48 protein-coding genes and 1 riboswitch (1 of these 49 only partly in view) are annotated in these 52089 nt (G+C 72.9%); of the genes, 31 read left to right on the forward strand and 17 right to left on the reverse strand.

What is annotated here, in order from left to right:
- From AB0F11_RS18900 to AB0F11_RS18915, 4 genes are all read left to right on the forward strand, one after another.
- On the forward strand, positions 1–619 hold the 3' portion of the coding sequence (locus AB0F11_RS18900; RefSeq protein ID WP_362174672.1) for a DUF5931 domain-containing protein. The gene continues 590 nt to the left of window position 1, outside the view; the window shows 619 of its 1209 coding nt (coding positions 591–1209); its start codon lies off the left edge, out of view; it ends in the stop codon at positions 617–619.
- A 71-nt stretch (positions 620–690) separates the two neighbouring features.
- Positions 691–1335 (forward strand): response regulator transcription factor, encoded by a 645-nt coding sequence (locus AB0F11_RS18905; protein WP_362174792.1) that lies wholly within the window; start codon positions 691–693, stop codon positions 1333–1335.
- A gap of 176 nt (positions 1336–1511) precedes the next feature.
- Positions 1512–2540: a 6-phosphofructokinase gene (locus AB0F11_RS18910; protein WP_362174675.1), complete on the forward strand. Its 1029-nt coding sequence runs from the start codon at positions 1512–1514 to the stop codon at positions 2538–2540.
- A gap of 92 nt (positions 2541–2632) precedes the next feature.
- Complete coding sequence (locus AB0F11_RS18915) at positions 2633–2920, forward strand: hypothetical protein (RefSeq protein ID WP_362174678.1); 288 nt, start codon at positions 2633–2635, stop codon at positions 2918–2920.
- 448 nt (positions 2921–3368) lie between these two features.
- On the opposite strand, the gene AB0F11_RS18920 is transcribed toward AB0F11_RS18915, so the two are convergent.
- Complete coding sequence (locus tag AB0F11_RS18920) at positions 3369–5297, reverse strand: anthranilate synthase family protein (protein ID WP_362174681.1); 1929 nt, start codon at positions 5295–5297, stop codon at positions 3369–3371.
- 287 nt (positions 5298–5584) lie between these two features.
- On the opposite strand from AB0F11_RS18920, the gene AB0F11_RS18925 reads away from it, so the two are divergent.
- Both AB0F11_RS18925 and AB0F11_RS18930 read left to right on the forward strand, forming a co-directional pair.
- Positions 5585–6949, forward strand: a complete 1365-nt coding sequence (locus tag AB0F11_RS18925) for a class II 3-deoxy-7-phosphoheptulonate synthase (protein ID WP_362174683.1) — start codon at positions 5585–5587, stop codon at positions 6947–6949.
- A gap of 157 nt (positions 6950–7106) precedes the next feature.
- Positions 7107–7385, forward strand: a complete 279-nt coding sequence (locus AB0F11_RS18930) for a (2Fe-2S)-binding protein (protein ID WP_362174686.1) — start codon at positions 7107–7109, stop codon at positions 7383–7385.
- Between the two features lie 33 nt (positions 7386–7418).
- Here AB0F11_RS18930 and bfr read toward each other — a convergent pair whose 3' ends face one another.
- Positions 7419–7898 carry a bacterioferritin gene (gene bfr, locus AB0F11_RS18935; protein ID WP_362174689.1) on the reverse strand — a complete coding sequence of 160 codons (480 nt, stop codon included), beginning with the start codon at positions 7896–7898 and terminating at the stop codon, positions 7419–7421.
- A 172-nt stretch (positions 7899–8070) separates the two neighbouring features.
- Between bfr and AB0F11_RS18940 the strand changes: the two genes are divergently transcribed.
- The gene (locus AB0F11_RS18940) at positions 8071–8703 is read left to right on the forward strand and encodes a sulfite oxidase-like oxidoreductase (protein ID WP_362174691.1); all 633 of its coding nucleotides are present in this window, start codon (positions 8071–8073) and stop codon (positions 8701–8703) included.
- 19 nt (positions 8704–8722) lie between these two features.
- Here AB0F11_RS18940 and AB0F11_RS18945 read toward each other — a convergent pair whose 3' ends face one another.
- From AB0F11_RS18945 to thiO, 6 genes are all read right to left on the reverse strand, one after another.
- Positions 8723–9250 carry a DUF4396 domain-containing protein gene (locus AB0F11_RS18945; RefSeq protein WP_362174693.1) on the reverse strand — a complete coding sequence of 176 codons (528 nt, stop codon included), beginning with the start codon at positions 9248–9250 and terminating at the stop codon, positions 8723–8725.
- Between the two features lie 82 nt (positions 9251–9332).
- Positions 9333–10190 carry a deoxyribonuclease IV gene (locus tag AB0F11_RS18950; RefSeq protein WP_362174795.1) on the reverse strand — a complete coding sequence of 286 codons (858 nt, stop codon included), beginning with the start codon at positions 10188–10190 and terminating at the stop codon, positions 9333–9335.
- A gap of 36 nt (positions 10191–10226) precedes the next feature.
- Positions 10227–12149, reverse strand: coding sequence for a Stk1 family PASTA domain-containing Ser/Thr kinase (gene pknB / locus AB0F11_RS18955; protein WP_362174696.1), 1923 nt, complete (start codon positions 12147–12149; stop codon positions 10227–10229).
- A gap of 249 nt (positions 12150–12398) precedes the next feature.
- On the reverse strand, positions 12399–13193 hold the full coding sequence (locus AB0F11_RS18960) for a thiazole synthase (RefSeq protein WP_362174698.1): 795 nt from the start codon (positions 13191–13193) through the stop codon (positions 12399–12401).
- A 5-nt stretch (positions 13194–13198) separates the two neighbouring features.
- Positions 13199–13399: a sulfur carrier protein ThiS gene (gene thiS, locus AB0F11_RS18965; protein WP_362174701.1), complete on the reverse strand. Its 201-nt coding sequence runs from the start codon at positions 13397–13399 to the stop codon at positions 13199–13201.
- Positions 13396–14565, reverse strand: a complete 1170-nt coding sequence (thiO, locus tag AB0F11_RS18970) for a glycine oxidase ThiO (protein WP_362174704.1) — start codon at positions 14563–14565, stop codon at positions 13396–13398. Before thiO ends, thiS begins: the two co-directional genes overlap by 4 nt.
- Positions 14563–14675: riboswitch (TPP riboswitch) on the reverse strand. (Overlaps the previous gene by 3 nt.)
- Before the next feature lie 171 nt (positions 14676–14846).
- Between thiO and AB0F11_RS18975 the strand changes: the two genes are divergently transcribed.
- The 5 genes from AB0F11_RS18975 to AB0F11_RS18995 all read left to right on the forward strand — a co-directional run bounded on the left by AB0F11_RS18975 (position 14847) and on the right by AB0F11_RS18995 (position 19393).
- Entirely contained in the window at positions 14847–16022 is a 1176-nt protein-coding gene (locus AB0F11_RS18975; RefSeq protein ID WP_362174797.1) for an FAD-dependent oxidoreductase, read from the forward strand.
- A 255-nt stretch (positions 16023–16277) separates the two neighbouring features.
- Positions 16278–16643, forward strand: coding sequence for an Rv2175c family DNA-binding protein (locus AB0F11_RS18980; RefSeq protein ID WP_362174707.1), 366 nt, complete (start codon positions 16278–16280; stop codon positions 16641–16643).
- Positions 16644–16730: 87 nt separating this feature from the next.
- Positions 16731–17378, forward strand: coding sequence for a thiamine phosphate synthase (gene thiE / locus AB0F11_RS18985; RefSeq protein ID WP_362174710.1), 648 nt, complete (start codon positions 16731–16733; stop codon positions 17376–17378).
- Positions 17379–17487: 109 nt separating this feature from the next.
- Positions 17488–18405, forward strand: a complete 918-nt coding sequence (gene metF, locus AB0F11_RS18990; protein WP_362174713.1) for a methylenetetrahydrofolate reductase [NAD(P)H] — start codon at positions 17488–17490, stop codon at positions 18403–18405.
- Between the two features lie 40 nt (positions 18406–18445).
- Positions 18446–19393 carry a hypothetical protein gene (locus AB0F11_RS18995; RefSeq protein ID WP_362174716.1) on the forward strand — a complete coding sequence of 316 codons (948 nt, stop codon included), beginning with the start codon at positions 18446–18448 and terminating at the stop codon, positions 19391–19393.
- Between the two features lie 76 nt (positions 19394–19469).
- Here AB0F11_RS18995 and AB0F11_RS19000 read toward each other — a convergent pair whose 3' ends face one another.
- From AB0F11_RS19000 to AB0F11_RS19020, 5 genes are all read right to left on the reverse strand, one after another.
- On the reverse strand, positions 19470–20882 hold the full coding sequence (locus tag AB0F11_RS19000; RefSeq protein ID WP_362174719.1) for an NAD(P)/FAD-dependent oxidoreductase: 1413 nt from the start codon (positions 20880–20882) through the stop codon (positions 19470–19472).
- A 31-nt stretch (positions 20883–20913) separates the two neighbouring features.
- Positions 20914–21537: a DUF4126 domain-containing protein gene (locus AB0F11_RS19005; protein ID WP_362174721.1), complete on the reverse strand. Its 624-nt coding sequence runs from the start codon at positions 21535–21537 to the stop codon at positions 20914–20916.
- A gap of 121 nt (positions 21538–21658) precedes the next feature.
- On the reverse strand, positions 21659–22060 hold the full coding sequence (locus tag AB0F11_RS19010) for a DUF3040 domain-containing protein (protein ID WP_362174724.1): 402 nt from the start codon (positions 22058–22060) through the stop codon (positions 21659–21661).
- A 311-nt stretch (positions 22061–22371) separates the two neighbouring features.
- Positions 22372–23130 (reverse strand): methyltransferase domain-containing protein, encoded by a 759-nt coding sequence (locus tag AB0F11_RS19015; protein ID WP_362174727.1) that lies wholly within the window; start codon positions 23128–23130, stop codon positions 22372–22374.
- Between the two features lie 73 nt (positions 23131–23203).
- Positions 23204–23686 (reverse strand): SAV_6107 family HEPN domain-containing protein, encoded by a 483-nt coding sequence (locus AB0F11_RS19020; RefSeq protein ID WP_362174730.1) that lies wholly within the window; start codon positions 23684–23686, stop codon positions 23204–23206.
- Between the two features lie 206 nt (positions 23687–23892).
- On the opposite strand from AB0F11_RS19020, the gene AB0F11_RS19025 reads away from it, so the two are divergent.
- The 3 genes from AB0F11_RS19025 to AB0F11_RS19035 are packed head-to-tail and all read left to right on the forward strand — an operon-like array spanning position 23893 to position 27444.
- Entirely contained in the window at positions 23893–24699 is an 807-nt protein-coding gene (locus tag AB0F11_RS19025) for an ATP-binding cassette domain-containing protein (RefSeq protein ID WP_362174733.1), read from the forward strand.
- Positions 24671–26764, forward strand: coding sequence for a YhgE/Pip domain-containing protein (locus tag AB0F11_RS19030; protein WP_362174736.1), 2094 nt, complete (start codon positions 24671–24673; stop codon positions 26762–26764). Before AB0F11_RS19025 ends, AB0F11_RS19030 begins: the two co-directional genes overlap by 29 nt.
- Positions 26765–26805: 41 nt before the next feature.
- On the forward strand, positions 26806–27444 hold the full coding sequence (locus AB0F11_RS19035) for a TetR/AcrR family transcriptional regulator (RefSeq protein ID WP_362174738.1): 639 nt from the start codon (positions 26806–26808) through the stop codon (positions 27442–27444).
- Positions 27445–27876: 432 nt separating this feature from the next.
- Here the strand turns inward: AB0F11_RS19035 and AB0F11_RS19040 are convergent, their stop codons facing one another.
- The 4 genes from AB0F11_RS19040 to AB0F11_RS19055 form a co-directional block, all read right to left on the reverse strand.
- Positions 27877–30336: a DUF3488 and transglutaminase-like domain-containing protein gene (locus AB0F11_RS19040; protein ID WP_362174740.1), complete on the reverse strand. Its 2460-nt coding sequence runs from the start codon at positions 30334–30336 to the stop codon at positions 27877–27879.
- On the reverse strand, positions 30333–31697 hold the full coding sequence (locus tag AB0F11_RS19045) for a DUF58 domain-containing protein (RefSeq protein ID WP_362174743.1): 1365 nt from the start codon (positions 31695–31697) through the stop codon (positions 30333–30335). The genes AB0F11_RS19040 and AB0F11_RS19045 overlap by 4 nt, the downstream gene beginning before the upstream one ends.
- Entirely contained in the window at positions 31697–32707 is a 1011-nt protein-coding gene (locus AB0F11_RS19050; protein ID WP_362174746.1) for a MoxR family ATPase, read from the reverse strand. Before AB0F11_RS19050 ends, AB0F11_RS19045 begins: the two co-directional genes overlap by 1 nt.
- Positions 32708–32844: 137 nt before the next feature.
- Entirely contained in the window at positions 32845–33396 is a 552-nt protein-coding gene (locus tag AB0F11_RS19055; RefSeq protein ID WP_362174749.1) for a carbonic anhydrase, read from the reverse strand.
- Between the two features lie 309 nt (positions 33397–33705).
- Here AB0F11_RS19055 and rsmH point away from each other — a divergent pair, with 309 nt between their 5' ends.
- The 16 genes from rsmH to AB0F11_RS19135 all read left to right on the forward strand — a co-directional run bounded on the left by rsmH (position 33706) and on the right by AB0F11_RS19135 (position 51875).
- Positions 33706–34665 carry a 16S rRNA (cytosine(1402)-N(4))-methyltransferase RsmH gene (gene rsmH, locus AB0F11_RS19060; protein ID WP_362174752.1) on the forward strand — a complete coding sequence of 320 codons (960 nt, stop codon included), beginning with the start codon at positions 33706–33708 and terminating at the stop codon, positions 34663–34665.
- A 56-nt stretch (positions 34666–34721) separates the two neighbouring features.
- Positions 34722–35183 carry a hypothetical protein gene (locus AB0F11_RS19065; protein ID WP_362174800.1) on the forward strand — a complete coding sequence of 154 codons (462 nt, stop codon included), beginning with the start codon at positions 34722–34724 and terminating at the stop codon, positions 35181–35183.
- A 168-nt stretch (positions 35184–35351) separates the two neighbouring features.
- Positions 35352–37328 (forward strand): penicillin-binding protein 2, encoded by a 1977-nt coding sequence (locus AB0F11_RS19070; protein WP_362174803.1) that lies wholly within the window; start codon positions 35352–35354, stop codon positions 37326–37328.
- A gap of 37 nt (positions 37329–37365) precedes the next feature.
- Entirely contained in the window at positions 37366–39072 is a 1707-nt protein-coding gene (locus AB0F11_RS19075; RefSeq protein WP_362174755.1) for a UDP-N-acetylmuramoyl-L-alanyl-D-glutamate--2,6-diaminopimelate ligase, read from the forward strand.
- Positions 39069–40487: a UDP-N-acetylmuramoyl-tripeptide--D-alanyl-D-alanine ligase gene (murF, locus tag AB0F11_RS19080; RefSeq protein WP_362174758.1), complete on the forward strand. Its 1419-nt coding sequence runs from the start codon at positions 39069–39071 to the stop codon at positions 40485–40487. The genes AB0F11_RS19075 and murF overlap by 4 nt, the downstream gene beginning before the upstream one ends.
- A complete protein-coding gene (gene mraY, locus AB0F11_RS19085; RefSeq protein ID WP_361917858.1) occupies positions 40484–41554 on the forward strand; it encodes a phospho-N-acetylmuramoyl-pentapeptide-transferase in 1071 nt (356 codons plus the stop codon). Before murF ends, mraY begins: the two co-directional genes overlap by 4 nt.
- Positions 41536–42975, forward strand: a complete 1440-nt coding sequence (gene murD, locus AB0F11_RS19090) for a UDP-N-acetylmuramoyl-L-alanine--D-glutamate ligase (RefSeq protein WP_362174761.1) — start codon at positions 41536–41538, stop codon at positions 42973–42975. The genes mraY and murD overlap by 19 nt, the downstream gene beginning before the upstream one ends.
- 64 nt (positions 42976–43039) lie before the next feature.
- Positions 43040–44443 carry a putative lipid II flippase FtsW gene (ftsW, locus tag AB0F11_RS19095; RefSeq protein WP_362174764.1) on the forward strand — a complete coding sequence of 468 codons (1404 nt, stop codon included), beginning with the start codon at positions 43040–43042 and terminating at the stop codon, positions 44441–44443.
- A 6-nt stretch (positions 44444–44449) separates the two neighbouring features.
- A complete protein-coding gene (gene murG, locus AB0F11_RS19100; protein ID WP_362174767.1) occupies positions 44450–45544 on the forward strand; it encodes an undecaprenyldiphospho-muramoylpentapeptide beta-N-acetylglucosaminyltransferase in 1095 nt (364 codons plus the stop codon).
- 231 nt (positions 45545–45775) lie between these two features.
- Positions 45776–46531 (forward strand): FtsQ-type POTRA domain-containing protein, encoded by a 756-nt coding sequence (locus tag AB0F11_RS19105; protein ID WP_362174806.1) that lies wholly within the window; start codon positions 45776–45778, stop codon positions 46529–46531.
- A 280-nt stretch (positions 46532–46811) separates the two neighbouring features.
- Positions 46812–48017, forward strand: a complete 1206-nt coding sequence (ftsZ, locus tag AB0F11_RS19110; RefSeq protein ID WP_361917846.1) for a cell division protein FtsZ — start codon at positions 46812–46814, stop codon at positions 48015–48017.
- A complete protein-coding gene (gene pgeF / locus AB0F11_RS19115) occupies positions 48014–48745 on the forward strand; it encodes a peptidoglycan editing factor PgeF (RefSeq protein WP_362174771.1) in 732 nt (243 codons plus the stop codon). Before ftsZ ends, pgeF begins: the two co-directional genes overlap by 4 nt.
- A 3-nt stretch (positions 48746–48748) precedes the next feature.
- Positions 48749–49468 carry a YggS family pyridoxal phosphate-dependent enzyme gene (locus tag AB0F11_RS19120; protein ID WP_362174774.1) on the forward strand — a complete coding sequence of 240 codons (720 nt, stop codon included), beginning with the start codon at positions 48749–48751 and terminating at the stop codon, positions 49466–49468.
- Positions 49469–49619: 151 nt separating this feature from the next.
- Positions 49620–50228 carry a cell division protein SepF gene (gene sepF, locus AB0F11_RS19125; RefSeq protein ID WP_362174777.1) on the forward strand — a complete coding sequence of 203 codons (609 nt, stop codon included), beginning with the start codon at positions 49620–49622 and terminating at the stop codon, positions 50226–50228.
- A 74-nt stretch (positions 50229–50302) separates the two neighbouring features.
- Positions 50303–50599: a YggT family protein gene (locus tag AB0F11_RS19130; RefSeq protein ID WP_030155988.1), complete on the forward strand. Its 297-nt coding sequence runs from the start codon at positions 50303–50305 to the stop codon at positions 50597–50599.
- Positions 50600–50681: 82 nt separating this feature from the next.
- Entirely contained in the window at positions 50682–51875 is a 1194-nt protein-coding gene (locus tag AB0F11_RS19135; protein WP_362174780.1) for a DivIVA domain-containing protein, read from the forward strand.
- The last annotated feature ends 214 nt before the right edge of the window (positions 51876–52089 follow it).

Here is a 52089-nt window from a genome sequence, read left to right on the forward strand (position 1 = left end):
CATCCACGACGGGGTCCTGCAGGTCCTCGCGATGGTCCAGCGGCGCGGCACCGAGCTGGGCGGCGAGGCCGCCGAGCTCGGCCGGATGGCCGGCGAGCAGGAGGTCGCACTGCGCACCCTGGTCTCCAGCGGGCTGGTGCACACTTCCCGGGTCTCCCGCGACGAGTCGCTCGGCGCGCTGGTGGATGCGTACGAGGTGGACGAGCCCGGCGCGGACGAGGGCGAGACGGATCTGCGGACCCTGCTCGCCCCGCACGCCGGCTCCCGGGTCAGCTTCGCCGAGCCGGGCACCCCGGTCCCGCTGTCGGCGCCCGCGGCGCGGGAGCTGGCAGCCGCCGTCGGCGCCGCCCTCGACAACGTGCGCAAGCACGCGGGGGACGGGGCCCGCGCCTGGATCCTGGTCGAGGACTGGGGCGACGAGGTGGTCGTCACCGTACGCGACGACGGGCCCGGCATCCCGGCCGGCCGTCTCGACCAGGCAGAGGGCGAGGGCCGGATGGGCGTGGCGCTGTCCATCCGCGGCCGGCTGCGCGACCTCGGCGGCAGCGCCGAGCTGGTGTCCGTCCCCGGGCAGGGCACCGAAGTGGAACTGAAAGTACCCAGGGGGAGGACCCAGTGAACCAGCCGCACGAGCCGCATCAGGCACACGACGCACACGACGCACACGGGGCGCACGCCGCCATCAAGGTGATGGTCGTCGACGACCACCCGATGTGGCGGGACGCGGTCGCCCGCGACTTGGCCGCCGCCGGCTTCGACGTGGTCGCCACCGCCGGCGACGGCCCCGAAGCCGTGCGCCGGGCCCGCGCCGCCGCCCCGCACGTGCTGGTCCTCGACCTCAACCTGCCCGGCATGCCCGGCGTACAGGTCTGCAAGGAGCTCGTCGGCGCCAACCCCGCCCTGCGCGTGCTGGTCCTGTCCGCCAGCGGCGAGCACGCCGACGTACTGGAGGCGGTGAAGTCCGGTGCCACCGGCTACCTGATGAAGTCCGCGGGCGCCCAGGAGCTGATCGACGCCGTCCGCCGCACGGCGGCCGGGGACCCGGTGTTCACCCCGGGCCTGGCCGGGCTGGTCCTCGGCGAGTACCGGCGCCTGGCCGCCGACCCGGCGCCCGCCGCGCCCGACGAGCCGAAGGCCCCGCACCTGACCGACCGGGAGACCGAGGTACTGCGGCTCGTGGCCAAGGGGCTGTCGTACAAGCAGATCGCGGAGCGGCTGGTCATCTCCCACCGCACCGTGCAGAACCACGTGCAGAACACCCTCGGCAAGCTCCAACTGCACAACCGGGTCGAGCTCGTCCGCTACGCGATAGAGCGCGGGCTCGACGAGGCGTAGCCGGCGCGCAAACGGTGCCGTACGTCGTACTTACGTCCTCGTACGAGTGAACGGGCGTACGCAACGCCCCGCGATTCCACCGGAATTGACGCATTCCGGCGCCTCGCTGTGACCTGGGTCACCACTAGCGTGGCCGTCATGCGGGCCCATGGGGCCCCGTGGCGAAGGGAGATTCCATGAAGGTCGGAGTGCTCACCGGCGGCGGAGACTGCCCCGGACTCAACGCGGTGATCCGGGCCGTCGTCCGCAAGGGCGTCCAGGAGTACGGCTGCGAGTTCGTCGGCTTCAAGGACGGCTGGCGCGGCGCGGTCGAGGGCGACACCGTCCCGCTCGGCATCCCGGCCGTCCGCGGCATCCTGCCGCGCGGCGGAACGATCCTCGGCTCCTCGCGCACCAACCCCTTCAAGCGCGACCACGGGGTCCGGCAGATCAAGGACAACCTCGCCAAGACCGAGGTCGAGGCGCTCATCGCGATCGGCGGCGAGGACACCCTCGGCGTCGCCGCCCGGCTGTACGGGGAGTACGGCATCCCCTGCGTCGGCGTGCCGAAGACCATCGACAACGACCTGTCGGCCACCGACTACACCTTCGGCTTCGACACGGCCGTGGGCATCGCCACCGAGGCCATCGACCGGCTGCACACCACCGCCGAGTCCCACATGCGGGTCCTGGTCGTCGAGGTGATGGGCCGCCACGCCGGCTGGATCGCCCTGCACTCGGGCCTCGCCGGCGGGGCCAACGTCATCCTCATCCCCGAACGGCGCTTCGACGTGGACCAGGTGTGCGCCTGGGTCACCTCCCGGTTCAAGGCGAGCTACGCGCCGATCGTGGTGATCGCCGAGGGGGCCATGCCGAAGGACGGCGAGATGGTCCTCAAGGACGCCACCACCGACTCCTTCGGCCACGTCCGGCTGTCGGGCGTGGGGGAGTGGCTGGCCAAGGAGATCGAGGGCCGGACCGGCAAGGAGGCCCGCACCACCGTGCTCGGGCACATCCAGCGGGGCGGTACGCCGAGCGCGTTCGACCGGTGGCTCGCGACGCGGTTCGGGCTGCACGCCATCGACGCCGTGCGGGACGGGGACTTCGGGAAGATGGTCGCCCTCAGGGGCACGGACATCGTGCGCGTGCCGATCGCTGACGCGACGGCGAAGCTGAAGACGGTGGACCCGGAGCTGTACCGGGAGGCCGAGGTGTTCTTCGGCTGACCGGGGCCGGGGCCGGGGGCGGGGCCGGGGCGTGACCGGGGCGTGACCGGCCGGCCGTACCGGAACGGCCGGCCGCCGCCTAGAGTGCGGCCGTGCACATACTCGACGTGGCCCGCTGGCTGCTGCTGGCCCTCGCCCTCCACCAGCTGGTGTTCGCCGTCCGGGACCTGCGGCCCGCGCTGCGCGCGGAGGGCGCAGAACGCACCGACAGGTGGCTGGACTTCGCCGACCACCTGCTGGGCGTGCCGAGCTGCGCCGCCCTCGCCTTCGGCTGGTTCGACCTGTTCCTGTACCTGATGGTCGCGGCGGCCCCGGTGGCCATTTGGCGGCTCATCCGCAACATCCGCGCCCGCCGCCGCCAACCGGCCACCCCGGTCTAGCCACGACCGCCAGCCGGACTGGTTCACCTGCTGCCGCCGTCCCTGCTCTGGCCACCTCAGCCTCGCTTCCCGGCCGCCGAACCGGGCGGCTGCTCCAGCCTCGTCCCCGGCCGTCGAAGCGGGGCATTCTCAGCCCCGCCGGCGTTTGAGGCGCGGTGTCTGGGGCGGGGCCCCAGGAATCCCGGACCGGCCTTCGCAGCCGGGGCCAGACCACTCCAGCCCCGCCGGCGTTTGAGGCGCGGGGCTTGGGGCGGCGCCCCAAGGAACCCGGCTCCGCCGGGCACCGGGCTCCGCCCGGACCCTCCCCCAGACTTCGTCCGGGGGGACCCCCACTCACACGCCGGCGAGGCCGGATGTGCCGGGCCCCCGTCTCAACGCAGGGCGGCGAGGCCGGATGTGCCGCGCCTCGGCTCGGGTGGCGGCGGAGCCGGATGGGGCGGCCCGGGGTCTACGCCGGGCGGGGCGTCGGGGTAAGCGACCGGACCAGGTCGGCCAGTACATGGGCGCCGCGGAGGGTCAGGATTGACTCCGGGTGGAACTGGACGCCCGCGAAGCCGCGTGCCGCGCAGCGGACGGCGTGGACCTCGCCCGTGTCACGGTCCCGCGCCACCTCCACGCCGTGCGCGGCCAGCTCCGCCTCGGCCTCGGCGTCACAGGCCGCCGTGTACGTGTTGTAGAAGCCGACCACCTCACGGGCACCGAACAGGTCGATCTCCACCTGCGCCCCCTGCGCCGGCTCGGCCTTGCGCACCAGCGGCAGCCCCAGCTCGGCGGCGATCAGCTCGTGCCCCAGGCACACCCCGAGCAGCCCGCCCCGGTGCCGGGTCAGCAGCTCCCGGGCCAGCCCGCGCAGCAGCCGCATCTTCGGGTCCCCGGCCTCGGCCGGATCGCCCGGCCCCGGGCCCAGCACCACCGGCCCGGGGTGCCCGAGGGCGGCCTCCCTCAGTCCCGGCTCGTCGTAGCGGCGTACGGTCACCTCCAGCCCGGCGGCCCGCAGCACGTGGGCCAGCATCGCGGTGAAGGTGTCCTCGGCGTCCACCACCAGGCAGTGCCCGGCCACGGCGGGCGCCTGCTCCTGCATCCGCAGCCAGAACGGCGCCAGGTCGCGCCGCCGCGCCGCCAGCGCCTCCCGGACCCGCGGGTCGTCCCCGAGCCGGGCCCCCTCGAAGGCCGGCCGCGGGGCCGTCGGCCGCACCCCGAGCGCCGCCAGCACCCCGGCCGCCTTGGCGTGGGTCTCGGCGACCTCGCCCGCCGGGTCGGAGTGCCGGACCAGGGTGGCGCCCACCGGCACCCGCAGCGTGCCGTCCGGGGCGATGTCCGCCGTGCGGATCAGGATCGGGGAGTCCAGGGTCTGCACCCCGGCCGCGTCCAGGCCCAGTAGGGCCAGGGCTCCGGCGTAGTAGCCCCGGCCGCCGGCCTCGTACCGCTCGATCACCCGGCAGGCGTTCTGCACGGGCGAGCCCGTCACGGTCGCCGCGAACATGGTCTCCCGCAGCACCTCCCGCACGTCCAGCGAGGAGCGGCCGCGCAGCTCGTACTCGGTGTGCGCGAGGTGCGCCATCTCCTTCAGCCGCGGCCCGACGACGACCCCGCCCCGGTCGCCGACCGTGCACATCATCTTGAGCTCCTCGTCGACCACCATCGACAGCTCCTCGGTCTCCTTGCGGTCGCCGAGGAAGGCCAGGAGCGACTCGGCGGTGGGGCCTCCGGCCGGGTAGCGGTAGGTCCCGCTGATCGGGTTCATCACGACGGTCCCGCCGGCCATCCGCACGTGCACCTCGGGGCTGGCCCCGACCAGGGTGCGGTCCGGGGTGTGCACCACGTACGTCCAGTACGCGCCCCGCTCGCCCACCAGCAGCCGCCGGAACAGCGCGAGCGCGTCGGCCCGGCCGAAGCCGTCGATCCGGCCCCCGTAGGTGCGGCGGATGACGAAGTTCGCGCCCTCGCCGCGGCCGATCTCGTCCTCGACGACCCGCCGCACGGTGGCCGCGTACTCCTCGTCGGACACGTCGAAGCCGCCGCCCTCCACCCGCACCTCGTGCGCGGGCAGCACGGCGAGGGCCTCGGCGAGGGGGACCTCGTACGCCTCCTCGGCGGCCAGCACGCTCAGCGGGGTGCCGTCGTCGCGGACGTCGAAGCCGCGCTCGCGGATCTGCCGGAACGGCACCAGGGCGAGGGTGGGCAGCCCCCGCACCGGGAGGTCGGCGAGGCGCTCGGCCTCGTGGACCGCGCCGAGCAGCACCTCGACGGTGTCGTGGTCGCGGCCGGGGGTCCGCCGGCGCAGCAGCGCGAACGGCGGGCCGTCGGGGCGGAGCAGGTCGAGCAGGCGGCTGCGGCCGCCCTCGGCGGAGGTGGCGGTGGCGGTGTCGGTTTCCATGGGAGTCTCGGTCGTCCTTCCGGTGGGAGGGGCGGCCGGGCCTCGGAAAGCACCGAAGGCCGCCCCTCGGGGCGGCCTTCGCGTCGCTGGTCTCAGTGGGTACGCAGACGAAGTGGGCCGCCGGGAGCGGTCCACCACCAGTTCTGGCAGGCGTATGCGTACATGCGGTGAACCCTAACCCACCCCGCGGCGCGACCGGCCGGTAACACGGTGGAACGGCGCGGTACGAGAGATCGTCTGTCTCACGTAGTGGTCCTCAGGCCGGACGCGAGGTGTGACGCCGTAATGTGTATGGGGTGACCGTGAACGCTGAACCCCAAGCCCTCGCCGCCAAGGCGACCTGGCGAGACCTTCCCGCGGCGCAGCAGCCTTCGTACCCCGATGCCGAGGCCCTGCGCGCTGTTGTCGCGGACCTCGAGTCGTATCCTCCGCTCGTTTTCGCGGGCGAGTGCGACCAGCTGCGTGCCCGTCTGGGAGCCGTCGCCAAGGGCGAGGCGTTCCTGCTGCAGGGCGGCGACTGTGCCGAGGCCTTCGACGCCGTGTCCGCCGACCACATCCGCGCCAAGCTGAAGACGCTGCTCCAGATGAGCGCCGTCCTGACGTACGCGGCCTCCGTGCCGGTCGTCAAGGTCGGCCGCATCGCGGGCCAGTACTCCAAGCCGCGCTCCAAGGACACCGAGACCCGCGACGGCGTGACCCTGCCGACCTACCGCGGCGACTCCGTCAACGGCTTCGACTTCACCTCCGAGGCCCGCGTCCCCGACCCCGAGCGCCTCAAGCGCATGTACCACGCGTCGGCCTCCACGCTGAACCTGGTGCGCGCCTTCACCACCGGCGGCTACGCCGACCTGCGCCAGGTGCACGCCTGGAACCAGGACTTCGTGAAGTCCTCCCCGTCCGGGCAGCGCTACGAGCAGCTCGCGCGGGAGATCGACAACGCGCTGAACTTCATGAAGGCCTGCGGCACCGACCCGGCCGAGTTCAAGGCGGTGGAGTTCTACTCCTCGCACGAGGCGCTGCTGCTCGACTACGAGGGCGCGCTGACCCGTACCGACTCGCGCACCGGCAAGCTGTACGACACCTCCGGCCACATGGTCTGGATCGGTGAGCGCACCCGCCAGCTGGACCACGCGCACATCGAGTTCTGCTCGCAGATCGCCAACCCGGTCGGCATCAAGCTCGGCCCCACCACCACGGTGGACGAGGCGCTGACGTACATCGACCGCCTCGACCCCGAGCGCGAGCCGGGCCGGCTGACCTTCGTCGTCCGCATGGGCGCCGACAAGGTCCGCGACAAGCTCCCCGAGCTCGTCGAGAAGGTCACGGCCTCGGGCGCGACCGTCGCCTGGGTCACCGACCCGATGCACGGCAACACCTTCGAGGCGGCCTCCGGCCACAAGACGCGCCGCTTCGACGACGTGCTCGACGAGGTCAAGGGCTTCTTCGAGGTCCACAAGGCGCTGGGCACCCACCCGGGCGGCATCCACGTCGAGCTCACAGGCGACGACGTCACCGAGTGCGTGGGCGGCGGCGACGAGATCTTCGTCGACGACCTGCACCAGCGCTACGAGACGGCGTGCGACCCGCGGCTCAACCGCAGCCAGTCCCTGGACCTGGCCTTCCTCGTCGCGGAGATGTACCGGGACCAGTAGGCCGGCCGGCAGGCGGGCCGCGGGGTCCGGCACCTGCCCGTGAGCACCTGATGACAGTGGGGCGCGGATCGATGTGATCCGCGCCCCACTGTCGTTGCCGGGGGTTTTCGGCCATGGCCGCTTTGGGTACGGTTAGGTAAGCCTCACCGAATAGGGGATGGCTGTAGAGACCGTTCCTGACACGGAGGTGAACCGCGTGTACGTCTGCTCCTGCTTCGGTATCACCGACCAGCAGGTCAAGGAGCACGCGGCTGCCGGGGCCTGCACCCCCCGCCAGATCGCCTCGGTCACCAAGGCCGGCACCGACTGCGGCTCCTGCGTCCGCACCATCCAGGGCCTCCTCGGCCGCGGGGCCTGCCCCCGCCGCGAGCTGGTGGACAAGGGCCACGCGGCGGCCGTGCTCGCCCCGGCCCCGCAGCTCGCCGAAGCCGCATAGGGCACGTAAGCCGCGCAGGCCGAGCCCCGCACGTCAGCTCTCCGGCTGCTCGATCAGCTGCGCGATGTACAGCTGCTCCCCGAGGGTCTCGATCAGCTCCAGCTGGGTGTCGAGGTAGTCGATGTGGTGCTCCTCGTCCTCCAGGATGTCCTCGAACAGGCGCGCCGACGTGATGTCGTTCTTGCCGCGCATCACCTCGATCCCGCGCTTGAGCCGGTCGATCGCCTCGACCTCCACCTGGCGGTCCGCCTGGAACATCTCGGTCAGGGTCTGGCCCACCCGCACGTGGAACAGGCGCTGGTAGTTCGGGAGCCCGTCCAGCATCAGGATGCGCTCGGTGAGTCTGTCCGCGTGCTTCATCTCGTCGATGGACTCGGCACGGGTGTAGTCGGCCAGCTTGGTCCAACCCTTGTTGTCCTGGATCCGGTAGTGGAGCCAGTACTGGTTGATCGCCGTGAGCTCGCCGGTCAGCTGCTCGTTCAGGAACTCGAGGACCTCGGGGTCGCCCTGCATCGCAGAGGCTCCTTCCAGGCAATGTCAGCCATGTGACGTGGTGGTGCGCGCATCCTTCCACCGCCACAGGGGGCCGTCCAGTAAGTGCCTCCTTAGTGGGAGTTGCCATGACATGCCCGAATCGACCCGCACCTGGTCATGACCACCCGTCCGCGTCTGTCACCATGGAGTCATGGGTCAGCCGGAAAGCCGGGAATCTCCGGGAGCAGAGCAGCTGGAGCTTCCACCGGGGCAGCGGCTTCAGCGGGGCTGGCCGGTCACCCACTACGGGCCCGTGCCCAAGTTCAAGCCGGACCGCTGGGAGTTCCGCGTCTTCGGCGCCACCGCGGACGGCGAGAAGCACTGCTGGAACCACGAGGAGTTCACGGCCCTGCCGTTCGAGACGGTCGTGGCCGACCTCCACTGCGTGACGAAGTTCAGCATGGTGGGCGCCGAATGGGGCGGGGTGCTCGCCCGCGAGATCCTCGCCCTCGCACCGCCGGCCCCCGAGGTCACCCACGTGATGGTGTGGGCCGAGTACGGCTTCAGCTCCAACCTGCGGCTGGCCGACTTCGGCTCCGAGCGGAGCCTCTTCGCCACCCACATGGGCGGCGAGCTGCTCACCGCCGAGCACGGGTTCCCCGTGCGCCTCGTCGTGCCGCACCTGTACGCCTGGAAGGGCCCGAAGTGGGTCCGCGGCATCGAGTACATGACCGCCGACCGCCGCGGCTTCTGGGAGGAGCGCGGCTACCACAACATCGGCGACCCCTGGCGCGAGCAGCGCTACTCCTACCAGGAGGAGCCGGGGGACGGCCCCGAGCTGTAGCCGGCCCGGGGCGGGTCCGTCAGTGGTGGTATTGGTGGACCACCGCGTGCCCCTTGCCGCGGCCGATCATCCACTTGTTGACCGGGGTCGTCACGACGAAGGCCAGCGCGAGCGAGATCGCGAGGGCGATCCAGAACAGCGCATCCGACAGGTGGGCGTCCATCGCGCCCGGCCACACCAGGATCACCCCGTTGTCGATCAGCTCCATGACGGCGATCGACAGGGTGTCGGCGGCCAGCGCCACCCGGACGGCCGAGCGGAGGTCCACGCCGGCGGCGAGGATGCCGCGCAGGGTGAGCCCGTAGCCGAAGAGGAACGCGAGGGCGATCGCGAGGACCATCGTCGGGGCGTTGCCCCAGCCCAGCGCGGTGCCGACGACCATGCCGAGGACCTCGCCGATGGCGCAGCCCGTCAGGCAGTGCAGCGTGGCCCGGGCGGCCATGCCCCAGCTGGCCTTGCCGTGGCTGCCGTGGCTTTCGTGGCCGTGGTGGTGCTCATGGTGTTCGTGCTGTGCGTGGTGCTCGTGGTGCTCGTGAACGTCGTTCATCGCAACCCCCTGGGAACGCCTGGCAACGGTCCTGCTGACAGCAGAACCGTATACCCCCCAGGGGTATTCCTCAAGGATGGGATCAGTGGACCGCGCGCAGCTCCTTCAGCAGCGCCACGTCCGCCTTGTGGCCCTCCGTACCGCCCGGCGTCTCGATGATCAGCGGGACCCCCTCCATCGCGGGGTGCGAGAACAGCTCGGCGAAGGCGTCCCGGCCGATGTGGCCCTGGCCGATGTTGGCGTGCCGGTCCTTGTGAGCGCCCACACCCTCCTTGGAGTCGTTCGCGTGGATCAGCTTCAGCCGGCCCTCGCCCACCGTCTCCACCAGCAGGTCCAGCGTCTGCTTGGTCCCGCCCGGCTCCGCCAGGTCGTGCCCGGCGGCGAAGACGTGGCAGGTGTCCAGGCAGATCCCCAGCTTCGGGTGGTGGTCGAGCGCGTCGAAGTACGGGCCGAAGTCCCAGGTGCGCGAGCACAGCGAGGAGCCCTGCCCGGCCGTCGACTCCAGCAGCAGGAAGGGGTCGTCGTCGCCGGTCAGCTCGTCCAGCAGCGGCAGCATGAACTGCCTGACCTGCGCGTACGCCGCCTCGCGCGGCCGCCCGCCGGTCGCCGAGCCGGTGTGCACGACCACTCCGAGCGCCCCGATCTCGCGGGCGCGGCGCAGGGAGTGCCGCAGCGACTCCACCGACTTCTCCACGGTCGCCTCGGTGTGCGAGCCGAAGTTGATCAGGTACGGGGCGTGCACGTAGGCCGGGATGGCCCCGGCCGCGCAGCCCGCGCGGAACAGCTCGTCCTGCGCCGGGTTGCCGGCCGGGGTGGCCCAGCCGCGCGGGTTCGCCACGAAGACCTGCACGGCCTCGGCCCCCAGCTCCCGGGCGTACGACAGCCCCACCGAGGCGAGGCCGCCGGCGACGGGCACGTGCCCGCCGACCGGATTGCGCAGGGCAGACCGGTCCTGCCCGTCCTTCTGCGCCACGTACTACAGCCCCTTGACCCGGAGGATGACCGTGCTGCCCTCGGGGGCGGTCTGGCCGCCCGGAACCGACTGGGCGTCCACGGTGTTGCCGAACGAGATGAAGGGCTTCTCCACCCTCACCTTGAACCCGGCCGCCTCCAGGGTTTTGCGCGCCAGGTCAGCCTCCTGGCCGACCACGTTCGGCACCGGGATCTGGCGGGGCCCCTTGGAGACCGTCAGTACGACGGTGTCGCCGGGCGCGGCCTGGGCGCCTGCGCTGACCGACTGGTTGGCCACCGTGCCCGCAGGGGCAGGGGAGTTGACCTGCTCGGCCGCCGTCTGCACGGTGAGGCCGAGGAATTCGAGGGCCGCCTTGGCCTGGTCGAGGGGCTTGCCGGCCACGTTCGGCACCTGCACCGGGCGGCCCTTGCTGACGGTGATCGCGACCGCGGAGTCCGGCGCCCGGCGGGTGCCGCCCGGCGGATCGGTGGAGATCACCGAGCCCTGCGGGACGTCCTGGTTGAACGCCTGCGTGACGATCCCCGGCGCCAGACCGCTCTTGGAGAGCTCCGCCTTCGCCTCGTCCAGTGTCCTGTTCCTGACGTCGGGCACCATCACGACCTCGGGGCCGCGGGAGACGGTGATCACCACCGCGCCGTTGCCGCGGATGCGCTTGCCGCCCTGCGGGTCGCTGTTCATCACGGTCCCGCGCTCGAAGGCGTCGCTGAACTTCCGGTCGACCCGCTTCACGTCGAGACCGGCGGCGGACAGGTCGGACCGGGCCTGCTCCTCCGTCTTGCCGAGCAGGTTGGGGACCTTGGTGAACTGGCCGGAATTGATGTACCAGACGCCGGCGCCGATGCCGAGGATCAGCAGCAGCGCCGCCAGGACGAGCAGCGGGCCGCGGCGGGAGCGGACCGGGGCCGCCGCGGCGGGCGCAGGCGCATCGGACTCCACGGAGAGGGGAGACAGCATCAGCCGCGAGGTCTGCTCCGCCGGCTGCTCGGGGGCGGCGACGGGCCGCGGAATCACACTGGTGCGGTCCTCGGCGGCGGACCGCTCCCCGGCGTGCGCCTGCGGCGGTACGGAGTCCAGCTCGGCGTCGCTCAGCTGCGTACGGGCCTCCAGGGCCAGGCCGAGGAGGGCCGCGGCGTCGTGGGGGCGCAGCTCGGGATCGCGGGCGGCGGCCTGCGCGACCAGGGCGTCCAGGCAGGCGGGCAGCCCCGGAACGGCCGCCGACGGGGCCGGGACGTCCTCGTGGAGGTGCTGGTAGAGCACCTGGGCAGGGGTGCCGCCGGTGTGCGGCTTGGCGCCGGTCAGCATCTCGTACAGCACGACACCACAGGCGTAGACGTCCACGCGGGTGTCGGCGACGCCGTGCTCGATCTGCTCGGGGGCGAGGTAGGAGACGGTGCCGAGGACGGCGCCGGTGGTGCTGGTGACGGTGTCCACGGAGCGGACCAGCCCGAAGTCGGCCACCTTGACCCGGCCGTCGTCGCCTATCAGCACGTTCTCGGGCTTCATGTCGCGGTGCACGAACCCGGCGCGGTGCGCCGCGCCGAGAGCCGCGAGGACCGGCTCCAGGATGTCGAGGGCCGCGCGGGGCTGCAGCGCGCCGCGCTCGCGCAGCACGTCGCGGAGGGTGCAGCCGGAGACGTACTCCATGGCGAGGTAGCTGTAGGGGCCGTCGGTGCCCTGGTCGAAGACGGCCACGACGTTGGGGTGCGCGAGCCGGGCCACGGATTTCGCCTCGCGGATGAAGCGGTCGACGAAGGCGGCGTCGGCAGCGAGCGCCGGGTGCATCACCTTCAGGGCGAGGATGCGGTCCAGGCGGGTGTCCAGGGCCCGGTAGACCGTGGCCATGCCGCCGGCCGCGATGCGGGCGTCGATGCGGTAGCGGCCGTCGATCGTCTGCCCGACGAGGGGGTCATCCAGGGTCGTGTCCACCCGGCGATTCTACGAGCGCCGCCTGTGGCTCCGGCCGCGGGAGCCGAGGTTGCAGCGCACCTGTGACGTCCGGGCCGGGGGTGGGACTGCCGCTGCGCGGAGCGTTTCCCCAGTCCCGCCCCTTCCCGAAACCGGGGGCTCCGCCCCCGGACCCTCCCCCCGGCGGTAGCTGGGGGAGGGTCCGGGCGGAGCCCGGTTTCGGGAAGGGGCGGGGCTGGGGAACGGCTCCGCGCAGCGGCCGGGGGCCGGTCAGAAGGCCGGGCGTTCCGGGTCGAAGGCGGGGCGGCCCGCCATCGGGGACGACGGTTCCGCGAACCGGCGTTGGGGGATGCGGCCGGCCCGGAAGGCGAGCCGGCCCGCCGAAACCGCATCCCTCATGGCCGCGGCCATGAGGGCCGGGGCCTGGGCCCGCGTCACCGCCGAGGCCAGCATCACCCCGGCGCAGCCCAGTTCCATGGCGAGGGCGGCGTCCGACGCCGTACCGGCCCCCGCGTCCAGGATGACCGGCACACCCGCCCGCTCCACGATCAACTCGAAGTTGTGCGGATTGCGGATCCCCATCCCGGACCCGATCGGCGACCCCAGCGGCATGACCGCCGCACAGCCCGCATCCTCCAGCTTCCGCGCGAGCACCGGATCGTCGTTCGTGTACGGCAGCACCGTGAACCCGTCGTCCACCAGCGTCTCCGCGGCGTCCAGCAGCTCCTCCCCGTCCGGGAGCAGCGTCCGCTCGTCCGCGATGACCTCCAGCTTGATCCAGTCCGTGCCGAGCGCCTCCCGCGCCAGCCGGGCCGTCAGCACGGCCTCGCCGGCCGTGTAGCAGCCGGCGGTGTTCGGCAGGACCGCGATCCCGAGCCGGGTCAGCAGGGAGAGCACCGAGCCCTGCACGGTCGGGTCGAGACGCCGCATCGCGACCGTGGTCAGCTCGGTCCCGGAGGCGATCAGGGCGTGCTCCAGTACCTCCAGGCTCGGCGCCCCGCCGGTGCCCATGATCAGGCGGGAGGAGAAGTTCCGGCCGCCCAGTTCGAAGGTGTCGTCGGCCATCGTGCTCAGCCTCCCTGGACCGCGGTGAGGATCTCGATCCGGTCGCCCTCGCCGACCGCGGTCAGCGGCCACTGCCCGCGCGGCACCACGGTCTCGTTGAGGGCGGCCGCGACGCCGGACGGCGCCGTGGTGAGGGTGGCGACCACCGACGCGAGCGTGGTCCCGGCCGCGATCTCCCGCGGCTCGCCGTTGACGGAGATGGTCATGCGTACGACTCCTGACGTGCAGCGGAGAAGCGGAGCGGGCTGAACGGGAGGGCGATCTCCGGCAGCGCGCCCGTGGTCAGCAGGTCGGCGAGCGCGTCGCCGGTGAGCGGGGTCAGCAGCACCCCGTTGCGGTAGTGCCCGGTGGCCAGGTGCAGCCCGGCCAGTACGGTCGGCCCGAGCAGCGGGGCGTTGTCCGGGGAGCCGGGCCGCAGGCCCGCCAGGGTCTCGGTCAGCGGGAGTTCGGTGATCCCGGGCACCAATTCGTGGGCGTCGCGCAGCAGTTCGTACACCCCGCCGGCGGTGACCGTGGTGTCCCAGCCGAGTTCCTCGCTGGTGGCGCCGACGACGAGCTCGCCGTTCTCCCGCGGCACCAGGTACACGTGGCTGCCGCGCACGACCGCCCGTACCGTCCGCGACAGGAACGGCGCGTACGCCGCCGGCACGGTCAGGCGCAGCACCTGCCCCTTCACCGGCCGGACGGGCGGCAGCGCCTCGTCCGGTACGCCGGCCAGCCGGCCGCTGAGCGAGCCCGCGGCCAGCACCACCTGGTCCGCGTACAGCTCGGTGCCGTCGTCGAGGGCCGCGCCGACGGCCCGGTCGGCGGCGACCAGCAGCCGCCCGGCGCTCGCCCGGTGGATCTCCACGCCGGCGTTCTCGCAGGCGGCCAGCAGGGCGGCGGCCAGCCGGCGCGGGTCGACCTGGTGGTCGCCGTCCACGCGCAGCCCGCCGCGCACGCCCGGGGCGAGCATCGGCTCCAGCCGGCGGCACTCGCGGCCGGTGAGCCACTCGGACTCCAGGCCGCAGCGGCGCTGCAGGGCGTGCAGTTCGCGCAGGTGGAGCCGGTCGTCGGCGTCGAGGGCCACGGCGAGGGTGCCGCAGGCGCGGTAGCCGATGTCCAGGCCGCCGCTGGCGTCGGCCAGCTCGGCGGCGAACTCGGGGTAGCGGGCGGCGGAGGCGAGGTTGAGGCCGAGCAGGGTCTCCTCGCCGTAGTGCAGCTCGGTGACCGCGGCGAGCATGCCCGCCGCGACCCGGGCGGCGCCGCCGCCGGGTGCGGGGTCCGCGAGCGCGGTGCGCAGCCCGCGGCGGGCCGCCCGCCAGGCGGTGACCAGGCCGATGATCCCGCCCCCGATGACGAGGACGTCGGATCCCTTCCGGGATGAATGCATGGGCTTCCAGCCCCTCCCTTCGCCGGCATGACCCGGATCAGGTTCGTACGGTCGGAGGCCGGTCAGCCTCCCTCTCAGCCCGGTACGTCCGGACTCCCGCGATGGGTAACGATGGCCACCCTAGCCGCTCGCCTCGGCGGAGGGGGAGTGTGCCGGATGCCGGGCGGGGGGCCGTGCCCGGCGGTGCCGGATTCCTGACTGATCGTCAGTTGACTACGCTGGGGGATGTGAGCGAGCAGACGGAAGAGACTGAGAACGGCGTCGTCATCGTCGGCGCCGGAATGGCCGGAGTGCAGACCGCGGTCGCCCTCCGCGAGCAGGGGTGGACCGGCCCCGTGACCCTGCTGGGCGCCGAACCCCACCAGCCGTACGACCGGCCCCCGCTGTCCAAGGCGGTGCTCCTCGGCAAGGCCGAGCACTCCGCCTTCGACGTGGACTTCGAGGGCCTCGGCATCGAGCTGCGGCTCGGAGTGGAGGTCACCGGGCTGCGGGCCGCCGACCGCGAGCTGGACACCGAGGCCGGGCCGGTCCCGTACGGGGTCCTCGTGCTGGCGACCGGGGCCGAGCCGCTGACCCTCCCGGGTGCGGAGGGGGTCCCCGGCGTCCACCTGCTGCGCACCCTGGACGACGCGGCGCGGCTGCGGCCGGTGCTGGCGCAGTCCCCGGCGACGGTGGTCGTCGGCGCGGGGTGGATCGGCGCGGAGTTCGCCACCGCGGCGCGGGAGGCGGGCTGCGCGGTGACCGTGGTCGAGGCGGCGGACCGGGTGCTGGCGGGTGCCCTCCCGGCCGAGGTCGCGGCGCCCATGGCCGCCTGGTACGAGGAGGTGGGCGCGGCCCTGCTGACCTCGGCCAAGGTGGCCTCGGTCGAGTCCGGGCGGGTCCTGCTCGCGGACGGCCGCGAGCTGCCGGCCGGGGCCGTGGTCGTCGGCATCGGGGCGCGGCCCGCGACGCGGTGGCTGGCCGGCTCGGGCGTCGAGCTCGGGCCGGACGGCTCGGTCACGGCCGACGCCCACCTGCGGACGTCCCTGCCGGGGGTGTACGCGGTCGGCGACTGCGCGTCCTTCCCGTCCGGGCGGTACGGGGCGCGGCTGCTGGTGCACCACTGGGACAACGCGCTGCAGGGGCCGCGGGTCGTCGCGGCGAACATCCTGGCCGGCGGGGGGCCGGGGCCGCTGGAGGTCTACGACCCGGTGCCGTACTTCTGGTCCGAGCAGTTCGGCCGCTTCGTCCAGTACGCCGGCCACCACGCCGGTGCGGACACCCTGCTGTGGCGGGGGGACCCGGGAGAGTCCGCCTGGACGGTGTGCTGGCTGCGGGCCGGCTCCCTGGTCGCGATCCTCGCGGTGGGCCGGCCGCGGGACCTCGCCCAGGCCCGCCGCCTGATCGAAACGGGCGCCCAGATGGACCCGGCCAAACTGTCCGACCCGTCCACCCCCATAAAGTCCGCCACCGCCTAGCGGCCCTCGCCCCCCGGCCCCCCGCGCCTCGATCGCCGACGGGGCTGGAGTTGCCGGACCCCGGCTTTTCGATGGCCGGGGTGGGTGGCGGCGGAGCCGGGGGCTGGACGGGCCGGGCGCGCGGCCCGGGAGCCGGTGGGCCCCGGCCCGGTGCGGGGCGGGCCGGTGTGGGTCGGGGCCGGATGGGTCCGGGGCGGGGCCACGGATGGGGTGGCTTGGGTGCCGGGCGGGGGTGGGAGGTGGCAGGCTTGTGCCGTGACCGAGATTGACGCAAAGATCGATGCCCTTGTCCCCGACTGGCTGTACCTCCCCGACATCGCCGAGATGCTCGACATCGAAGTGACCCGGGTCCGCCAGCTGGTCAAGGAAGGTCAGCTGATCGCCGTACGCCGCGGTGAGAACCGCGCCCTCCAGGTGCCCGCCGCCTTCATCGCGGGCGACAAGCTGGTCAAGGGCCTGCCCGGCCTGCTGACCGTCCTGCGCGACGACGGCTTCTCCGACGAGGAGATGCTGGAGTGGCTCTTCACCGCGGACCCGACCCTGCCCGGCACCCCGGTGCAGGCGCTGAGCGAGAATCGCGGCACGGAGGTGAAGCGCCGCGCCCAGGCGCTCGCCCTCTGACCCGTACCTGAGCCCACCGATCCACCCGCGCTGCCCGGCCGCCGCCCACCGCGGCGGCCCGGCATCGTGCCCACGAGGGGGACCCCCATGTCCGCGAACGCCCAGCTGTCCGACGCCCGGCTCTACCTGTGCACGGACGCCCGCAAGCGGCAGGGGGACCTCCCGGAGTTCCTCGACGCCGTCCTGGCCGGCGGCGTGGACATCGTCCAGCTCCGCGACAAGGGCATGGAGGCCGGCGAGGAGCTGGAGCACCTCCAGGTCTTCGCCGAGGCCGCCCGCCGCCACGGCAAGCTCCTCGCCGTCAACGACCGCGCCGACGTCGCGCACGCCATCGGCTCCGACGTCCTGCACCTGGGCCAGGGCGACATCCCCGTCCCCGCCGCCCGCGCGATCCTGGGCGAGGGCGTCCTGATCGGGCGGTCCTGCCACGCGGAGGACGAGGTGGCCGCGGCGGCCGCCGAGCCCGGCGTGGACTACTTCTGCACCGGCCCCTGCTGGCCGACCCCCACCAAGCCCGGCCGCCACGCCCCCGGCCTGGGCCTCGTCCGGTACGCGGCCTCCCTGGAGCAGGACCGCCCCTGGTTCGCCATCGGCGGGATCGACGCAGACAACCTCGACGAGGTCCTCGACGCCGGCGCCACCCGCATCGTCGTCGTCCGCGCCCTGACCGAGGCCTCCGACCCCGGCGCCGCCGCGGCCGACCTGGCCAAGCGCGTCCGGGCCCGGCTCGCCTGAGGCCCGGCCCCTGGCCGGCCCCGGTGGCCACCCCCGCCCACTGTCCAAAATCGTGTCCAATGGGTGGACGCCGCTTCGGTGTCCGCGGACGCGCGTCTAACCTGCCCGTATGGCCCTTGGAACCGCTTCCACCCGAACGGACCGTGCACGCACGGTCCGCGATCTGCTCGCGTCCGGGGACCCCTCGTACTCCTTCGAGTTCTGGGCTCCCAAGACCGAGACCGGCGAGCGCAACCTCTGGAACGCGCTGCGCCGCATCGAGGCGGTGGGCCCCAGCTTCGTCTCCGTGACGTACGGCGCCGGCGGCTCCACCCGTGGCGGCACCGTGAAGGCCACCCAGCAGATCGCCGCGGACACCACCCTCACGCCCGTCGCGCACCTCACCGCCGTCGACCACTCGATCGCCGAGCTGCGCAACGTGATCGGCCAGTTCGCCGACGCAGGCATCCGCAACATGCTCGCCGTGCGCGGCGACCCGCCGGGCAACCCCATGGGTCCGTGGGTCGCGCACCCCGACGGCGTGCACTACGCGGCCGACCTGGTCCGACTGCTCAAGGAATCCGGCGACTTCTGCGTGGGCGTGGCCGCTTTCCCCGAGATGCACCCGCGTTCGGAGGACTGGAACACGGACATCCGGCACTTCGTGGACAAGTGCCGCGCGGGCGCCGATTATGCGATCACCCAGATGTTTTTCGATCCCGAGAACTATCTGCGGCTGCGCGACAGCGTCGAAAAGGCCGGCTGCGAGACGCCGATCATCCCTGAGGTCATGCCTGTTGTGGCCATCAAGCAGCTCGACCGGCTGCCCCAACTCAGCAACGCCGTCTTCCCCGAGGCCGTGAAAGAGCGCATGCTCGCCGTCAAGGACGATCCGGCCGCTGTACGCTCCATGGGGATCGAGTTCGCCACGGAGTTCTGCGCGCGACTGCAGTCCGAGGGTGTCCCGGGGCTGCACTTCATCACGCTGAACAACTCCACGGCGACTCTCGAGATCTACGAGAATCTGGGCCTGCACCAGCGGGCCTGATCGGCCGTTCCCAGGGCGGCCGTACCGAGGGGTGCCACGCATGGGAATGACGGTCCTCTACATCGCGTTCGGTTTCGTCGCGCTGTGGCTGCTTGCCGAGGTCCTGATGCAGTACAAGGCCCGGCTGCGCTGGCGGTTGCTCGCGTTCGCCGGGTTCCTCGGCGTGGTCGCCGGGGTGGTGCTGCCGTCGGTGCCGGTCATCGCCGTGGGCGCGCTCGCGTTCGCGGTGGGCCAGACGCTGGTGACGTTGTCCTTCCGCAAGGGCTTCGAGGCCGGCTGGGCGATCCGCCGCGGCAAGAGCGGCGGCAAGGGCAAGGGCAAGGGCGGCGGCAAGGGCTCCACGGCGAAGGGGCAGGCCGCCGGCGGCTCGCGGCGCCGCCGGGCGGGCGGCCCGCGCCCCGAGCCCTCGCTCGAGGTGACCGCGCTGGAGTACGGGGCCGCCGAAGCGGCGGACGCGCCGGCCGACGGCGACGCGGCCGAGGTCTACAGCCCGGAGCCGCTGCCCGACGAGACCGGCTCGTACGGGATACAGAGTTTCGCGCCCGCCGCCGACGCGGCGCAGACGGCTCCGTTCGCCTCGCCGTTCACCACGGCCGAGCAGGATGCCCACGGGTACGCCGCCTACCAGGACCCGCACACCGCGGGTGTCGGCTACGACTACTCCGGCGGCTACCCCGCGGGCGGCGACCAGCAGGTCTACGCCGCCTACTCGGACCCGTACATCGGCACCAGCGGCGGCGTCATCCCGCAGCAGCCTTACGACTACACCCCGTACACCGGCCACACCCCCGACCCGTACGGCACGGCCGCGCAGGAGCAGTACTCCATGGACACCCCGCCCGGCGGGGTCTGGGTGCCGCAGCAGCGGGACGTGGCCCAGCCCTACCCGGCGGACGACCAGACCGGGCCCTACCCGCAGCAGCCGCAGCAGCAGCCCCAGCAGTACCCGTACCAGGGCAGCGGCGAGTACGAGCAGTACCGCTACTGAGACCGCGGCCCCCGCACCCCCCGCCCGAGCCCCTGCCGGCACCGCCGACAGGGGCTCGGGCGCGTCCGGCGGCCCGTCACTGGGAGCCGCGGAAGCCCGCGCCCTCCACGATCAGCCCGGCCACCAGCGCCCCGGTCATCCCGGCGTGCGCGAGTCCGCCGCCGGGGTGCGCCCAGCCGCCCGCCAGGTACAGCCCGGGCAGGGCCGTGGAGTTGGCCGGGTAGAGCAGCCGGCCGCCGGCCCCGGCGAGCGCCGGCGGGGGCACCGCGCCGCCCACCGCGCCCGTGGCCGCCTCGACGTCGGCCGGGGTGCGCACCTCGGACCACAGCAGCCGCTCGCGCAGGTCCGGAACGGCCCGTGCCGCGAGGTCCAGCAGGCCGTCGACCCGGTCCGGGGCCACCCCTTCCGGCCCGCACGCCACGCTCACGGTGACCGCCTCGTGTCCGGCGTCGGGGCGGGTGCCCGGGTCGTCGGGGCGCAGGACGGTGAGCAGCCCGCCGGGGGAGTGGACGAGGGTGCGGTGGGCGGCGCCTTCCGGGCGGGCGCCGCGCAGGGCGAGCAGGAGGGTGTACCGGCTGCGCACGCCGGCTCCGCGGGCGGGGACGCCGTCCGGCGGGAGCGGTACGCCGAGCCGCCGGGGGTCGGTCCCGCAGACGACGTGGTCGGCCTCGGCCTCGGTGCCGTCGGCGAGCAGCAGCCCGGCCGCCCGGCCCTCGCGTTCCAGTACCTCCCGTACCGGGGTGTCGAAGGCGAAGACGACCTTCCGCTCCAGGCAGCGCTCGTACACGGCGGTGGCCAGGGCCCGGATCCCGCCGCGCACGTACCAGCTGCCGAAGGTCTGCTCCATGTACGGCAGCACGGCCGCGGCGGCCGGGGCGCCGGCGGGGTCGATCCCGTACGCCTCGACGCGGGCGGCCAGCAGCTCGCCCAGCGGCCCGCCCAGCTCGCGCCCGGCGATCTCGGCGAGGGTCGGCGGCCGGCGGCGAAGCAGGCCGCTGCGCCGCACGGCCGGGTACGGGTCGCGGCCGAGGACCTGCCAGTCGGGCCGCAGCGGCTCCTCCAGCAGGGGGCGGCGGGTGGCGTCCCAGGCGTCGCGGGCCCGGTTCAGCACCTCGTTCCAGCGGTCGCCGGAGCCCGCGCCGAAGGCACGGTCGAGGGCCGCCGCGGCGCCGCCGCGGGAGGCGCCGGGGAGACTGACCTCCGCCCCGTCGGCGAGGACGTGCCGGACGGCCGGGTCGACCTGGACCAGGTCGACGCAGTCCTCCAGGGGCCGCTTGCCGGTCTTGACGAACAGGTCGCGGTAGACGGCCGGCAGGTGCAGCAGCCCCGGTCCCGTGTCGAAGACGAAGCCGTCCCGCTCGTAGCGGCCGACCGCGCCTCCGTACGTCGGACCCTGCTCGTACACCGTCACCTGGTGCCCCGCCACGGCCAGCCGGGCCGCCGTGGCCATCGCGCCCATGCCGGCGCCGATCACCGCAATTCGTGCCATGCGGCTGACCTTATCGAGCGGGGAGGCGGGGTCAGCCGGGTGGGCCCGTGGCCGCCCGGGCCCCGGCGGCGAGCCGTCTCTCCTCGCGGCGCCGGGCCCGGCGGCGCAGGAAGCGGCGGATCCGGGTCCACAGGAAGACCAGGACGGCCAGGCCGGCCGCCAGCAGGACGGCGGCGATGACCGCGGCGGCTCCGGGGTGGAACATGGCGAAGGTGACGATCCCCGCGACGCCGAGGTCCTCGGCGGTGCTGAGGGCGATGTTGCTGAACGGCTCGGGCGAGGTGTTGACGGCCATGCGGGTGCCGGCCTTGACGGCATGGCTGGCCAGCGCGGTGGAGCCGCCGATCGCCCCGGCGGCGAGGTCGGGGAGCGAGCCGCTCTGCCCGGCCAGCAGGGCGCCGATGACGGCTCCGGCGACCGGCCGGATCACGGTGTGGACGGAGTCCCAGACGGAGTCCACGTAGGGGATCTTGTCGGCGACGGCCTCGCAGAGGAAGAGCACGCCCGCGACGACGAGCACATCGGTGCGCTGCAGGGAGGCGGGCACCTCGTCCGTCATTCCGGTCGCGCCGAAGACGCCGAGCAGGAGGACCACGGCGTAGGCGTTGATCCCGCTGGCCCAGCCGCTGGTGAAGACCAGGGGGAGCACACTCACGCCGACATCATGCCGCAGCGCGGCCCGAACCGGCAGGTCCTCCGCGAGGGCAGCGAGGGCAGAGCCGTGAGGGGGCGGCCGCCGTGCGGCAGCCGCCCCCTCACCCGTGTCTGTCCGGGGCCTACTGCCCCTGCTCGTCGCGGCGGCGCTGCCACCGCTCCTCGATGCGGGTCATCATCGACCGCCGCTGCCGGTTGCGGCCGTGGGCCGAACCGCCTGCCATGCCGGAGACGGGCTGCTCGCCAGGCTTGGGCGCTTTGCGCCAACCGGTGACCACGAGGACCGTACAGCCCAGCATGACGAGGAAACCCACCACGCTGACCCAGAGTACGTTCGGGACGATCACACCGGTCATGAGGAGCGCGATACCCACCACAATGCCTGCGACTGCCTGGTAGACCCGTCGCCGGGTGTACGTACGCAGTCCGCTTCCCTCAAGCGCTGTCGCGAACTTGGGATCTTCGGCGTACAGCGCTCGCTCCATCTGCTCGAGCATTCGCTGCTCGTGCTCCGAGAGCGGCACGGGAGTCCTCCTCATCCGTCGGTCGCGGGGGGTAGCGACCAGGGGTCCCCTTCAGGATAGGCGGGGAATCGCCCCCGTGATACCCGCCCTCCACGCCAGGTTGGAAATGCACTGCCGGGAAGGGCGCTGCCCCACATCAAAAAGCACTGAGCAAAACCGTACCGCCGCCAGGTGCGGTCACTGAGGCGCTTTATTCCCCATTGATCCGCGGGCCATGCCGGTGGCTGTCCCGATCATACGGCGCGGATCTCCGCGGCGGAGGCTCTCCGCCGGGTCCGCAGCGACTGCCTGAAGCGCGGACCGGATGCGGATCAGGCGTGCTTCTCGCCGAGGACGTGCAGCTGGGTGGCGATCGCGTGGAAGGCGGGCAGCTCGGCGGCGGCCTCCTCCAGGCGCAGCAGCGCCTCACCGGCCCCCGGCTCGGTGTCCACGAGGACGCCCGGGACGAGGTCGGCGAAGACGCGGACGCCGTGCACCGCGCCGACCTCCAGGCCGGTCCCGGCGACCAGCTCGGTGAGCTGCTCGGCGGTGAAGCGCCGCGGGACCGGGTCACCGGCGCCCCAGCGCCCGGCCGGGTCGGTGAGCGCGGCGCGGGCCTCGGTGAAGTGGCCGGCCAGGGCGCGGGCGAGCACGGCTCCGCCGAGGCCCGCGGCGAGCAGGCTGAGCGTGCCGCCGGGGCGCAGCGCTGCCACGGCGTTGGCCGCACCCTCGGCCGGGTCGTCCACGTACTCCAACACGCCGTGGCAGAGCACGATGTCGTACGCCTCCCGGTCGACGACGTCGAGCAGTCCCTGGGCATCGCCCTGTACACCGCGGACCAGGTCGGCGACGCCGGCCTCGGCGACCCGGCGCTCCAGCCCGAACAACGCGTTGGGGCTGGGGTCGACCACGGTGACCCGGTGCCCCAGGCGCGCCAGCGGCACGGCGAACTTGCCCGTGCCGCCACCGGTGTCCAGTACGTCCAGCACGTCCCGCCCGGTCGCCTTCACCCGGCGGTCGAGTGCCTCCTTGAGGAGCTCCCACACCACGGCGGTGCGGAGGGAGGCACGGGGGCGGGAAGTGTCCGACACGGCTGATGACTCCTCGGCGCGGTGAGAGTGGTCGATGCGAGCCCCACCCTATTGCCTCCGGCAGCCGTGCAGCTCATCCCGCGTCCGGACGCTCCGCACGGGGCTGGGGCAGGGTCTGCGCCACCGGCTGGAGAGCGAGCATCCGCTCGACCAGCCGCAGGAACATCGCCGCGGCGCGCACGAGGTAGTCCGCGTCCTCCGCGCTCGCGGCGTCGCGTATCCCGGCCTCGGCCCGGGCCCGGCGCTCGGCGCCCGAGGCGAACAGGGAGCTCCACTCGGCCAGTTCCGGCGCGAGCTCCGGGAGCACCTCCCAGGCGCTGCGGATGCGGGGCCGCCGCCGCGGGTGCGCCGGTTCGGGCCGGCCGCGCGCGGCGAGCACGGCGGCGGCGACGCGCAGGGCGGCCAGATGGGCCGTGGCGTAGCGCTCGTTGGGACGGGTCAGCAGGGCGGCCTCGGCCAGCCCGGCGCGGGCCTTGGCGAGCAGGTCGAGCGCGGCCGGCGGTGCGGCCGACCGGCGCGGGACGGGGTGGACAGGGGACGGGGACGGTGTGGCCATGACGAACCTCCTGTCGTTGCGTACTGCTCAGTCGTGGGCGCGGTGTTCTGTGCCCTCGGGACCATCGTGACGTGGACCACTGACAATCGCCCCGACCTGCGGTTTTGCGGGGTCGGGCCGGGGTCGGACGGCCCCCGCCGCGCGCAAGGCCGCACCGGGTGCTAGCTTTTGAACTGACCGGTCAGTTCAAAAGAGAGGGGGCCGGCGTGGACAGCCCGCACGGCGCGGCCGTCAAAGCCGAGGACTTCGGACTGAAGGGCCCGCGCGGCTGGGTGTTCCGCGGCGTGGGCATCAATGCCGGGCCCGGCTCGCTCATCGCCGTCGAAGGCCCCTCCGGCAGCGGCCGGACCTGCCTGCTCCTCGCCCTCACCGGGCGCATGAAGCCCACCGAGGGCCGCGCCGAGATCGCCGGCCACCGCCTGCCGAAGCGGATGGCGGCCGTCCGCCGGATCGCCGCCCTGGGCCCGGTCTCCGGGGTCAACGACCTCGACCAGGCCCTGACCGTCGCCGAGCAGCTGCGCGAGGGCGCACTGCTCCAGCGCCGCTACGAGGGCCCCGTACGCGCTCTGCTGCGCCCGCGCGCCGAGCGCCGCACCGCGAGCACGGACCGGATCGACGCCGCCCTGGCCGCCGCAGGCCTGGACCTGGACACCCTGCCCAAGGGCCCCCGCACCTCCGTCCGGGACCTCGACCGCTTGGAGGCGGTCCGGCTGTCCGTGGCCATCGCCCTGCTGGGCGCCCCGCGCCTGCTGGCCCTCGACGACCTCGACCTCAAGCTCTCGGACACCGAACGCGCCGACGCCTGGGCCATGCTCCGCTCGATCGCCGAGGCGGGCACCACCGTCCTCGCGGTGTGCAGCCAGGCCCCCGAGGACGTGACGGTCCTCCGCACGGACGCCGCGGCCGAGGGCGGCAGCGACCCCGCAGCCAAGACCACCACCGCAGAAGACAAGACCGACACCGACGACACGAAGGGGGCGGACGATGCGCTCGCCGAAGCTGGCCGCGCTTGAGCTGAAGCGGTTCGGGCGGGGGAAGCTGCCCCGGGCCGCCCTCGTCGCGCTGCTCCTGCTGCCGCTGCTCTACGGAGCCCTGTACCTGTGGTCCTTCTGGGACCCGTACAGCCGCCTCGACAAGGTGCCCGTCGCCCTCGTCAACGCCGACAAGGGCGCCACCGTCGAGGGCAACCGCCTCGACGCGGGCGCCGAGATCACCAAGAAGCTGCACTCCAGCAAGACCTTCGACTGGCACGAGGTGAACGCCGAAGAGGCCGCCAAGGGCCTGGAGAACGGGACGTACTACCTGTCCCTGACCATGCCGGCCGACTTCAGCGAGCGGATCGCCTCCAGCTCCGGCGCCGACCCGACCACCGGCGCGCTCCAGGTCCGCACCAACGACGCGAACAACTACATCGTCGGCTCGATCTCCCGTACCGTCTTCTCCGAGGTCCGCTCGGCGGCGTCCACCAACGCCTCCCGCAAGTTCCTCGACAAGATCTTCGTCAGCTTCTCCGACCTGCACGACAAGACCGCCGAGGCCGCCGACGGCGCCGACAAGCTCAAGAACGGCGCGAGCGACGCCCAGGAGGGCGCCAAGAAGATCGCCGAGGCCCTCGACACCGCCGAGGAGAAGAACGGCGAGCTGACCGGCGGGCTGAACAAGCTCGACTCGGCCGCGGGCAAGCTGGAGACCGGTACGCAGAGCATCGCCGACGGCACTCAGAAGCTCGCCGACGGGTTCAACGGCGTCGCCTCCCAGGTCCGCCCCTACCTGGAAAACCCCAAGCAGCTCGCCGACACCGCCCTGCTCGTCGCGGACACCGCCAAGGTCGTCAACAACCACCTGGAGACCTTCAGCAAGAAGGCCCCCGCCGCAGCCAAGGTCAGCAAGCAGGCCGCGGCGCTGGCCGCGGACACCTACGCCAGCACCTGCACGGGGTCCGCCCCCAAGCCGCTGCCGGCCGCCTGCACGAAGCTGGCGAAGCTGAAGGACACCACTGCCGAGGCCGCCCAGCTCACCGGCGACGTGGACACGCTGGTCAAGGACTCGGGCGGTGACCTGTCCGCCCTCCGCAAGGAGCTCACCGATCTGGAGAAGCAGGCCCGCAAGCTCGCAGCAGGCGCCCCCGGCCTCTCCGACAAGCTCGATGCGAAGATCGCCGACATCAACGCCCTCAACACCGGGGCCCACAAGGTCGCGACCGGCATGGCACAGCTCCACAGCGGCCTGGGCAAGGCCAGCGACGGATCCGAGGCCCTCGGCAACGGCGTCGCCAAGATCGGCGACGGCGCCCACAGCCTCGACGGCGGCCTGTACAAGCTCGTCGACGGCAACGGCGCCCTCGCCGACGGCCTGCACCAGGGCGTGGACAAGATCCCGGACTACGACCAGCAGCAGCGCGACGCCCGCACCCAGGTCATGGCCGACCCGGTCAAGCTCGCCAACCAGTCCCTGCACAAGGCGCCCAACTACGGCACCGGCTTCGCCCCGTACTTCATCCCGCTGTCCCTCTGGGTCGGCGCGATGGTCGCGTACATGCTGATCGCGCCGATGAACAAGCGGGCCCTGGCCGCCGGCGCCTCGCCCTGGCGGATCGCCCTCGCCGGCTGGCTGCCCGTCGCCGGGCTCGGCACGCTCCAGGTGGCCGCCCTGATGTCCGTCCTGCACTGGGCGCCCGGCCTCGGCCTCCAGATGGCCCGACCGGCCCTGACCATCGGCTTCCTGGTCCTGGTCACCGGCTGCTTCGCGGCGATCGTGCAGTGGCTGAACGCCAAGTTCGGGGCCGCGGGCCGGATCCTGGTCCTGGCCTTCCTGATGCTCCAGCTGACCTCGGCGGGCGGCACCTACCCCGTGCAGACCAGCCCGGACTTTTTCAACGACATCCACCCGTACCTGCCGATGTCGTACATCGTCGAGAGCCTGCGCCGCCTCATCACCGGCGGCGACCTCACCCCCGTCTGGCAGGGCAGCGCCGTCCTGGTGGCCTTCACCGTGGGCGCCCTCGCCCTGACCTCGCTCGCCGCCCGCGGCAAGCAGGTCTGGACGATGGACCGGCTCCACCCCGAACTGAGCCTGTGACCGGGCCCGCAGAGATCGGTTGACCTGTGAGAATCAGCGCCATGGAAAGCAGCAGCACCAGCGCCGGCACGAGCGTCGGCGGCGGCCGCCGGCAGGCGACGCGCCAGAAGCTCTACGAAGCAGCCGTCACGCTCATCGCCGAGCAGGGCTTCTCCGCGACCACGGTCGACGAGATCGCCGAGCGGGCGGGCGTCGCGAAGGGCACCGTCTACTACAACTTCGCGAGCAAGAACGAGCTGTTCGAGGAGCTGCTGCGGCACGGCGTCGGCCTGCTCACCGCCTCCCTGCGGGCGGCGGCGGAGTCGACCGAGGCGAGCGGCGGCAGCCGGGTCGAGGCCCTCGACGCGATGATCCGCGCCGGCCTCGTCTTCATCGACCGCTACCCCGCCTTCACGCAGCTGTACGTGGCCGAGCTGTGGCGGACCAACAGGACTTGGCAGTCCACGCTCATGGTGGTCCGGCAGGAGGCGGTGGCCGTCGTCGAGACCGTGCTGCGCGAGGGCGTGGAGCGCGGTGAGCTGAGCGCGGAGATCGACGTGCCGCTGACGGCCGCCGCACTGGTGGGGATGGTCCTGGTGGCCGCGCTGGACTGGCAGTCCTTCCAGAGCGAGCGCTCGCTGGACGACGTGCACTCGGCGCTGTCGCTGCTGCTGCGGGGACGGGTCAGCGGCAACCGCTGACGGGTGGTGACCCCCGATCGGCGGTGCCGCGGGGCGCGGGGGCCGCGTACAACTGGTGGGGCCCGCCCCGGCCCGCCGCCCGGCCTGAGTACGCGTACCCAGACGTCGGATGAGTACCTGCGCGGATGGGCTCCCACCTGCGCAGACGCCAGACTGGGGGCAACGGACGGGAACCCGGTCCGGACCGCCGACACGGGGCGGCCGGTGCGGACCGGGTACCTGCGCCGCGACCGGGAAGGGGTCAGGGGACCCGGGGGACCCGGTGATGCAGTAACGCCGACGCGGCGGGGCTCGGGGGGATCGAGCCTCGCCGCGTCGGCGTGTTTCGATCCAGCCCCGCCGGCGTTTGAGGCGCGGAGCCCCCGGTTTCGGGAAGGGGCGGGGAGGGGAAAGGCAGCGCCCAGCCGCACCCGCCCCCTCAGCCCAGCCCGCTCAGCCCCGGCCCCTCAGCGGAAGCCGCAACTTCTGCCCCAGCGCCCCCAGCCGCGCACCGACCCTGGCCAGCCGGTCACGAACCCCGGCGGCGGCCGCCGAGCAACGCCCCGCAACAGCCCACCGCACCCGCACCCCGGACCGCGGCAGCAGCAGCGCCCGCAGCCGCCCCCACCGCCCGGCCCGCTCCAGCAGCGCCGCCCGCGCCACCAGCACATCCGCGGCCAACCCCTCGTACACGGCCTCCCCGACGGCGCCCGGCCGGGCGTACAGCACCCGCTCCACCGCCCCGGCGACCCGGTACACCGCAGCCGCGGCGTCCTGCTCCAGCGGCCCCAGCCGCACCAGCCGGTCGGCGGCCCGCCGCGGCGACAGCGCCCCGTCGGGGGCGATGCCCACGTCCCAGGCCGCGTCGCCCAGCTCCTCCCAGGCCGGCAGGACGGCGCCCGCCGCAAGCCGCCGGGCACGGACCCGCGAGCGCCACAACAGCGGCAGCAGCGGCAGCCCCAGCAGGACCAGTACGCCACCCGTCCAGGCCAGGACCGCCCCCACCGACACGCCGTCGTCCTTGCCGCCGGCGCCCGACTCCGGGGCCTTCTTCCCGCACTCGCCGAGCCGGGCCAGCTCCGGCGGGCAGTCGTCCGCCTTCGACGGGGCCGCCGACGGCTGCGCCGAGCTCTGCGACGGCAGCGGCGCCGGCGCGGAAGGCTGCGCCGCGGGCCGCTCGGAGCGCGAGTAGTCCGGCAGCGTGATGCCCTGACGAGGCGTCGGCTCGAACCGGGTCCAGCCCACGCCCTCGAAGTACAGCTCCGGCCAGGCGTGCGCGTCCCGCATGGTCACGTTGACCGTGCCGTCCGACTGCTTCTCGCCCGGCGTGAAGCCGACCGCCACCCGCGCCGGGATCCCGAGCGAGCGCGACATCGCCGCCATCGAGAAGGCGAAGTGGATGCAGAAGCCCTCCTTGTCCGCGAGGAACCGGGCGATCGCCTGCGGTCCCGTGCCCGAGGCCACCTTCGTGTCGTAGCGGAAGCCGCCGCCGACCGCGAACCAGTCCTGCAGCCGCACCGCCCGCGCGTAGTCGTCCTTCGCGCCCTTCGTCACCTGACGGGCCGTCTCCGCGACGACCGGCGGCAGGTTGTCCGGCAGCTTCGTGTACTCGTCCCGGATCTCCTGCCGCGCCTCGGGCGCCGCCTGGAGCTGGGCCGCCGTCGGCCGCAGCAGCAGGCTGCGCACCGTGTACACCGCGCCCTGGACGTTCTGGAAGCGGTCCTTGCCGAGCTGGTCGCCGACCAGGGTCCGCCCGGCCGGCTCGAACCGCCACTTGCCGGGGATGTCCACGCTCGTCGCCGGGTACGGCATCGGCAGGTAGCGCTGCGCGTAGCTGTCGGCCGCCGAGACGTTGGTGCGCACCTCGGTGGCGTTCTGCCGGATCTGCGGGCTGAGCCCCGGCGGCGCCGGCAGCTGCTCCGGCACGTCGGTCAGGGTGCGCCCGGAGGCCTCCCACTTGACTCCGTTGAACTCGTCCAGCGCCAGGATCCGCAGGTACTGCTCGCCGAGCTGCGGGCTGTCCGTGCGGTACTTCAGCACCACCCGGTTGTCCGTCGCGTTCAGGCTGCCCTGGAGGGAGACCAGCGGGTTCACCGCCGAGATCGTCCCGCCGGTCCCGCTGCCGCCGCCCTCGGCCTCCCCCTGCCCCGTCAGCAGTCCGCCGCCGAGCGAGGGCAGCGCCGCGGGCACGGTCAGCGCGATGCCGAGCGCGACCGCGCCGATGCGCCGCCCGGTGCGTACGGGAGCGGTCGCCTGGCCGGAGCCGCCACCCCCGTACCCGGAGGCCGCCGACACCCGCCCGGGCGGCGCCCCGCCGAAGACCCGGCCCCACTGGGCCAGTCGGTCGCGGCCCTCGGCCAGCAGCAGCAACAGGTAGCCGCCGCCGGCCAGCAGGAAGGAGAACCAGGCGCCGTGGGCCCCGGTCCCGGCGGACAGCCCGGCCGCCACCGAGTACAGCGCGAGCAGCGGCAGTCCGGCCGCGGCGGCGGTCCGCAGGGTCACCGCGAGCAGGTCCACCAGCAGCCCGACCAGCAGTACGCCGGAGAGCAGGAGCAGCCGGATGCCGTCGGTCAGCGGGGCCGGGATCGCGAACTCGGCCACGTCCTGCACGCCCCGCCGGAACAGGGCGGCGAAATCGCCCACCAGGTAGGCCATCGGCCCGTCCCCGGTGGACTCGCCCTTCCCCGCGAACAGCAGGGCGAGCACCAGCAGCGACACCACGACCTGCGCGGCCACGGTCAGGGCCCGCGCGAGCGGTATGCGCCGCGCCGCCGCCCCGACCCCGCTCTGCACGGCCAGCAGCAGGGCCGCCTGCAGCAGCCAGCCCGCCGACTCCACCAGCGAGGCCAGCGACCAGGAGGTCAGCAGGGTCGCCAGGAACGCGAACAGCGTGACGCGCGCCCGCCCGCTCATGCCCGGCTCCCGGAGGCACCCGAGCCCAGCGGAGCGTTCCCGGCCTGCCGCCACAGCTCCCCGAACGCGACCCCCGGCGGCACGGCCAGGGCCGTCCAGCCCGCCGTGCGCAGCCGGTGCAGCCGCTCCTCCACCGCGGTGGGCCGACCGGCCCACAGCGCCGCATCCAGTACGAAGGCCACCGCGGCCCCGCTGCGCCCGCGCATCTTGGCCGCCAGTTCCGTCTGTACGTCGTCCAGGTCCCCGAAGAAGGCGATGAGCAGCCCGTCGCCGCCGGTCTCGCCGAAGCCCCCGCCGCCGCTGCGCAGTGCGTCGTACGCGCGCGAGAGGCCGGCGCCGTCGGAGTGCCCGACGACCGCGAGGGTGTCCATCATCAGCCCGGCCGCCTCGGCGGACTCCTGCCCGCCGGAGGAGAAGCCGCCGCCCTCGCCGGGCACCGTGGTCCCCGCGTCGGTCAGCAGCCGTGAGGAGAACCCCTGTTCCAGCAGGTGGACCAGGGTGGAGGCGGCCGCGGACACGGCCCACTCGAAGGCGGAGTCGGGGCCCGCGCCCTCGAAGGCCACGTCCCGGGTGTCCAGCAGGACGGTGGCCCGGCTGCGCTGGGGCTGCTCCTCGCGGCGGACCATCAGCTCGCCGTAGCGGGCGGTGGAGCGCCAGTGCACCCGGCGCAGGTCGTCGCCGCGCCGGTAGGTGCGCGGGATCACGTCGTCGTCGCCGGCCAGCGCCAGGGCGCGGCGGCTGCCGTCGCCGTAGCCGGAGGTCTCGCCGGCCAGCCGCACCGGCACCAGCTCCTCGGTGCGCGGGACGACGGTCAGCAGGTCGTGGCTGCTGAACGAGCGGGTCAGCTCGACCAGCCCGAACGGGTCGGTCAGCCGCAGCTGGAGCGGCCCCAGCGGGTAGCGGCCGCGCAGGTCGGAGCGGACCCGGTAGGACACCTCGCGGCGCCCGCCGGGCTCGACCCGGTCCAGGACGAAGCGGGGCCGCGGCCCGAGCACGTACGGGACCCGGTCCTGCAGCATCAGCAGGCCCGTGGGCACCCGAGAGACGTTGTCGACGCGCAGCTGCACCCGGGCCTCGGCGCCGGCCGCCACGCGCACGGGGCTGAGCAGGCGGCTGCCCGCGACCCGGTGCCGGGTGCGGTGCAGGGCGAGGACGCAGACCAGCGGCAGCGCGGCCAGCAGCAGCCCGACCCGCAGCAGTTCGCCCTGGCCCAGGACGTACGCGCACAGGCCGGCGGCGATCCCGGCGGCCAGGAAGGACCGGCCGCGGGTGGTCAGACCGGACAGCGACGCGCGCAGCCCGCCGAGGCCCCGGCCGCCGGTGTCCTCGCCGCCGGCGCCGCGCAGGGCACCGGCGCCCATCAGAAGCCCCGGATGCCCGCGCCGGGCGGCACGTCGCCGTGGGAGTGCGCGGACGGCACGGGGGTGCGCTGCACGATCTCGTGGACGACCTGCTCGGCGGTGCGGCGGTTCAGCTGGGCCTGAGCGGTCGGCAGCAGGCGGTGCGCGAGGACCGGGCCGGCCAGCTGCTGGACGTCGTCGGGCAGCACGTAGTCGCGGCCGGACAGGGCGGCCGAGGCCTTCACGGCGCGCAGCAGGTGCAGGGTCGCGCGCGGCGAGGCGCCCAGGCGCAGGTCGGGGTGGCTGCGGGTCGCGGAGACCAGGTCGACGACGTAGCGCCGGACCGGCTCGGCGACGTACACCTCGCGCACGGCGTCTATGAGCTTGACGACGTCGTGGGCGTGGGCGACGGCCTGCAGGTCGTCGAGCGGGGAGAGCCCGCCGTGGACGTCGAGCATCTGCAGCTCGGCGTCCGGGCTGGGGTAGCCGACGGAGACGCGGGCCATGAAGCGGTCGCGCTGCGCCTCGGGCAGCGGGTAGGTGCCCTCCATCTCCACCGGGTTCTGGGTGGCGACCACCATGAACGGGCTCGGCAGGGCGTAGGTCGTGCCGTCGACGGTGACCTGGCGCTCCTCCATCGACTCCAGCAGCGCGGACTGGGTCTTGGGGGAGGCGCGGTTGATCTCGTCGCCGATGACGATCTGGGCGAAGATCGCGCCGGGCTTGAACTCGAACTCGCGGCGCTGCTGGTCGTAGATGCTGACGCCCGTGATGTCGGACGGCAGCAGGTCCGGGGTGAACTGGATGCGCTGCACCGAGCAGTCGATCGACTTGGCGAGGGTCTTGGCGAGCATGGTCTTGCCGACGCCGGGGACGTCCTCGATCAGCAGGTGCCCCTCGGCGAGCAGCACGGTGAGCGCGATGCGCACGACCTCGGGCTTGCCCTCGATCACGCTCTCGACGGAGCTGCGCACGCGCTCGGCCGTGCTCGTCAGATCCGCGAGGCTCGCTCTGTCGTCATACGTCGTCACCTGGTACTCCTCGGCCCTTTCCGGCAGGGCCGACGTCCTTGGCGCATGACCGGCCCACCCCAACACGGACGCCGGCCCGGAGGGTTTTCCGGGCGGCGCCATCCCGCATTCTTGACGGCCCTACGGCCTTGTGTCACTCACGAGGCGGGATCGATCTCCCGCAGGAGTCCGGTGTGCACGTCGAAGACGAAGCCTCGCACATCGTCGCGGTGGGGCAGGAAGGGGTTGGTCCGCACCCGCTGCATGGACTGGCGGACGTCCTGGTCCACGTCCCGGAAGGCCTCGACGGCCCAGGCGGGGCGCTGGCCGACCTCGTCCTCCAGCTCGTGCCGGAAGTCCTCGGTCAGGCTTTCGAGGCCGCAGCCGGTGTGGTGGATGAGTATCACCGTGCGGGTGCCCAGGGCGCGCTGGCTGATGGTGAGCGAGCGGATGGTGTCGTCGGTGACCACACCGCCGGCGTTGCGGATGGTGTGGCAGTCACCGAGCTCCAGGCCGAGGGCGGCGTGGAGGTCGAGACGGGCGTCCATACAGGCCACGACCGCCACGTGCAGAACGGGACGGGCGTCCATGCCCGGGTCCCGGAACTGCGCGGCGTACGTGCGGTTCGCCGCTACCAGTCGGTCGGTGACGGATCCGCCTGCGGATGCCTCGGTGGTGGACTCTGCGGGGAGGGATGCGGAGGTCGTCATGGCTACGACGTTAGTGGTCACCGCTGGTAAAGGCATGGAGAGAGGATGGACAAAGAACGTCAACCTGCCTTGTTGTGAGCTAACCCACAAGGGTGAGCGGGGGCGGCCGACCGGGTGATTCGCGGCTTTCGGGGGTTCCGGGAGAGGCGGACGGGCGGCACGCGGGGCGGTTCGTTGACCGCGGCGACCGTTGCACTAAAGTGACGCGAACCGGCCGGAGCCCGGCCCCACCGGCCGCCCGGCCCCTTGGTAACACTCCGCGTGTGCGGCGCGGCGTCCGCCGGCCGCGCCGTTACTTGAGAGGGCGCTTTGACCAGCGAGTCCCGACATGTCCCGGTGATGCTCCAGCGGTGCCTGGACCTGTTGGCCCCGGCGCTCCAGGAGCCGGGAGCCGTCGTCGTCGACTGCACCCTCGGCCTCGGAGGCCACAGCGAGGCCCTGCTGACCCGGTTCCCCCAGGCCCGCCTGATCGGCCTCGACCGCGACAAGGAGGCCCTGCGGCTCTCCGGCGAGCGGCTCGCGCCCTTCGGCGACCGGGCCACCCTCGTCCACGCCGTCTACGACGAGCTGCCCGCCGTACTGGACCGCCTCGGCATCCCGGCCGTCCAGGGCATCCTCTTCGACCTCGGCGTCTCCTCGATGCAGCTCGACGAGGCCGACCGCGGGTTCGCGTACGCGCAGGACGCGCCCCTGGACATGCGCATGGACCAGACGACCGGGATCAGCGCCGCCGAGGTGCTCAACACCTACCCGGCGGGCGAGCTCGTACGGATCCTGCGCCAGTACGGCGAGGAGAAGCAGGCCAAGCGGATCGTCTCGGCGATCGTGCGCGAGCGCGAGAAGGAGCCGTTCGACAACAGTGCGCGCCTGGTCGAGCTGATCCGCGACGCCCTGCCGCAGGCCGCCAAGCGGACCGGCGGCAACCCGGCCAAGCGGACCTTCCAGGCGCTGCGGATCGAGGTCAACGGCGAGCTGTCGGTCCTGGAGCGGGCCATTCCGGCCGCCGTGGACCGGATCGCCGTCGGCGGCCGGATCGCGGTGCTGTCGTACCACTCGCTGGAGGACCGCCTCGTCAAGCAGGTCTTCGCCGCCGGAGCCACCTCGACCGCGCCGCCCGGGCTGCCGGTGGTGCCCGAGAAGTACCAGCCCAAGCTGAAGCTCCTCACGCGCGGGGCGGAACTGCCCACCGAGGAGGAGATCGCCGAGAACCGGCGGGCCGCGCCGGCCCGCTTCCGCGGGGTCGAGCGCATCCGGGAGGCGGACCTGTGAGCAAAGCCGGGGGCGCGGGAGCGGGCGGGGGCGCGGGTTCCGGAGGGCTCGGGCGGTTGCGCGGGGGCTCCGGACAGGCGGCGCGGACGCCGTTCGTGCTGCTGGTCGTCGCGCTGCTCGCCGGCGGTCTGATCAGCCTGCTGCTGCTGAACTCGGCGCTGAACCAGGGGTCCTTCCAGCTGGCCCGGCTGAAGAAGGAGACCACCGCGCTCACGGACGAGGAGCAGGCGCTCCAGCGGGACGTGGACGCCTACTCGCAGCCGGATGCGCTGCAGCGCCGGGCGCAGGAGCTCGGGATGGTGCCCGGCGGGACCCCCGTGTTCATCGGGCCGGACGGGGAGGTGGCCGGGAGTGCGGCGGTGGCCGAGACGCCGGCGGCTTCGCCGTCACCGTCGCCCTCGCCCCTGCCCCCGGCTGCGGGGGCCTCGGCGGCCGTTCCGAGTCCCGCCGGTCCGCCGGCCGTCGTGCCGCCCTCCGCGGCGGCCAGCCCCCAGCCCAGCCCGGCCCCGGGAAGGTGACGTCGTGACGCGGTCCCCTGCGGGACTTTCCCCCACCCCGCCCTTTCACCGTTTCCCGGGGCTCCGCCCCGGACCCTTCACGGGGCTCCGACCCGGACCCCGCGCCTCAAACGCCGGCGGGGCTGTTGTGGCGGGGGTGGGCGTGTGACGCCCATGGACGGGCGGCGGGTGCCTCGGCCCGGTGGGGAGAGGGCTCGGGTCGATGCGCGGGGCGGGGATCGGCCCCGGGTGGACGCCGGGCGGCGCAGGGGTGGGCCGCACACCATTCGGCTCGGGAGTCCCAAGCCGCGGCTGCGGCTGGTCAGCGTCGGCCTGACGCTGGTGATGCTGGCCTTCGTCGTACGGCTGCTCCAGGTGCAGGCCGTCGACGCCTCCGCGTACTCCGCCAAGGCCTCCGAGAACCGGTTCACCAGCTACACCCTGGCCGCCGAGCGCGGCGAGATCACCGACCGCAAGGGCGTCGCCCTCGCCACCAGCGTCGACGCGTACGACATCACCGCCGACCCGAAGATGTTCACCCCGCAGGAGAGCAAGGCCCCCGACGCCCCCGAGCAGGCGGCCGCCCTCCTCGCGCCCATCCTCGGCACGGACGCCGGCGAGCTCGCCGGCAAGCTGCGGACGAAGAACAGCCGCTACGTGATCCTGGCACGCCGCCAGACCCCGCAGGTCTGGAACCAGATCAAGGACCTCAAGCGGGTCTTCGCCGAGAAGGCCGCCGCCGACAAGCGGGCCAACGGCCCCGGCGCCAACGTCCTGGCCGGCGTCTTCAACGAGGACAGCAGCAAGCGCGTGTACCCCAACGGGGACCTCGCCGCCGGGATACTGGGCTACGTCAACGCCGAGGGCAAGGGCGCCGGCGGCCTGGAGTCCGCCCTCGACAAGAAGCTCTCCGGCAAGGACGGCGAGATCACCTACGCCCAGTCCGGCGGCCGCCGCGTGCCCACCGCCGGGTCCAGCGAGAAGCCCGCGGTGCCCGGCGAGGACGTCGAGCTGACCATCGACCGCGACATCCAGTGGGCGGCGCAGAGCGCCATCGCCGAGCAGGTCAGGAAGTCCGAGGCCGACCGCGGCTACGTCATCGTCCAGGACACCCGCACCGGAGAGGTGCTGGCCATGGCCAACGCCCCCGGCTTCGACCCCAACGACCTGTCGAAGGCCAGCTCCGCGGCCATGGGCAACGCGGCGCTCCAGGACGTCTACGAGCCCGGCTCCACCGCCAAGGTCGTCTCCATGGCCGCGGTGCTGGAGGAGAAGAAGGCCACCCCCGAGACCCACGTCGAGGTCCCCAACCGGCTCCACCGCGGGGACCGGCTCTTCAAGGACGACGTGGACCACCCGACCTGGTACCTGACCCTCAACGGGGTCCTCGCCAAGTCCTCGAACATCGGCACCATCCTCGCCACCGGCCAGCTCGGGGCCACCCAGCCCGAGGCCAACCGGGTCCTGTACTCCTACCTGACCCGGTTCGGCATCGGGCAGCCCACCGGCCTGAACTACCCCGGCGAATCCCGCGGCCTGCTCGCCCGGCCCGAGTCCTGGTCCACCTCCCAGCAGTACACGATCCCCTTCGGCCAGGGCCTGTCCCTCAACGCCATGCAGGCGGCCTCCGTGTACTCGACGATCGCCAACGGGGGCGTCCGGATCGAGCCGACCCTGGTCCGTGGCACCAAGGGCCCCGACGGCCGCTTCACCCCCGCCCCCGCCCCCGCCCAGACCCGCGTGATCAGCAAGGAGACCGCCCACACCCTGTCCGAGATGCTCGAATCCGTGGTCGACGACCAGGAGGGCACCGGTACCAAGGCGAAGATCCCCGGCTACCGGGTCGGCGGCAAGACCGGAACCTCCAACCGGGTGGATCCGGCCACCGGCCGCTACAAGGGCTACACCGCCTCCTTCGCCGGCTTCGCCCCCGCCGACAACCCCCGCATCACCGTCTACTGCGCCATCCAGAACCCGACCAAGGGCAGCTACTTCGGCGGCCAGATCTGCGGACCGATCTACAAGAAGGTCATGGAGTTCGCCCTGAAGACCCTCCAGGTCGCCCCCACGGGGAGCGCCCCCGCGGGCCTGCCCGTCACCTACGACGCCGGCCCGCCGGCCGCATCCCCGACCGCCCCGCAGCCCAGCCCGCAGCCCGGTCAGTGACCCGGCCCGCCGGCCCGAACCGCCTGAGGCACCATCAGTGACAACGATCACCCCGAAACCCGGGAACCAGTCCGCCGAAGCCGCCCCGGCCGGGCCCTCGCTTGGCTACCGGCCCGCCGCGCCGGGTACGCTCACCGCCGTGCCCCACGCTGATCAGCCCAGAACCGCCCAGAAAGACGCCCCGGCAACGCCGCCGGGTGCGCCCCGGCCCGTGACCGCCCGCCCGAGCGCGCTCGGCGAGCTGGCGGCCCTGCTGGGTCTCGACGCCCCCGCTGCCGCGCAGCAGCCGCAGATCACCGGCATCACGCACGACTCCCGTGCCGTGCGCCCCGGCGACCTGTACGCGGCCCTGCCGGGCGCCCGGATGCACGGCGCCGACTTCGCGGCCCAGGCGGCCGCCCTCGGCGCCGCGGCCGTGCTGACCGATCCGGCGGGCGCCGAGCGCGCCGCCGCGACCGGACTGCCGGTCCTGGCGGTCGAGGACCCGCGCGGCCGGATGGGCGCCCTCGCCGCCGCGATCTACGGCCGCCCCGGCGAGGGCCTGCTCCAGATCGGCATCACCGGCACCTCCGGCAAGACCACCACGGCGTACCTCGTCGAGGGCGGACTGCGCGGCGCGGGCCGCACGACCGGACTCGTCGGCACGGTCGAGATGCGCATCGGCGACGAGCGCATCAAGTCCGAGCGGACCACCCCCGAGGCCACCGACCTCCAGGCGCTCTTCGCGGTCATGCGCGAACGCGGCGTCGAGGCGGTCGCCATGGAGGTCTCCAGCCACGCCCTCGTGCTCGGCCGGGTCGACGGCTGCGTCTTCGACGTCGCGGTCTTCAACAACCTGAGCCCGGAGCACATGGAGTTCCACTCCGACATGGAGGACTACTTCCAGGCCAAGGCCCAGCTCTTCACCGAGCGCCGCGCCCGCCTGGGCGTGGTCAACGTCGACGACGAGTACGGCCGCCGCCTGGCCAAGGAGTCGGCGATCCCGGTCGTCACCTTCTCCGCCGCCGGCGACCCGGCCGCCGACTGGCGCGCCGAGGACGTCGTCTTCGGGCACATGGACTCCACCCTGACCGTGCTCGGCCCGAACGGGGAGCGCGTGAGCGCCCGGGCCCCGCTGCCCGGCCCGTTCAACGTGGCCAACACCGTCGCCGCCATCGCCACGCTCGCCGCCGCGGGCCTGGACCCGCAGACCGCCGCCGACGGCGTCGCCGCCGTCCCCGGGGTCCCGGGCCGGCTGGAGCGGGTCGACGCGGGCCAGCCGTACCTCGCCGTCGTGGACTACGCGCACAAGACCGACGCCGTCGAGTCGGTGCTGCGCGCCCTGCGCGAGGTCACCGCCGGCAAGCTGCACATCGTGCTCGGCTGCGGCGGCGACCGCGACACGACCAAGCGCGGCCCGATGGGCGCGGCCGCCGCCCGGTTCGCCGACACCGCCGTGCTGACCTCCGACAACCCGCGCTCCGAGGACCCGCTGAAGATCCTCGCCGCGATGTTCGAGGGCGCCGTCTCCGTCCCCGCCGAGGAGCGCGGCACGGTCCTCGTCGACGCCGACCGCGCCGCGGCCATCGCCGCGGCCGTCGCCCGCGCCGAGCCCGGCGACACCGTGCTGGTCGCCGGCAAGGGCCACGAACAGGGCCAGGACACCGCCGGTGTCGTACGCCCCTTCGACGACCGCGCGGTGCTCCGCGCCGCGATCGAGAACCACGCGCAGTCCGACGTCCGACAGGCCGAGGTGAACCAGTGATCGCCCTTTCCCTCGCCGAGATCGCCGACATCACCGGCGGCCAGCTCCACGACATACCGGATCCGTCCGCCCGGGTCACCGGTCCCGTCGTGTTCGACTCCCGCGAGGTGGAGGCGGGCAGCCTGTTCGCCGCCTTCGTCGGCGAACGGGTCGACGGCCACGACTACGCCGAACGCGCCGTCGCCGCAGGGGCCACCGCGGTCCTCGCGACCCGGCCCGTCGGCGTGCCCGCGGTCGTCGTCCCCGACGTCGTCGCCGCCCTCGGCGCCCTGGCCGGCGCCGTCGTGGCCCGTATCGGCACCGACGTGGTCGCCCTGACCGGCTCCGCGGGCAAGACCTCCACCAAGGACCTCATCGCCCAGGTCCTCCAGCACCACGCGCCGACCGTGTGGACGCCGGGGAACCTCAACAACGAGATCGGCCTGCCCATCACGACGCTGCGGGCCACCGAGGAGACCCGGCACCTGGTCCTGGAGATGGGGGCCCGCGGCATCGGCCACATCCGCTACCTCACCGGCCTCACCCCTCCGCGCATCGGCCTGGTGCTGAACGTCGGCACCGCCCACATCGGGGAGTTCGGCGGTCGCGAGGCCATCGCGCAGGCCAAGGGAGAGCTGGTCGAGGCCCTGCCGGGGGAGGCCGAGGGCGGAGTCGCCGTGCTCAACGCCGACGACCTCCTCGTCCGTGCGATGTCCTCCCGCACCAAGGCCCGTACGGTGCTCTTCGGCGAGGCCGAGGACGCCGACGTCCGCGCCACCGACGTGCGGATGACGCCCGACGGACGGCCGTCCTTCACACTGCACACACCCACCGGGTGCAGCGTTGTGACCTTGCGGCTGTACGGTGAGCACCACGTGTCGAACGCGCTTGCCGCGGCCGCCGTCGCCCATGTGCTGGGCATGTCCGTCGAGGAGATCGCCACCGCGCTCTCCGGTGCCGGCACGCTCTCGCGCTGGCGGATGGAGGTCACCGAGCGGGCCGACGGCGTGACGGTCGTCAACGACGCCTACAACGCGAACCCCGAGTCCATGCGGGCCGCACTGCGCGCACTCGCCGCCATGGGCGGCGCCGCCAGGGCGAACGGGGGGCGCACGTGGGCGGTGCTCGGTCCCATGGCCGAGCTCGGAGACGACTCGCTCGCCGAGCACGACGCGGTCGGACGGCTTGTCGTCCGGCTCAACGTGAGCAAGCTCGTCGCAGTCGGGGGCAGGGAAGCGTCCTGGTTGCAACTGGGCGCATATAACGAGGGTTCGTGGGGTGAGGAGTCGGTGCTCGTGTCCGACACGCAGGCGGCGATCGACCTGCTGCGCAGTGAACTGCGGCCGGGGGACGTCGTGCTGGTGAAGGCTTCCAGGTCGGCCGGTCTGGAGCGGGTCGCGCAGGCGCTGCTCGAGGGCGAGGTCGCCGACCGATGAGGCAGATCCTGTTCGCCGGTGTCATCGGCATGTTCCTGACCGTCGTGGGCACCCCGCTGCTGATCAAGCTGCTGGCCCGCAAGGGCTACGGCCAGTTCATCCGTGACGACGGCCCGCGCGGCCACGCGGGGAAGAAGGGCACGCCCACCATGGGCGGCATCTCCTTCATCCTGGCCACGCTCATCGCGTACGCCCTGACGAAGGTGATCACGGGCAGCCAGCCGACGTTCTCCGGCGTGCTGGTGCTGTTCCTGATGGCGGGCATGGGCCTCGTCGGCTACCTCGACGACTACATCAAGATCGTCAAGCGGCGTTCGCTGGGTCTGCGGGCCAAGGCCAAGATGGCCGGCCAGCTGATCGTCGGCATCGCCTTCGCCGTGCTCGCGCTGCAGTTCAAGGACGCCCGCGGCAACGCCCCGGCCTCCACCAAGCTGTCCTTCGTCACGGACTTCGGCTGGTCGATCGGCCCGGTGCTCTTCGTGGTCTGGGCCCTGTTCATGATCCTGGCCATGTCCAACGGCGTGAACCTGACCGACGGCCTGGACGGCCTGGCCACCGGCGCCGCCGTGATGGTCTTCGGCGCCTACACGTTCATCGGCGTCTGGCAGTTCCAGGAGTCCTGCGCCAACGCGCAGACCCTGACCAACCCCAACGCGTGCTTCGAGGTGCGCGACCCACTGGACCTCGCGATCGTCGCGTCCGCGCTCATGGGCGCCTGCTTCGGCTTCCTGTGGTGGAACACCTCGCCCGCCAAGATCTTCATGGGTGACACCGGCTCGCTGGCCCTCGGCGGCGCGCTCGCCGGCCTCGCGATCTGCTCCCGCACGGAGTTCCTGATCGCCCTCCTCGGCGGCCTGTTCGTGCTCATCACCCTGTCGGTCGTCATCCAGGTCGGCTCCTTCCGGCTCACCGGGAAGCGCGTCTTCCGGATGGCACCGCTGCAGCACCACTTCGAACTCAAGGGCTGGTCAGAAGTCCTCGTGGTGGTCCGCTTCTGGATCATCCAGGGCATGTGCGTGATCGTGGGCCTCGGACTCTTCTACGCGGGATGGGCAGCCGACAAGTGACGTCCTGGCAGGGCAAGAACATCACCGTCGCCGGTCTCGGCGTGAGCGGCATCAGCGCCGCCCGCGCCCTGGCCGGCCTCGGCGCATCCGTGACCGTCGTGGACGGCGGCGACGGCGAGGGCCACCGGGCCAAGGCCGCCGAACTCGGCGAACTGGGCATCTCCGTCCGCCTCGGCGACGCCGAGACCCTCCCCGAGGGCACCGACCTGGTCGTCACCTCGCCCGGCTGGAAGCCCGGCAGCCCGCTGTTCGAGGCCGCCGAGAAGGCCGGCGTCGACGTGGTCGGGGACGTGGAGATCGCCTGGCAGCTGCGCGGGGTCCGCCCCGGCCGCAAGCCCGCCGAGTGGCTCGCCATCACCGGCACCAACGGCAAGACCACCACGACCCAGATGCTCGCGTCGATCCTGAAGGCCGCGGGGCTCAAGACCGCCGCCGTCGGCAACATCGGCACCCCGATCATCGACGTCGTCCTCGGCGAGGAGGAGTACGACGTCCTCGCCGTCGAGCTCTCCAGCTACCAGCTGCACTGGGCGCCCTCGGTGCGCGCCCACTCGGCGGCCGTGCTCAACCTGGCCCCCGACCACCTCGACTGGCACGGCTCGATGGAGGCGTACGCCGCCGACAAGGGCCGCATCTACGAGGGCAACACCGTCGCCTGCGTCTACAACGTGGCCGACCCGGCCACCGAGCGCCTCGTCGAGGAGGCCGACGTCGAGGAGGGCTGCCGCGCCATCGGCTTCACCCTCGGCGCCCCCGGCCCCTCCATGCTCGGCGTCGTCGACGGCATCCTCGTCGACCGCGCCTTCGTCGAGAACCGGCAGAAGAACGCCCAGGAGCTCGCCGAGGTCGCCGACGTCAAGCCGCCGGCCCCGCACAACATCGCCAACGCGCTCGCCGCGGCGGCCCTGGCCCGCGCCTTCGGCGTCGCACCGCGCGCGGTCCGCGACGGGCTGCGCGACTTCCGCCCGGACGCGCACCGCGTCGCGTACGTGGACGAGGTCGGCGGGGTCGCGTACGTCGACGACTCCAAGGCCACCAACACGCACGCCGCCGAGGCCTCCCTGTCCGCGTACGAGCCCGTGGTGTGGATCGCGGGCGGCCTCGCCAAGGGCGCGACCTTCGACGAGCTGGTGCAGAGGTCGGCGAAGCGGCTGCGCGGCGCGGTGCTGATCGGCGCCGACCGGGCGCTGATCGCCGAGGCGCTGGCGCGACACGCCCCCGAGGTCCCGGTCGTCGACCTCGACCGGACCGACACTGGGGCGATGCTCGCAGCGGTCCGGGAAGCGGCCCGGCTCGCCGAACCCGGCGACACGGTTCTGCTGGCACCCGCCTGTGCCTCGATGGACATGTTCGCGAACTACAACGAGCGCGGGGACGCATTCGCGGACGCGGTGAGCGAACTGGCCGACGAGGGCGCCTAGGTCAGGCAGGAGGTTCCTCCCCGACCGGCTGCTCGCAGCGTACGAGTGGAGGGGAAGGTCACAGATGCCGGCCAAGCAGGTGCTGCCCGGGCGGCGGCCGTCCGCCGGGAAGTCCGCGGGGTCCGCGAAAGGTCCCGGGGCCGCCAGGCCGCAGGCCCAGGGCCGCAGACGGCCCGCCCTGGCCCTGCGGCGGCCCGCCGGGGGCGGGCCGCTGACCCGGCTGCGGCGCACGCAGCGGCAGTTGGCGCGGGCCTGGGACCGACCCCTCACCGCGTATTACCTGATTTTCGGCAGCTCGCTGCTCATCACCGTGCTCGGCCTGGTGATGGTCTACTCGGCTTCCATGATCAAGGCGCTCCAGCTGGGCCTGGGCGACGCCTACTTCTTCAAGAAGCAGTTCCTGGCCGCCCTCATCGGCACCGGGCTGCTGCTCGTCGCCTCCCGGATGCCGGTCAAGCTCCACCGGGCGCTGTCCTACCCCGTGCTCGCCGGGACGCTGTTCCTGATGGTGCTGGTGCAGGTCCCCGGGATAGGGGTGTCGATCAACGGCAACCAGAATTGGATCTCCCTTGGCGGTCCGTTCATGCTCCAGCCCAGTGAGTTCGGCAAGCTGGCGCTGATCCTGTGGGGCGCCGACCTGCTGGCCCGCAAGGGCGACAAGGAGCTGCTGAGCCAGTGGAAGCACCTGCTGGTGCCGCTGGTCCCGGTGGCCTTCCTGCTGCTCGGGCTGATCATGCTGGGCGGCGACATGGGCACCGCGATGATCCTCGGGGCCGTCCTGTTCGGGCTGCTGTGGCTGGCCGGGGCACCCACGCGGATGTTCGTGGGGGTCCTGGGCTTCGCGGGTGTGATCGTCGCACTGCTCATCAGGACCAGCCCGCACCGGATGGACCGGCTCGCCTGCATCGGCGCGACCGATCCCGGCAGGAACGACCTGTGCTGGCAGGCCGTGCACGGGATCTACGCCCTCGCATCCGGCGGATGGTTCGGTTCCGGATTGGGTGCCAGTGTGGAAAAATGGGGACAACTGCCCGAAGCCCACACCGACTTCATCTTCGCCATCACCGGGGAGGAACTGGGACTGGCGGGGACGCTGTCGGTACTCGCCCTGTTCGCGGCTCTAGGCTATGCGGGTATCCGCGTGGCCGGACGCACGGAGGACTCCTTCGTACGCTATGCCGCGGGAGGCGTGACCACCTGGATCACGGCCCAGGCCGTGATCAACATCGGTGCGGTGCTCGGCCTGCTGCCGATCGCCGGTGTCCCGCTCCCGCTCTTCTCGTACGGAGGGTCCGCGCTGCTGCCGACCATGTTCGCGGTCGGACTGCTCATCGCCTTCGCGCGGGAGGAGCCGGCCGCACGCGCGGCGCTCGCGATGCGCCAGCCCAAGAGGGGCTGGAAGCGGACCGGGCAGAGATGGAAGTCGATGAGACGGCGCGTCAAGAGGCGTCCGTCCGGAGAGCGGTGAATTTCGGTGCATGTCGTACTCGCCGGTGGGGGGACCGCCGGCCACATCGAGCCGGCGCTCGCCCTCGCAGACGCCCTGCGCAGGCAGGACCCTTCCGTGGGCATCACCGCCCTCGGCACCGAGCGCGGGCTGGAGACCCGCCTGGTGCCCGAGCGCGGCTATGAGCTGGGCCTGATCCCCGCCGTCCCGCTGCCCCGCAAGCCCACCCCCGAGCTCATCACCGTCCCGGGGCGGCTGCGCGGCACCATCAAGGCGGCCGAGGAGATCCTGGAGCGCACCAAGGCCGACGTCGTCGTCGGCTTCGGCGGCTACGTGGCCCTGCCCGGCTACCTCGCGGCCAAGCGGCTCGGCGTGCCGATCATCGTCCACGAGGCCAACGCCCGCCCCGGCCTGGCCAACAAGATCGGCTCGCGCTACGCGCACGCCGTCGCGGTCTCCACGCCCGACAGCAAGCTGCGCGGCGCCCGCTACGTGGGCATCCCGCTGCGCCGCACCATCTCCACCCTGGACCGCGCCGCCGTCCGCCCCGAGGCGCGCGCCGCCTTCGGCCTGGACCCCAACCTGCCGACCCTGCTGGTCTCCGGCGGCTCGCAGGGCGCCCGGCGCCTCAACGAGACCATCCAGCAGGTCGCGCCGACCCTCCAGCGCTCCGGCGTCCAGATCCTCCACGCGGTCGGCCCGAAGAACGAACTGCCGCACGTGGACAACATGCCGGGGATGCCGCCCTATGTCCCGGTACCGTACGTGGACCGGATGGACCTCGCGTACGCCGCCGCCGACATGATGCTGTGCCGGGCGGGCGCGATGACCGTCGCCGAACTCTCCGCCGTCGGGCTTCCGGCCGCGTACGTCCCGCTGCCGATCGGCAACGGCGAACAGCGGCTCAACGCCCAGCCGGTGGTCAAGTCCGGCGGCGGCCTGCTCGTCGACGACGCGGAGCTGACGCCCGAGTGGGTGCTCGGCAACGTCCTGCCGGTGCTGTCCGACCCGCACCGCCTGTACGAGATGTCCCGCGCGGCCGCCGAGTTCGGCCGCCGGGACGCCGACGAGCTGCTGGTCGCGATGGTGTACGAGGCGATCGCGGCACACCGGACCCGCTGAGGCGGGAAGGCACCAGCGCAGGAGGCAGGCGTGGCCGGACCGAAGACCACACGGCGCGGGACCCCGTTCCCCGACCGGTCCGGCCGCCCTGCCCGCGCGGGCAGGGGGCCCGGCTCCCCGAAGCCGCCCGCTTCGCCCACGTCACCGAAGGCGTCGAAGTCGTCGAAGCAGTCCAAGCAGCCCAAGGCGTCGAACGGGCCGAAGGCCGCCAACCCGTCCAAGGCGTCGAGGGTGCCGAAGGGGTCCGGCGGGCCGGGCCGCGCCCTCCGCGTCCTCGGGCGGATGCGCCGCCGGGGCCGCCTGCTGGTCCTGCTCGCCGCCGTGGCGCTGCTGGCGGGCGGCGTCTGCTGGGTGCTGTACGGCTCCTCCTGGCTGCGGGTCGAGAAGGTGAGCGCGAGCGGCACCGAGGTGCTCACCGCCGAACAGGTGCTGGCCGCCGCGGCCGTGCCGGTCGGGGCCCCGCTCGTGGGCGTGGACACCGACGAGATCGCGGACCGGGTCCGCGACCGGCTGCCCCGTGTCGATTCGGTCGATGTCGTGCGGTCCTGGCCGCACGGAATCGGGCTGAAAGTGACGGAGCGCAAACCCGTCCTGCTCATCAAAAAGGACGCCAACTTCGTGGAAGTGGACGCATCGGGTGTCCGCTTCGACACGGTTGCGAAAGCACCCGCCGGCGTTCCCGTCCTCGAATTGAGGGCAGCGCAGTCGCCGAGCGGCCGCCGCTTCGACGAGGAGCGGCTGCTGCGCGAGGCGGTGGGCGTCGCCGCGGGGCTCCCGGAGGCGGTCGCGGCACAGACGGTGCAGGTCAAGGTGGGCTCGTACGACTCGGTCGTCCTGGAGATGACCGGACGGCGCTCGGTGGTGTGGGGGAGCGGCGAACAGGGCGAGGCGAAGGGCCGTGCGCTGACCGCCCTGCTGAAAGCCGCACCGAAGGCGACCCACTTCGACGTGAGCGTCCCCACCGCCCCTGCGGTGTCCGGGAGTTGACGTCGGGTCGAACAGCGACGCACCCTGGTTGGCCACCGATACGGGTGATCACATAGGGTGAAAAGAAAAACGGGAGGTTCGGCGTGTTCGTTGAACACGCGCTACTTGTCGACTTAGTGTCCTGTTCGGAAGAGTCCAGGGATCAGGCACATACTTAACCCTAAACTTCAGGGTTAGGGTTCGGGTCGGCGCGTTCGGACCGTCCCATATTTCGGCATCAGTCGTCGCACCGCAGGCCCGCGAGGCGGCGACACGTAACTCGAGGCGAGAGGCCTTCGACGTGGCAGCACCGCAGAACTACCTCGCAGTCATCAAGGTCATCGGTGTCGGCGGCGGTGGTGTCAATGCCATCAACCGAATGATCGAGGTCGGTCTCAAGGGCGTCGAGTTCATCGCCATCAACACGGACGCACAGGCGCTGTTGATGAGCGACGCCGACGTCAAGCTCGACGTCGGCCGTGAACTCACCCGGGGCCTCGGCGCCGGCGCCAACCCGGCAGTCGGTCGCAAGGCGGCAGAGGACCACCGTGAGGAGATCGAGGAGGTCCTCAAGGGGGCCGACATGGTCTTCGTCACCGCCGGCGAGGGCGGTGGCACCGGCACCGGCGGCGCCCCCGTCGTCGCCAACATCGCGCGCTCGCTCGGCGCCCTGACGATCGGTGTGGTCACCCGGCCGTTCACCTTCGAGGGCCGGCGCCGCGCCAACCAGGCGGAGGACGGCATCGCCGAGCTCCGTGAAGAGGTCGACACCCTCATCGTCATCCCCAACGACCGCCTGCTGTCCATCTCGGACCGCCAGGTGTCGGTGCTCGACGCCTTCAAGTCGGCCGACCAGGTCCTGCTCTCCGGCGTCCAGGGCATCACCGACCTCATCACCACCCCCGGCCTGATCAACCTCGACTTCGCCGACGTCAAGTCCGTGATGTCCGAGGCCGGCTCGGCCCTCATGGGCATCGGCTCCGCCCGCGGCGACGACCGCGCGGTCGCCGCCGCCGAGATGGCCATCTCCTCCCCGCTGCTGGAGGCGTCCATCGACGGCGCCCGCGGCGTGCTGCTCTCCATCTCCGGCGGCTCCGACCTCGGCCTCTTCGAGATCAACGAGGCCGCGCAGCTGGTCAGCGAGGCCGCCCACCCCGAGGCGAACATCATCTTCGGCGCCGTCATCGACGACGCGCTCGGCGACGAGGTGCGCGTCACCGTCATCGCGGCCGGCTTCGACGGCGGACAGCCGCCGGCCCGCCGTGACAACGTCATCGGCGCCGCGTCCACCAAGCGCGAGGAGCCCGCGCCCGCCCCGGTCCGCGCGGCCGAGCCGGTGCGCCCCGCGTTCGGCGGACTGGGCACGGTCACCCCGCGCGAGGAGCCCCCGGCCCCGGTCGAGCCGGCCCCTGTCGAGGTGGCGGCCCCCGCGCCGCAGGTCCCCACGGCCCGGCCCTACCAGGACAGCCCGGCCGAGGAGCTGGACGTTCCGGACTTCTTGAAGTGAGACTCGGGCAGCACATCGAGAACGGCGCCCACTTCGCCTTCACCGACCGGTGGGGCGGGGTGAGCGCCGTTCCGTACGAGGAGCTCAATCTCGGCGGCGCGGTCGGGGACGACCCGACCGCCGTGCTCGCCAACCGGGCGCTCGCGGCGGAGGCCCTGGGCATCGCACCGGACCACGTGGTCTGGATGAACCAGGTGCACGGCCGCGACGTGGCGGTGGTCCCCGGACCCTGGGGCGCCGCCGCCGACATCCCCCAGGTGGACGCGGTGGTGACCGCCCGCCGGGGCCTCGCCCTCGCGGTGCTCACCGCCGACTGCACACCGGTGCTGCTGGCCGACCCCGTCGCCGGGATCGCCGGCGCCGCCCACGCCGGGCGGCCCGGACTGGTCGCCGGAGTGGTGCCCGCCGCCGTCGAGGCGATGGTCGCCCTCGGGGCCGAGCCCGGGCGGATCATCGCCCGCACCGGCCCGGCGGTCTGCGGCCGCTGCTACGAGGTGCCGGCCGGGATGCGCGACGAGGTGGCCGCGGTGGTGCCCGAGGCCCGGGCCGAAACCAGCTGGGGAACGCCCGCCGTCGACGTCGTCGCCGGGGTGCACGCCCAGCTCGCGGAGCTGGGGGTGGTGAACCGGCACCGGTCGCCGGTCTGCACACTGGAGTCGCGGGATCATTTCTCGTACCGCCGCGACCGGGTGACCGGGCGGCTTGCCGGATATGTCTGGTTGGACTAGGTGATGACGGATCGTAAGTCGGAGCTCGCGGAGAACCTGGCCCGGGTGGAGGACCGCATCTCGTCCGCCTGTGCCGCCGCGGGGCGCGAGCGGGAAGAGGTGACCCTCATCGTGGTCACCAAGACCTACCCCGCGAGCGACGTACGACTGCTGGCGGAGCTGGGTGTCCGTCATGTTGCGGAGAATCGTGACCAGGACGCCGCCCCCAAGGCCGCGGCCTGCGCGGATCTGCCGCTGCGCTGGCACTTCGTCGGCCAGTTGCAGACGAACAAAGTCCGTTCCGTTGCGCAATACGCGCATGTGGTGCAGTCGGTCGACCGGCCCCGACTGGTCACCGCGCTCTCGGCGGCCGCCGAGCAGAGCGGACGGGAGCTCGGCTGCCTCGTGCAGATCGCCCTCGACGCGGAGTCGGGGGAGCGCGGCAGCCGGGGCGGCGCCGCTGCGGAGCAGCTCACCGAGCTCGCGGAGCTCGTGGCCGCGGCGCCCGGGCTGCGGATGGACGGCGTGATGACGGTGGCTCCGCTGGTCGGACCGTACGCGGGACGCGAACGGGCCGCCTTCGAGCGGCTGATGGAATTGTCATCCCGCCTGCGCGCGGACCATCCGGCTGCCACGATGGTGTCGGCCGGGATGAGTGCAGACCTGGAACAGGCCGTTGCGGCCGGTGCGACACATGTACGCGTCGGCACTGCGGTACTCGGCGCGAGACCCCGGCTCGGGTAACGTCGCGAAGAAAGTCGGACCACAGCAGAAAATATGGTCATTCCCGCTGATCAGCGGGCAGACCGCGTGGATCGCGGGCAGTTGGTGACTTCGGTGACACAGCGACACACCTGCGACAGGGCGATCCACCACAGAGCGGAGGACTCGGAGAATGGCCGGCGCGATGCGCAAGATGGCGGTCTACCTCGGCCTCGTGGAGGACGACCGGTACGACAACCCGGGATACGACCCGGACGACGAATTCGAACCCGAGCCGGAACCGGAGCGGGACCGCCGGCGCCAGCAGCCCGTGCACCAAGCACCCGTACCGGACGAACCGGTACGAGCCGCACAACCCCCGGCGCAGCGGGAACCCACCCCCCTGCCGGTGGAAAGCGGACGTCCTGCGCGAATCGCCCCCGTGGCATCCATCACACCTGAACGAACGAACCTGGAGAAGAACGCCCCCGTGATCATGCCCAAGGTCGTCTCCGAGCGGGAGCCGTACCGCATCACGACGCTGCACCCCCGGACCTACAACGAGGCCCGTACCATCGGGGAACACTTCCGTGAGGGCACCCCGGTGATCATGAACCTCACGGAGATGGACGACACGGACGCAAAGCGACTTGTCGACTTTGCCGCCGGTCTTGTGTTCGGATTGCACGGCAGCATTGAACGCGTGACACAGAAGGTGTTCCTGCTCTCGCCTGCTAACGTCGATGTCACGGCGGAGGACAAGGCCCGCATCGCGGAGGGCGGGTTCTTCAACCAAAGCTAGACCGATCCGTCAGGCACGGGGGACCGGGAAACAGAGCAGGAACAGAGCGAGAGCAGGGGAGAGGGAAGCGCGGGATGGGCGTCGCACTGCAGGTGGTGTACATCGCGCTGATGTGCTTCCTCATCGTGCTGATCTTCCGGCTGGTCATGGACTACGTCTTCCAGTTCGCACGTTCGTGGACACCCGGGAAGGCGATGGTGGTCGTCCTGGAGGCGACCTACACTGTGACCGATCCGCCGCTCAAGCTTCTCCGGCGCTTTATCCCGCCGTTGCGTCTCGGGGGCGTGGCACTCGACCTGTCCTTCTTCGTGCTGATGATCATCGTTTACATCCTCATCAGTTTCGTGAGCACCGCTGCGAGAAGCGTGTGAACGATGAGCATTCCCGCAGGCGCGGGGACAGTCCCGAAACGGTCTTGCCGACTGCCGACGACTACGTAGAGGTGAAGAAGACATGCCGCTGACTCCCGAGGACGTGCGGAACAAGCAGTTCACGACCGTCCGCCTCCGAGAAGGCTATGACGAGGACGAGGTCGATGCCTTCCTCGACGAGGTCGAGGCCGAACTGACGCGCCTGCTGCGCGAGAACGAGGACCTGCGCGCCAAGCTGGCCGCAGCGACCCGTGCCGCCGCTCAGAACCAGCAGCAGCAGGGCATGCGCAAGCCGGAACCCCAGGACCAGCGCCCCGGCGGCCCCGTGCCCGCTGCCATATCCGGCCCGCCGGCCCAGCAGGGTCCGCCGCAGATGGGCCCGCCGCAGCTCCCGGGCGGCCAGCCGCAGCTTCCGGCCGGCCCCGGCGGCCCCGGCCCGCAGGGCCCCGGCGGCCCCGGCCCCATGGGCGGTCCCATGCAGCCCATGGGTCAGCAGATGCAGCAGATGGGTCAGCAGTCCATGGGCGGGCAGAACCCCCTTGGCCAGCAGATGCAGCCCATGGGGCAGCAGATGCAGCCGATGGGCCAGCAGATGCAGCCCATGGGCCAGCAGATGCAGCAGATGCAGCCCCAGCAGCCGCAGCTCCCGCAGCAGGGCCCCGGCGGCGACAGCGCCGCCCGCGTCCTGTCGCTGGCGCAGCAGACCGCCGACCAGGCGATCGCGGAGGCCCGCTCCGAGGCCAACAAGATCGTCGGCGAGGCGCGCAGCCGCGCCGAGGGCCTGGAGCGGGACGCCCGCGCCAAGGCCGATGCGCTGGAGCGGGACGCCCAGGAGAAGCACCGCGTCGCGATGGGCTCGCTGGAGTCCGCGCGGGCCACGCTGGAGCGCAAGGTCGAGGACCTGCGGGGCTTCGAGCGTGAGTACCGTACGCGCCTGAAGTCCTACCTGGAGTCGCAGCTGCGCCAGCTCGAGACCCAGGCCGACGACTCCCTGGCCCCGCCGCGGAACCCGGCCGGTCCGGCGCTGCCGCCGTCGCCGACGCCGTCGATGGCTCCGGCCGGTGCGATGGGGCACTCCATGGGTGGGCCGTCGCCGATGAGCAGCCCCTCTCCGATGGGCGGTCCGTCGCCGATGAGCGGGCCCTCGTACGGTGGGCAGCAGCAGATGTCGCCGGCCATGACGCAGCCGATGGCTCCGGTGCGGCCGGCTGCGCCGCAGCCGATGCAGGCGCCGTCGCCCATGCGGGGCTTCCTGATCGACGAGGACGACAACTGACGTAGCCGTCGGCAGTCACTACGGGCCGGGCCCGGGTTCCACGGAACCCGGGCCCGGCCCGTTCCCGTCTGCCGCTGCGCGGAGCCTGTCCCCTCCCCGCCCCTTCCCGAAACCGGGGGCTCCGCTCCCCCCGCGCCTCAAACGCCGGCCGGGCTGATTGGGTCCGGGCGGAGCCCGGTTTCGGGAAGGGGCGGGACTGGGGAACGGCTCCGCG

Source organism: Streptomyces sp. NPDC032472 (assembly GCF_040636955.1).
Taxonomy (GTDB): Bacteria; Actinomycetota; Actinomycetes; order Streptomycetales; family Streptomycetaceae; genus Streptomyces.

Excerpts from the sequence above, each read along its gene's own strand:
- thiS (WP_362174701.1), bottom strand. The coding sequence starts at position 13,399 with ATGACCATCTCCGTCAACGGCGAGCCGCGGGAGATCGCGGCCGGGACC.
- thiE (WP_362174710.1), top strand. The coding sequence starts at position 16,731 with ATGTCCGCGAACGCCCAGCTGTCCGACGCCCGGCTCTACCTGTGCACG.
- AB0F11_RS19020 (WP_362174730.1), bottom strand. The coding sequence starts at position 23,686 with ATGGCCACACCGTCCCCGTCCCCTGTCCACCCCGTCCCGCGCCGGTCG.
- thiO (WP_362174704.1), bottom strand. The coding sequence starts at position 14,565 with ATGCATTCATCCCGGAAGGGATCCGACGTCCTCGTCATCGGGGGCGGG.
- mraY (WP_361917858.1), top strand. The coding sequence starts at position 40,484 with ATGAGGCAGATCCTGTTCGCCGGTGTCATCGGCATGTTCCTGACCGTC.
- AB0F11_RS18960 (WP_362174698.1), bottom strand. The coding sequence starts at position 13,193 with ATGGCCGACGACACCTTCGAACTGGGCGGCCGGAACTTCTCCTCCCGC.
- AB0F11_RS18945 (WP_362174693.1), bottom strand. The coding sequence starts at position 9,250 with ATGAACGACGTTCACGAGCACCACGAGCACCACGCACAGCACGAACAC.
- metF (WP_362174713.1), top strand. The coding sequence starts at position 17,488 with ATGGCCCTTGGAACCGCTTCCACCCGAACGGACCGTGCACGCACGGTC.
- AB0F11_RS18975 (WP_362174797.1), top strand. The coding sequence starts at position 14,847 with ATGGCCGGAGTGCAGACCGCGGTCGCCCTCCGCGAGCAGGGGTGGACC.
- AB0F11_RS18905 (WP_362174792.1), top strand. The coding sequence starts at position 691 with ATGGTCGTCGACGACCACCCGATGTGGCGGGACGCGGTCGCCCGCGAC.
- AB0F11_RS19030 (WP_362174736.1), top strand. The coding sequence starts at position 24,671 with ATGCGCTCGCCGAAGCTGGCCGCGCTTGAGCTGAAGCGGTTCGGGCGG.
- AB0F11_RS18995 (WP_362174716.1), top strand. The coding sequence starts at position 18,446 with ATGGGAATGACGGTCCTCTACATCGCGTTCGGTTTCGTCGCGCTGTGG.
- bfr (WP_362174689.1), bottom strand. The coding sequence starts at position 7,898 with ATGCAGGGCGACCCCGAGGTCCTCGAGTTCCTGAACGAGCAGCTGACC.
- AB0F11_RS19055 (WP_362174749.1), bottom strand. The coding sequence starts at position 33,396 with ATGACGACCTCCGCATCCCTCCCCGCAGAGTCCACCACCGAGGCATCC.
- AB0F11_RS18920 (WP_362174681.1), bottom strand. The coding sequence starts at position 5,297 with ATGGAAACCGACACCGCCACCGCCACCTCCGCCGAGGGCGGCCGCAGC.
- sepF (WP_362174777.1), top strand. The coding sequence starts at position 49,620 with ATGGCCGGCGCGATGCGCAAGATGGCGGTCTACCTCGGCCTCGTGGAG.
- murD (WP_362174761.1), top strand. The coding sequence starts at position 41,536 with ATGGGCAGCCGACAAGTGACGTCCTGGCAGGGCAAGAACATCACCGTC.
- AB0F11_RS19000 (WP_362174719.1), bottom strand. The coding sequence starts at position 20,882 with ATGGCACGAATTGCGGTGATCGGCGCCGGCATGGGCGCGATGGCCACG.
- AB0F11_RS19040 (WP_362174740.1), bottom strand. The coding sequence starts at position 30,336 with ATGAGCGGGCGGGCGCGCGTCACGCTGTTCGCGTTCCTGGCGACCCTG.
- ftsW (WP_362174764.1), top strand. The coding sequence starts at position 43,040 with ATGCCGGCCAAGCAGGTGCTGCCCGGGCGGCGGCCGTCCGCCGGGAAG.
- AB0F11_RS19035 (WP_362174738.1), top strand. The coding sequence starts at position 26,806 with ATGGAAAGCAGCAGCACCAGCGCCGGCACGAGCGTCGGCGGCGGCCGC.
- AB0F11_RS18940 (WP_362174691.1), top strand. The coding sequence starts at position 8,071 with ATGGGTCAGCCGGAAAGCCGGGAATCTCCGGGAGCAGAGCAGCTGGAG.
- AB0F11_RS19045 (WP_362174743.1), bottom strand. The coding sequence starts at position 31,697 with ATGGGCGCCGGTGCCCTGCGCGGCGCCGGCGGCGAGGACACCGGCGGC.
- AB0F11_RS18930 (WP_362174686.1), top strand. The coding sequence starts at position 7,107 with ATGGCTGTAGAGACCGTTCCTGACACGGAGGTGAACCGCGTGTACGTC.
- AB0F11_RS19120 (WP_362174774.1), top strand. The coding sequence starts at position 48,749 with ATGACGGATCGTAAGTCGGAGCTCGCGGAGAACCTGGCCCGGGTGGAG.
- AB0F11_RS18910 (WP_362174675.1), top strand. The coding sequence starts at position 1,512 with ATGAAGGTCGGAGTGCTCACCGGCGGCGGAGACTGCCCCGGACTCAAC.
- AB0F11_RS19135 (WP_362174780.1), top strand. The coding sequence starts at position 50,682 with ATGCCGCTGACTCCCGAGGACGTGCGGAACAAGCAGTTCACGACCGTC.
- AB0F11_RS19130 (WP_030155988.1), top strand. The coding sequence starts at position 50,303 with ATGGGCGTCGCACTGCAGGTGGTGTACATCGCGCTGATGTGCTTCCTC.